The following is a 57,215-nucleotide window of genomic DNA, read 5'->3' as shown; positions in this document are numbered from 1 at the left end:
TCAGTCAAGCGCGCCGGGCGGCACCAACGACCGGCTGGCATTCTTTGTGGTGAACGAGATGACGATCGGGCCAGTCACGCTCACGCCGGCCCTGCGCTATGAAAAATCCCGAATTGACAGCGAAAAAGCCCTCGCAGGTGTTCCCGACACCTATGAAAAAGACGCGCTGATGGGCGGTCTCGCGCTGGCCTACGATTTCGGCAACGGGCTGACGGTCTTCGGCTCGGCGGCCTATACCGAAGGGCTTCCGATCATCGACGATCTGGGCACCGGCGCGACCGAGCAACGGCGGATCCGTCTGTCCGAGAAATCCCGTACATTCGAGCTTGGCGCTGAATACACCGGCACGGGTGTTTTCGCCGCTGGCGACACCTTCACCGTTCGCGGCAACATTTATCAGACAGAGCTCTGGGACATCACCAGCTACACGGTCGCCGGTGCGGCGTCGACCGAACTGGACCGTGTCGACTCGCGCGGCTTCGAACTGGAGGCCTCATACGGCATGGCGAACGGCTTCTATGTCGATTTCGCCGGACACCTTGGCAAGGGTACCGAGTTCAATCCCGATGGCACCAACGCAACCTGGCGCAACAGCCCGGCGGACCGGGCGCAGCTGACACTGGGCAAGAAATGGGATGACCGCTTCGATCTCAGCTGGGAAATCGTCCATGCCGCGGATCGCCGTGACGCGTTTGGCGCCGATCTGTCCAACAGCACCGTGCACAACCTGCGTGCGACCTGGAAGCCTCAGGGGCAAGCGTGGCTGGATGGAAGCGAGGTGCGTTTCGGGGTCGAAAACCTTTTGGACGCGGATTACGTCGGCCACCTGTCGTCCCCCAGTCGCAAAGCTCCGGGCAGGACCTTCAAAGTGTCGCTGTCAAAGACGTTCTGACGCAACGGACAGGTCCTCCCGACCGCGTGTTCTTTCGAAGGGCGAACACTTTGGCAAATGCGATTGTGAAGTGCCGGACGGAGCTTACGCTGCCTGAGAGTTCGGAATGACATGGGCTCGGCGTCTGGACGTCATCGCGCCTCTGCTTCCGGGCAACACCGGTCAAATCCGGAACAAAGGGAGGAAGACATGTCTACCATTCGCAAGAGCGTGCGGGGTATTTTGGGTCGTGGCCTGCTGGGCTGTGCGGCAACACTGGCAATATCGTTCGTGACCGGACAGGCGCAGGCGCAGGAGTCACTGCGCTTCACGACCAGTGTTCCGGCCCCGTCTTTCATCTACGCCGATATTCTGTCGGTTTGGGCGCAGCGTGTCATAGACGACTCCAATGGCACGCTGGACATCCAGATGTTCCCGGCCGGCACCCTGGGGCGGGATCCGGCCACCCATCTGGATATGGCGCGGGACGGGATCGCGGACATTTCCTACATCGTGCCGGGATATACGCCCGGCGCGGTGAACGAGGCCACGATCCTGGAACTTCCCGGGTCCACGCCCAGTGCCCTGGCCGGATCTCTGGCCGCGACGAAGATGGTCGAAGACGGACTCTGGCCAGGGCAGGGCATGGAAAACGTCAAGGTTCTCGGAGCCTTCTCGACCGCGCCGACCATCCTGACGACGATGAACAAGGTCGAGACGCTCGACGATGTCGCGGGCAGGAAACTGCGGGGCGCGGGTCCCACGCTGCTGGCCACGATCAATGCCATTGGTGCAACGCCGGTCGGCGGCATCACGTCGCCTCAGCTTGCCGAAAGCCTGTCGCGCGGTCTGATCGACGGCACGATCAATGAATGGGTCGCATTGACCATTTTCGGTGTGGCCGAAGTCGCGAAGAACCATTTGAACATCAACCTTGGCGCGTCGCCACTGATGGTGGTCATGAACAAGGACAAGTACGACAGCCTGCCGGAAGAGGCCCGAGCGGCGATCGACAAGAACTCCGGCGCGCCATTCGCGCGCCTGTGGGGTGAGCAATTCGACGGCGCCATCGAGAAATTCCGATCCGCGGCGATGGCAGACGAGACGCGCACCTTCACCACGCTGACGGACGAACAACAGGCCCTGTGGGACGAAAGGCTGCAGACGGTCACGGATGCCTGGATTGCTCAGACCCCAAATGGTCAGGCGATCTACGATGCCTTTACCGCCGCAGTTCACGAGGCCGCCGAGTAACCGGATCCTCCCGTCGGAGGCATCGCCTGTATCGGATACTGCGTGAGCGTCGAGCAAAGGGGACGGCAGAGCATAACTGCCGCCCCTGTTTCTTGATGTCGTGAGGTGATGGCCGGACAAGATTGAACGGCGTACTGCCCGATGTCAGAGCGGACACCGTTTCAGGCACCAATCCCGCGGCAGAGCTTTGAAAGCCAGCGAGAGCTATACGCGCGTCGCCAAGGCTGGCCGCGCTGAACCGCCGATACCGGGCCAACCGCGTCAGGACTGACCGGCACGACAAAGCGGCCGATGACGCCGGACCGCTTCATCGCGCGCCCGCGCAAGGCGGGGCGCAGGGGGCAGGCCGACGCGTTTTGCCCACTCGACAGCGCGTTGGCGGGCGCATGTCCGGGAACGCCGACAGACGGACGGAACATCGTGCCCTGCCGCAATCGGCAAGGCACGGGGGTCATCCCATCACGGTCGGCAGGTACAGGGCGATCGGCGGATAGAGAACGATCAGCAACAGTCGCGCAATATCGGCGATCCAGAACGGCGCGATCCCGCGGAAGACCTGGGACAGCGACAGTTCCGGCAGGACGCTTTTCAGCACGAAGGCATTGATCCCGATTGGCGGTGTCACCATCGAGATCTCGGTCACGACGACCACGACAATGCCGAACCAGATCAGGTCAAAGCCCAGAAGTGCGACCAGCGGCGCAAAGAGCGGCACCGTCAGAAGCACCATCGCCGGCCCGTCGAAGACGCAGCCCAGCACCAGATAGATGGCAAGGATGATCCACATGACGCTCATCGGGGACAGGTTCATGGCCTCGACCCACTCCAGCAGGTTTGCCGGCATCCGCGAGATTTCGATGAAGTTCGAGAAGATCATCGCGCCAAGCGCCACCGTGAAGATCATCGCGGACATGCGGCCCGCCTCGAAGATCGACTCGAAGAAGACCTTCCAGGACATCCGGCCGCGCAGGATGCAGAAGCCAAGCGCGCCGACCGCGCCGATCCCGCCGGCCTCGGTCGGGGTGAAGACGCCGAAATAGATGCCCCCGATCACGAAAAGAAACAGCGCCATGACCGGCCAGACACCGCGCAGCGAGCTGAGGCGTTCCGACATGGGGAAAACCTCGCCCCTCGGTCCGATTCCGGGAAAGATCTTGCACAATGCGGCGATCAGGATGAGGTAGCTGAGGATCGAAATGACGCCCGGCAGGATCCCGGCGATGAACAGGGCCCCGATGTCGCCTTCGACCAGCAGGCCGTAGAGAACCAGAACGACCGAAGGCGGGATCAGGATGCCAAGCGTGCCGCCGGCCGCGATGGTGCCTGCCGAAAGCTCCTTGCTATAGCCATAGCGGCGCATCTCGGGATAGGTCACCTGGCCCATGGTGGCGGCGGTGGCCACAGAGGATCCGCTGACGGCGGAAAAGCCACCGCAGGCGACGATGGTCGACATGGCCAGCCCGCCCGGATAGCGCCCCAACCAGACATAGGAGGCGCGGTAGAGATCACGCGCCAGATCGGCGCGGAAGATGAAGTTGCCCATCAGCACGAACAGCGGCACGACGATGAAGCCGTACGACATGCTGTTTGACGTGATCGTCTGCCCGACCATGGCCATGCCGGCGTCGATGCCACGGACCATCGCAAACCCGCCGAACCCGACGATCATCATCGTCAACCCGAGGGGCACGCCGATAAAGGCGACCAGCAAAAGCACGCCAAGGCCAAGGAGTCCCAGGGTCATAGGATACTGTCCTTCGTTGAATCGTCTGACTGCGGGGCGCGCCCGGCAAAGGCCTGTGCCGCAAACACCAGGCAGATGGTCGCCGAGAGGGCGGTCATGCCGACCATCAGCCAGATGACGGGATAGATCGGCAGTTGCAGGAAGACCGAGGTGCTGCCCCATTTCTGCACGTTCATCGCCTGCCGTGACAGGCAGGTGGCGACAAAGAAAAGGATGCCGCTGCTGATCAGATGGACCAGCCCGGATTTCAGCGCCTGGACCGTGGCATTGCGTGCGAAGACGGCGTCGAAAAGGGACACGGTGATATGGCTGCGCGCCCGTGTGACCAGCGGCAGACCCGAGAAGATGAGGACCCCCATGCCGAATTCCTGAATCTCGAACGCGCCGGGGACGGGAGCGTTGAAGAAATAGCGCCCGATCACGTCGATGAAGGTGATGACCGCGATACACAGCAGTGTCGCGGTCACGATGACCTTCAGGACAAGATCGAAGGCTGCGGGCAGTTGCTGCCCCGAAGCCCTGTCTGCCATGTCAATTTCCTGCGTCGGCAAGCTGTTGGCGGAAATAGGCAAGCACCTCGTCGGGATCGAGCCCCAGATCTTTCACGCGCGCGGCCCAGGCGTCCGTCTCGCCGGCGACCGCCTCGGCAAGGGTTTCGATCTCGTCCGCCGGCATCTCGGTCACCGCGATCCCGCTTGGCTCCAGCAGAGCCCGGACTTCGGCTTCGGCCGCGTCGAAGTTGCTGCCCGCCAGACGGGCGAGGTGCTCTCCGCTCACCTTCTCGATGGCCATGCGATCCGCTTCGGGCATGGCGTTCCAGACGGTGTCGTTGACGATGATGGACACGGTCGAACGATAGAGCCCGTCCGCAAAAAGCGTGCCGTATTTCAGCTCTTCCAGCAGGCGCAGGCCCTGAACGGATGTGATCGGCAGGACCGTCCCGTCGACCACACCGCGGGTGATGATCTCGAAGCTCTCGATCGCGGGGCGCGAGACGACGACGGCACCCATGGCATCCGTGACCGCCGCGCCATTCGGGTTGACGCGGATCTTGAGCCCCTTGGCGTCCGCCAGTTTTTCCATCGAGCGCTTGTTGTTCCAGACGTGGTTGCCGGTCAGCGCCCAGAGCGCGACCACATGCACGCCGTCCAGTTTTTCGGCTTCGCGGAAAAACCTGTCATAGGTCCGCCAGAGCGCGACGGAGAAGGCTTCGGACGAGGCCGCATCGAACTGCAGCGGAAGCTCTCCGATCAGGGGGGCCAGCCATTGTTTTGCGGTAAAGGACGACAGGTTGATCGCCACGTCGGCTATGCCCGACCGGATCATGTCTAGTTGCACGGGCGGGGGGGCCAGCGACGATGCGGTGAAGTCGATCACCACACCGCCGTTCGAGGCCTCTTCGACCGCCTTGGCCCAGGGCAGCACGCCGGCTCGCATGATCTCGTTCTGGTCGGGCAGATAGCGGTTGAACACCAGCGTTGTCTCGGCCGATGCGGCCAGGCCGCCGGCAAGGACCAGCGCCATCGCGGTTGCGGTTTTCTTCATGAACATGGGTTCTCCTCCCTCTTGTCAGTCCGAAGTCGTTCTTTGTGCCGGGCGGGCCAGAGGTTCAGGCCCGGGATGTCGGCAGAGGCGTTCGATCCGCCAGCTCGATCATCCGCAGCGCCATTTGTTCGGTCAGCCTGTGGCGGGTTCCGGCGCTCTGCGGGTCGTCCCACAGGTTTCGTGTCTCGCCCGGGTCCCTGGCCAGATGCACCAGTTCGTGGTTGCCGTTGCCGACAGACAGGGTCAGGCGCCAGTCGCGCGTCACCAGGGACCGCATGACCAGGGCGTGGGACATCCCCAGGACCGGCCGCTGAGATTCCTCCTCGATCAGCAGGCCGTCCGGTTCCGGTATTGCGGCGTCGAACAGATCCCGCCCCTGCGCACCGGAGAAACAGTCCATCCCCGCGGCGGCCAGAAAGCTGGGACCGATATCCAGCGAAGACGCCAGATCAGACCGCACCGCGCCCCTGGACGCGACATCGCGCGGATCGGACCAGATGAACGGCACGCGCGTCACGCCGGCATTGTGAATGCCGAACTTGAGCATCAGCCCGTAGTCGCCAAGGAAATCCCCGTGGTCCGAATTGAAGACGATGATCGTGTTGTCATAGTCGCCGGTCGCCTTCAGCGTCGAGACCAGCCGGCCGACCTGATCGTCGATGAAGGTGATCATGCCGAGCGTGACCGCGATGATCGCCCGCGCCTCGTCCTCGCTGACGGCGAAAGCCAGCTGATGCCCGCGCATGGCCGTGCCGTCTGCCAACTGCTGGTGCAGGTTCCGTGCGGGCAGGGGCATCCGGTTGGCGAAGGTGTCCGGCAGAGTGATGTCTTCGGGCCGGTACATGCTGAAATAGGGTTCCGGCACGACGAAGGGATGATGCGGATCGGGGAAGGACACGGAGGCAAAGAAGGGCGCGGCGCCCGGCGCGCGGTCGCGCAGCCAGTCGCAGGCACGGTCACCGATGTAATGGGTCGACCATTGTTCCGGCTTCAGGGGCGAACACCAGGTCTGGGGCGCGTCATATCCCGATTTGGGAACCCCATTTTCGGGCCCGCGCACCGAGTCGATGTCGTCGACCTGCCCGCGCAGCCACGCCTCGTAGTCGCCGCCGATCTCGTCACCGTGATTGGTCGCCAGATCGACGTGCGAAAACCCGTAATAGGGTGTGGCGACGCGATGGCCGGGGTCGGCCCAGCTTGTCGGCATCTCCTGCGCGTATACCTCGCCCTCCTGACGCGGCACAGCGCTTTGAAGGGCGGCGGGCAGGGGGGTCCGTCCTTGCGGTTCGTGCAGCATCGCAGGCGGCACGGTCGAGAAGTTCTGCAGATGAGACTTGCCGAAATGCGCGGTGTCATAACCCCCCTGGCGCAGTACATCCACGAAGGTGACATCGCCCAGCCCCAGCCCGATGCCGTTGAACCGGCCACGGTGCCCCGAGGGCATACGGCTCGTCATGATGCTGGCCCGGTTCGGCATGCACACCGGAGAGGCGACATAGAACCGGTCGAACTGCGTCCCGGTACGGGCCAGCGCGTCGATATTGGGCGTCTTTGCCAGGGGGTGGCCATAGCATCCAAGACAGTCGGCCCGCAGCTGGTCGGTCATGATCATCAGAATATTCGGCTGCCGGGTCATCGGACGGTATCCCCATTCAGGTCAGGATGAGGAAAGCCGCGATCCGCGAACTGGCGGCGACGTCTCTCCTCCTCGAAGTCACTGAGGGAGTGTGAGCGCCGGGGTCATCGAAAGCCAATACCGTCCCGGACATGTCCGCCAGGCGGGCGTTTTGTGCAATTCCCGTTTGGGGGCCAGGCCCGGACCGGCCAGCGATCAGAGCTCTGCTGCAATGGTTTCAGCGGCCTGTCTGAGGGGGGCGAGGAACTGCCCGACCGCCTCGGTCAGGCTCAGCGCCGAGGTGATCCAGATGACCACGATGGCCCCGACAGGCCGGCCGTCTTTCAGGATCGGCACGCCGATGCTGCTGGTCTTGTCGCTGGAACTGGTCGGCAGGGCGGGCTCTCCGCTGCGGATGCTGTAGCCGCGGGTTCTCGTGTCCGTCAGCAGCCTGTTGATCGACTGCCGGTCGAGATAAGGCAGGTCCTCAGGGTCCCCTGCCGCTTCGGCCAGAGCCAGCATCGCGGCCTGTTCGTCGGGATCGCAGAACGCCAGAAAGGCCCGTCCCGACGCGGTCCGCAGCAGGGGGAGCGGCAAGCCCACCATGCTGCGCGCCAGAGACATCGGGCTCAGCCTGTGTGTCGTCTCCTGCGTGAACATCTTGCCGGCATCGTAGGAGCAGACATCGACCGGCCAGTGGATCTCGGCCGACAGCCGCCGGATGACGGGGCCGCCGACGGATCCCAGCTTGGTCCGCGTGACGCCGCGCGCCAGAAGCCAGACCCGGTCGGTGACGCGAAAACGGGAATCCGTCGCGCTGCGTTCGACATAGTGCAGCTCTTCCAGCGTTTCGAGGATGCGGTAGACCGAGCTTCTTGGCAGACCAAGCGCTTTCGACAGCGCCGTGGGACGGGCGCCGTCGCAGCGATTCAGTTCCTCCAGAAGCGCGAGTCCCCGTTCAAGCGCGCGAATTCCGTTGTCGGGTTTCGACACTGTCGTGGTTCTCCGTCGCGGCCCGGATCAGACCTGTCAGACAAGCCCTTCCAGCGCCATGGCCCTTTGCGCGGCCGGCCGGTCCGACATGCGCCGGAAATAGGCGATCAGGTTGTCGGGCAGATCAAGTTCAAGCCGGACAACGCCCCAGAACATCGTGTAAAACAGCGCGGCATCGGCGATGGTCATGCGGTTGCCCATGATGAACGGCCCGTCGCCAAGCTGCTTGGACAGGAAACCCGCCGCTTTCATGACGATGTCTGTGCCAGCCCCCTGCACCCAATCCAGATCGGCATCGTTCGGGGTGAACTTCTGCGGGCGCAGGATCCGGGAAAAGCCCTGCATGTGCATCGTGGCCACGATGTAGTCGAGGGTTTCCAGGATGCGCAACTCTTCCTCGAAGCTCTCCGGCCCGAAGGTCTCTTTGGCGTAGGTCTGCGCCAGCCAGTGGGCGATCACGCCGAATTCGGTCAAGAGCGAACCATCGTCGCGCAGAACGGCGGGAACCTTGGATTTCGGGTTCACACGAATGTAGTCTTCCTTGAGCTGGTCGCCATTCTTGATGTGAATCGCGACGCCGTCGTAGTCGACGCCGATCTCTTCGAGCAGAAAGTGAATCCCGAGCGAACATGCGCCGGGGGAAAAATAGAACTTCATCTTGGCCTCCTTGTTGATGCGTCAGTCGTGGTCGACCGTCAGCATGATTTTTCCGATGTGATCGTTTCGTTCCATCTCCGCATGCGCGCTGGCGGCGTCCCGGAAATCGAATGTGGCGGCGAGTGTCGGCCGGACCCTGGTGCCCAGCAGGGGCAGCACATCGCGCCGGATATCCTCGGCCACCCGCGCCTTTCGGTCCAGCGGCAGCGGACGCAGCAGCGACCCGGTGATGCGCAGGCGTTTCGCCATGATGTCCCGCAGGGGCAGCGCCAGTTCGGCCCCGCCGCCGCCCGACAGGTGGGCGATCTGACCGTCCGGGGCCATCATCTTCAGATCCTGATCCAGATGCGCCCCGGCCGAAACATCGAGCAGGGCCGAAATGCCCTGACCGCCGGTCGCCTCCATGACCTTGGCGGCGAGTTCCGCGTCGCGGTAGCTCAACGCCGCATGCGCGCCGAAACCCTTGGCAGCGGTGACCTTGGCCTCTGTTCCGGCCGTTGCGATGACCCGGTAGCCCAGGGCGGACATGGCCTGCAGCGCGATATGGCCGACGCCACTGGTCCCCCCGTGGATCAGGGCGAACCCTTCTTTCCCGAGCGACATGAGATGGAAGAAATTCCACCATGTCGTGAACGCGGCTTCCGGAAAACCGGCGGCTTCGATGTCCGAAAGCGTGTCGGGCGCCGGCAGGACGAGGTGCTGGCTGGCGATCACATACTGGCCATAGCCGCCGCCCTGAACCAGGGCCATCACACGCTCTGCGATGCGGTCCCGGTCGACGCCGGCGCCGACGGCGGCAATGGTCCCGCAGACCTCCAGCCCCGGGATGGCAGTGCCGTCGCTATGCCGTCCGCCCGATCTTTGATGGACGTCATGACGGTTGACGCCGGCGGCGCTCACCCGGATCAGCACCTGTCCCGAACCCGGCACCGGAACCTCGACCGTCTGCGGTTGCAGAACGTCGGGGCCTCCGGCGCCGGTGATGACAATCGCTGTCTGGGTCTCGGGTATGGCCATAGTCTGGGTAATCCTTGTATCAGTCATGCAGAGACGGTCGCATCCGACCGCGAAACGGCCCGGGCAAGAGCATCGTGCAAGTCACGCGCGGCGCCCGTGCTCCTGGACCGCCAGGCGACATGCCCATCCGGTCGGATCAGGACAGCCCCATCCGCCGACACGCCGTAAAGCCGGCCCCATGCGTCGACATCCGTATCCACATCCGTGCCGATCCGGAATGCGTTCAGCGGAACGTCCAGGGCATCCGCGGCAGAGCGTGCCGCCAGGGCCCAGTCTTGCCCGTCGGGTCCGGCAAGAAGTGTAAAATGCCCGATATCGAAGATGTCCAGAAGGGAAGTATCCGGGGTGTCGCCAAGCGTCAGATGTGGCGCGCGGTGGCCGGGTCTGGCGGTCGGCCGGTATTCGGCGACGGAAAATTCCGGCAGGGCAGTGCCATCCGGCGTGATGAGGGCGGATTCGTAGTGGTAGCCGAACGTCTGCCCCGGATAGTCGAAATGCGCCCGCTGTTCGGGAATGCCTTCGGCCAGTTTCGCCCGGTTCGCCGCGCCTTCGGGGCCTTCGAGGTTCGACAAGAGCGCGCTTTCATTGGCCAGCATGCCCGACAGGCCCTTCCTGACCATCGCTTCGGCATTCCGGGCGCTTTGCTCGACATTGAATTTCGCGACCGGTCTCCGTTCGACATCATAGGTGTCGAGCAGGCTGTCCGGTGCAGCGCCCCGCAGCACGAGGTTGAGTTTCCAGATAAGGTTCTGAACATCGGCAACGCCGGTGTTCATACCCTGGCCGCCGGTCGGCGGAAGCGGATGCGCCGCGTCACCTGCGATGAACACCCGGCCAGACGCCATCGTGTCGGCAATGCGGGCCTGCATCCGCCAGGGCATCACGTTCTTGATCTCGATCGGAACGGCCGGATCCCCGATGACAGCGCGCAGGATGGCCAGACACCGGTCGGCCGTGAAATCCTCGCGGGACTCGTTTTCGGAATAGCCGAAGTTGTACGTCCAGCGCCGTCGTCCATCGAGCGAGATCAGGACGCCCGACGTCGTCGCATTGTAGATCCAGTAGAGCAGGTAGGGGCGCGTCTCGACAAGGTGCCAGAGGTCCGCGTGGAAATAGACGCCGATCTGCTGTCCAATGGACCGGCCCTGCATCCCGATGCCGACGCGGCCGCGTGAAAAACTGCGCGGGCCGTCCGCGGCGATCAGGTATTTCGCCCGCGTCCGGCCAGTGGCGCCCGAGGCTGACTCCCAGCTCAGGGTGACCCCGGTCTCGTCCTGTTCAATCCCGGTGATCCTGTGTCCGAACCGTGTCTCGACACAGTCGCAGGCTTCCGCATGGGTCCTGAGAACCGGCTCCAGTACATCCTGAGGACAGGACCTTTTGAAGACTGGGCTTTGCAACCGTTCGATCCGCGCCCATTCGGGATTGGCCCGGGTTTCGATGACGCCGATCTCTTCGCCGGCAAGGCTGGTCACGAACCCGATGCCGGCATGCCGCTCAAGCGGGAGCGAGACGGCATCGACGTCGGCCGCCACGCCGAGCGAACGAAAGATCTCCATCGTCCGCGTATTGACGACATGGCCGCGCGGGTGGAACGAGGTCGTGTCGTTCTGTTCGTAGAGGATGCAGGACAGCCCCAGGTGCCCCAGCATGCAAGCCGCGCTCAGCCCGACCGGGCCGCCGCCGATGATGGCGACGTCTGTGTGTACCTCAGACATGGGTTGTCTCCCGATGGGTCGTGTTCAGGTTTCGTCGATGATCGGGTTCGACAGCGTTCCGATCCCGTCGATTTCGACTTCGATCGTATCGCCGGGCTTCATGAAGACCTTGGGGTCGCGGAAATTGCCGACGCCGCTTGGCGTGCCGGTTGCGATGATGTCGCCCGGCGCCAGGTCGATGATCGTCGAGACATAGGCGATCAGGTCGGGAATATCGAAGGCGAGATCGCCGACCGAGGTGTCCTGCATGATCTCGCCGTTCAGGCGCGTGACCATCCGCGGTTCTGTCGGGTCGCCCAGTTCGTCCGGCGTCACAAGGCAGGGCCCCATCGAGCCGGATTGCCAGAAGTTCTTGCCGCCCCAGAACTGTGTCGTGTGCCGCTGATAGTCCCGGATCGACCCGTCGTTGAAGCAGGTATAGCCGGCGACATGATCATAGGCCCTGTCCCTGGCGATATGGCGTCCGGGTTTGCCGATGACGACGGTAAATTCGCCCTCGAAATCGAAATTCTGCGAGACCTTCGGGCGGACCAACGGTGCGCCATGACCTACAACTGACGAGGGGTAGCGGGTGAAGATGGACGGGTATTCCGGTCGGTCCCGGCCGGTTTCCTTGATATGGCCAAGGTAGTTGAGACCAATGCAGACGATCTTGTCCGGCTTTGGAATTGTCGGCAGCATCGTCACGTCGGACACCGGAAGCGACGGACCATCAGCCGATGCGAGCCTGTGGATCGCGTCGCCTGCCAGCAGCGCGCGCAGGTCCGGATAGGTCCCGCGAAGCGTGGTCCCCGCGTCAACGACGGTATCGCCCTCAAGGCGTCCGTAGGACTCGGTACCGCCCGGCAGGACGTAGGAAGAAATCTTCAACAGTTGGTCTCCTCGTTTGGTGACTGCCGTCTGTCGGGCAGACAGCGATCATTCCGTGTGAACGACGCGATCCAGCCAGGCGCAATTCGGTTGAGGGTCGGGCGCGCGGAACCCGGTACGGGCGGTCTCGTGACGCATTTCCCGCATCCGCTTGCGCACCGCGTCGTCCTCGGGAAGGTGGATGCGTTCGTGACCCCAGGTAGACGGGCCCTCGGTCGTCTCGAACGGTTGCCAGGTGTCGGGGTCGACGATCTGCGCGCCCCAGCCGTATTCCACGAAGAATTTGGACGGCGTATTGGTGTAAAAGCTCATCATGTGGTCGTTCGAGTGCCGACCCAATGTGTAGGCCACCCCTTCATCGCGTTCCTGCGCGATGTCATAGCCCTGCCCGACATCGTCCAGAGACAGCAGTTCGACCATGAAGTGATGGATGCCCTTGCGGCCCGATCCCACCATGGCAAAGCTGTGGTGCCGCCCGTTCACATGGAAGAAGTAGAGAGGGTAGGGCGTCAGACCGTAATCGGTGACGTTGAAGCCCAGAATGTCGCGATAGAAATGCAGGATGCCCTGAACGTTTTCGACATGAAGGACCGCGTGGCCCATACCAAGCGACCCTGTCTTGAAACCCGAAATCGGCCGCCCGGACAGGAAAGGATCGCTGGCGACTTCGGGCCCGCAAAAGGCCTCCAGCCGGTTGCCGTCGGGATCGCAGAAAGAGATCAGCCGCGCGACATGGCGCTGATCGGCCAGGGACGCACCATGCCAGGTGACCTTGACCCCGTGATCTTCCAGCCGGGACGCCAGGGCATCGAGATGTTCGGGCGTTTCCACCTCCCACCCCATGAAGGCCAGATCCTCTTCGCCTTCGCCGGTGACGATCAGCCGTTGTTTCCTGTCGTCCATCCGGAAGAGCCCGGAATTTCCACCTGTGTCGACCTTTTGCATTCCCAGCAAATTGGTCGCGAAGTCGTCCCAATCCCTCAGTTTCTTTGAGTTGATCCCGATATAGCCAAGCGCTGCAATCGACATGGGCGTGTTCCTCTCAAGCTGGTGTATCGGTCCCGATCGGATGTATCGCTCTGCCAACAAGGCCAAGACGGTCCACGCAGGCGACCGTTACACTGTTGGTCAAACCTTTAACGTCGCTTGTTCCGCCGCGCTTTCGCAAACTCGATCGTGTTCACCTGCCGAACAGGCCCCAGATTACCTTTCTCGGGACTCACTTGGCCAGCTATCTGAGAAGGTAGAAGACTGCGGTGCAGGAAGGTTAAGATATGCTTTTTCCAGAATGCCGACCCGGGTTGGGCCCAGCCCTCGGCGCGGGCAAATTCCTTTGACACCAATTTCGACAGCATACATGCCAACCCGGTTGGCTTTGAAAAACGCCGTGGGGAGGGAAGGCCATTTCCGATTCATCGATCAGAGCTCTTGAGCGAGGCGTCGCAGTCCTTCAGGCGGTAAACCGGCTCAATGGCGCGAAGCCGGGCGATATCGCCGATGCGACAGGTATTCCGCGCCCTTCCATTTATCGGCTGCTGAGGACGCTGTCAGAGATGGGGATGGTCTCGAAAGACCATTTTTCCAACCGCTGGCGTCCGACCCGGCATGTCAAATCGCTCAGCTCGGGCTTTAGGGAGGAAGACTGGGTTTGCCAGGTCGCGGTGCCGCATATGATCGAACTCGGCCGCGATGTGCTCTGGCCGCTCGATCTGGTGACGTTGCGCGGATGCGCGATGGAGGTGCGTGAATCCACGCATCAGATCAGCCCCTATTCCGTTCACCACGGAATGGTCGGCAAGCAGATCCCCCTGATCGAGACGGCAAGCGGCCGCGTCCTGCTGGCGAATATGTCCGAGCCGGATCGGCAGGCGCTGCTGACGTTGTTGTCGGAAACCTCGGGTGTGAAACCGCCATTCGTCATGAAGGACGGCGGCATCGACGCCATTATCGCCAAGGTGCGGAAACTGGGCGTCGGCTTCCGCGTCGCCGATTTCACACCGGAGACGGGCAGCATCTCTGCGCCGATCTGGTACGAGGACCAGGTGTTCGCCTGCCTGACACTCATATGGTCCACAAGCTCGCTGCCCCTGGAAAAGAGCCTGGTGCTCTATCGTGACAAGCTCTTGCGGACCGCCGACGCTATCTCGCGCGACCTGGTGGGCAAGTTGACGTCGGCAGAGATCGCCCAGTTCCGCGAAGCCAGCTGACCGCAGGCCCGACGTTCCGGCGCGATATTCGGGCGCGATGTTCGGGCTGCGAACAGTTTCGAGATGCCGGCGGAGAGAATTCTCCGTTGCAGGTAGAGCTTTCAGAACCGAGGCTCAGGGGAGGAACGGCTTTGGCACGTTTGGACCGCATTTTGCGGATTGGCGCCCGCTGGCTGGCACTGGTCGGATTTGTCGGCCTGCTGGCACTGGCCATCATGATGACCCTGGACGCCATCCTGCGGACCTTCTTCTCGGCCCCATTGCACGGGGTGAATGATGTCAGCGCCGTCGTCATGGCCGTCGTCATCGCAAGTTGCATCCCCGCCAACCTGTCGGACAGAAAGAATATCTCGGTCGAGGTTCTCGGGGCCATACTGGGCGTGCGCGCGAACGAACTGCTGACGCTGTTTTCCAGTTTCGTGATCTTCGGCTTCGTCTTTCTGATGGCCGTGCAGTTCGTTCCCTTCGTCGAAGGCATGTACACGAGCGGACGCAGGACCTGGGTTCTGGCCTGGCCAGTCTGGCCGTGGTGGAGCGTCGCGACCGCATGTCTTTACTACGCCGCGATCATCCAGGCATCGAACGTCATCAAGGACACTATTGCCGTGTTCGACAGTTTCGGTCCGCGCGCCTCGGGGGGCGGCACCGTGACGTCGGACAAAGGGGCGCGATAATGGATCCGGCAACGATCGCCCTGCTGGGCCTCATGTGCATGTTTGTCCTGATCGCATTGCATGTCCCGATCGGGATCTCGATGGCCGTGGTCGGGATCGGCGGCTTTGCCTCGATGACCGGCTGGGGGCCCGCGATCAAGTTGCTGGCGTCCGAACCGGCGGCAACCATGGCCAACCTCGACCTCGCGGTGATCCCGCTGTTCATGCTGATGGGGAGTCTTGCTGCAACCGGTGGCCTGGCCCGGGACATCTTCGAGACGGCCGAAGCGCTGGTGGGCCATCGCCCGGGCGGGCTGGCCGCGACGACCATCGTCGCCAGCGCGGGTTTCGGTGCCGTTTGCGGGTCGTCCGTGGCAACCACGGCGACATTCGGCCGGGTCGCTTTGCCCGAAATGATCGAACGGGGCTATGCCAAGGGCAGCTCTGCCGGGGCCGTCGCGGCGGGCGGCACGCTCGGGATCATAGTCCCGCCGTCAAGCATCATGGTTCTCTACGGCGTCCTGACCGAAGAATCCGTCCTGAAACTGTTTACCGCGGCCATTTTGCCGGCATTGCTTTCCGTGGTGCTGTATCTGGCGGCCATCGCGGTGGTCGCCCGGCGCAGGCCCGAGGCGATGCCAGGTTCCCGGAAGCTGCCATTGCGGACCCGCATCCTTGCCATTGGCCGATCCTGGGGGGCGATCACCCTGGCGATCATTGTCCTGGGCGGCATCTATTCCGGCGTCTTCACCGTGAACGAAGCCGCCGCCGTCGGCGTTGTGTTCGCATTCTTCTTTGCGCTTGCCCGGGGAAAGCTGAACAGGGACACCTTTCTGTCGGTCCTGTCAGAGGCCAGCGTCGCCACCGTCATGATCTACGTGATCGTTTTCGGCGCGATGATCTTTTCGTATTTCATCAGCCTCAGCGGCGTAAGCGGCGAAATGATGGGCGCCATCGAAAGCCTCGGGCTGCCGCCGCTTGGCGTCATCTTCGTGCTGGTGCTCATCTACCTGGTGCTGGGCGCCTTCTTCGATGAAGTCGCCGCCGTCGTCGTGACCCTGCCCTTTGTTCTGCCGATCATTCTGTCCTTGGGATATGACCCGGTTTGGTGGGGCATCCTCAACGTGGCGCTGATTGGCGTGGGCATGCTGACGCCACCGATCGGGATCAACGTCATGCTGTTGAACGCGATGCGCGCGGACATTCCGTTGACCACGATCTATCGGGGTATCCTCCCATTCTTTTTCGCCGATTGCGTCCGGATCCTCATCCTCGTCCTGTTCCCCCAGGTCACGTTGTGGCTGCCGTCGGTGATGTGACGGGGCGGTCCGCGCCCAATCTTTCTGAAACCAATGGAACTTTCGAAAGGAACCATCATGCAGCCGGTATTCCTGACCTGCGCCCTCGTCGGAAACTTTTCGACCAGGGCGCAAAACGAGAACCTGCCGATAACGCCGCAAGAATTGGCGACGCAGGCCCTTGAGGCTGCGAAAGCCGGGGCAGCGATCGTCCATGTCCACGTCAGGGACCCGGCCACGGGGATGCCCTCGATGGAGGTCGCATTATACCGGGAAGTGGTCGACCGGATCCGGCAGGAGAACGACGACCTCATCATCAACCTGACCACGGGCAATGGCGGGCGCTTCGATCCGTCCCCGGACAATCCGGTCGTGCCGGGACCGAGGACGAACCTGCTTCCGCCCGATGCGCGGGTCGAACATATCCTTGCCCTGAAGCCGGACATCGCCACACTGGACCTGAATACCATGGTTTTTGGCGGCGAGGTGGTGATCAACACGCTGCCGTCGATACGCAGAATGGCGGAACTGATTCAAAGCGTGGGCGTGCGGCCCGAGATCGAACTGTTCGACAGCGGGGACATTTCCATTCTCAATCAGCTCATGTCCGAAAATGCCTTTGACCACACACCGCTCTGTTCGATTGTCACCGGGGTCAAGCATGGGTTTGTGCCGCTGCCTGAAACGCTGATCTATGCCCGGAACCTTCTGCCCAAGCCGGCGATCTGGACCGGCTTCGGGACTGGCGCACAGGCCTTTCCGATGGTTGCGCAATCGGCACTTCTGGGCGGGAATGTACGGATTGGTATGGAGGATGCCGTCTGGCTCGGCAAAGGAGAAAAGGCTCCGTCAAATGCCGCCATGGTCCTGAAAGCGTCACGACTGCTAGAGGACCTCGGTTTCCCGCTGATGTCGCCAGCGCAAGCGCGTGCGGCAATCGGCCTGTAGGTGGGCGAGGCACGAACAGGACGCCACACTGCGGCGTCCTGTCAGGCAAGGTCATGTCGCCCTGACGTGGTCCGGCAGGACATTGATCGCGGATACGCCGTCAGGCTTCGTCTGCCACGCCGTTCGACAAGATACCGACGCCGGTGATTTCGATCTCGGCGGTCATGCCCGGCTCCAGGTAGAGCTGCGGCTCGCGGAACCGGCCAACGCCCCCGGGCGTGCCGGTCGCAATGACATCGCCCGGCAATAACGTCAGGACCTGCGACAGATAGGCGATGATTTCGGGGATCGTGATCGCAAGGTCATCAATGGGGGCCTGCTGTTCGATATTGCCGTTGATCCGGGTGGTCAGCGTCTGCCTGGTGATATCGCCGACCTCGTCCGGGGTTACGATCCACGGCCCCATGGAACCGGAGCCTTCAAAGCTCTTGCCTGGCCAGAACTGTGACGTGTGCACCTGATAGTCCCGGATGGAGCCGTCATTGAAACAGCTGTAACCCGAAATCACATCCCAGGCCGCATCTGCCGGGACATGGCGGCATGTCTTGCCGATGATCACGGCCAGTTCGCCCTCGTAGTCGAACCTGTCCGAGACTTTGGGACGGATCAGAGGTGTCCCATGCCCCAGAATCGAAGACGGATACCGGGTGAAGATCGACGGATAGGTCGGCTTGTCGCGCCCGCTTTCCCTGATGTGGCTCATGTAGTTGAGACCGACACAAAGGATCTTGTCGGGGTTCGGTACGGGCGATTGCAACGTCACCTCGTCGAGGGCCAGGACAGGCCCGCGATCCTTGAGCTCCGATTGGGCGCCAGCCGTCAGGATGGCGCGCAGATCGGAATAGGTCTGCGACAGCTCGGCCCCGGCATCAAAGACCGATTTGCCGTCGGTTGTGCCATAGCTGGCTGTGCCATCCGGGCGAAGGAAAGAAATGAGGCGCATGAGCGAGTTCCATCATCGTTGCTGGGTTCTGAATTGGCCCCGGGCGCGGGTGCGGCTCAGGGGGTGAGTATGGGCTCGATCTGGCGCCTGAGTTTTCCATAATGCTCGGCAAGGGCGCTGACTGCGGCGTCGGCATCGCGGCGCAGCACGGCCTCCACGATCTGTTCATGCTCCGCCACATGGTTGCGTTCGGCAGTCGCAGCGAAGTTCACGAGGGACCGGTACCGGTCGTTCCGGTCGAACAGTCGGCTGCACAGTTCCATAAGCATGGGTGATCCGCATTCGGCAATCAGCGCCATGTGGAAGGTCTTGTGCAGGCGACGGCGTTCGCTGGCTCGGTCGTCATGCGCATCATGGTCGGGAAAGGCCTGGGAAAACCAGTAGAGGGCCAGGACGATCTCGCCCTCCCACTCCTTGCCACCCCGTTCGATCGACCTGCGCAGGGCGCGGCTTTCCGACCAGCACCGCATATCGAGAAGGTCGTCGAAATCGGTGAGGGTCACGCCGGACACCCGGAAACCGCGATTTTCCAGCCGGTCGACAAACCCTTCGGGGATCAGCAGTGACAGGGCCTCGCGCAACGGAGAGGCCCCGGTGCCATACTCTGCCTTCAGCTCTTCGATGCGAAGTTTGCGACCGGCTTCAAGCCGACCCATGATGATGTCTTCGCGTATTCGCTGATAGACGTCGGACATCAGCAGTTTGCCGCCATCCGACTGAGCTTCTATTGCTTGGCGGGCGTTGACCATGTCGCCTGGTCCCCTCAAATCCGTCACTACACCAATGCGAGCGTGATAATCGGAAACATCACAATCAGCGCCAACACAAATAGCATGGTCAGGGCGAATGGCATCGTGCCCAGGAAGATATCGTTGAGCGAGATATCGGGATCGTTCAGATTGGTCTTGATGACAAAGACCGCGAGGCCAAGCGGCGGGGTCAGCAGCCCGATCTCGACCGCGATGATCGTGACGATTCCGAACCAGACCATGTCCACGCCCTGCGCCATCATGATCGGCTGAACCAGCGGCAACAGGATCAGGATGATCGAGATCGCGTCAAGGATTGTACCCAGCAGAAGGATCGCAACGAGGTAGATCAACAGCAGCACGGCAAAGCTGAATTCGGCCTCGGCGAACCAGTTGCCCAGCAGGTTGGGTAGCCGCGACAGGGCAAGCATGTTGGCGTACATATGCGCGGCGATGATCAGGGCCGAGATCGACGCAGTGACATAGCCGGTTTCGGTCAGGACATGCCACAGACCGCGCAGGGTCAGGCGTCGTTTCAGGGCTGCAAGGATCAGCGCGGCCAGGGCGCCGACTCCGCCCGCCTCGACCGGCGTGAAGACCCCGCCGTAGATACCGCCCAGCACGATGACAATCAGCGATGCGATCGGCAGAAGCTTCAACAGGGCCTTGCCAAGCGTCGTGTCGCTGTCCGGAGCCGACGCCATCTGTTCCGACTGAACCAGGCCGGGGTTGATCCGGATCAGCAGTTTGATGACCAGCATGAAGGCACCGGCCAGAAGCAGGCCGGGCAGGATGCCGGCGGTGAACAGATCGCCGATGGACACCTCTGCGATGATGCCGAAGAAGATCAGCAGCAGGCTGGGCGGGATCAGCATGCCCAGCACGGACGATCCGGCGACGACCCCGACCGAGAAGCGCGGCGTGTAGCCCTGACGCATCAGCTCGGGCACTGCCAGTTTGGTAAAGACCGAAGCGGATGCGATGGAGCTGCCGTTGATCGCGGCGAAGACCGCATTCGCCGCCACCGTTGCCATGCCGAGTCCCCCGGCAACGCGACGGAAAGCGCGCCCCGCCACGTCGAACGTATCGCGCCCCACGCCCGAGACGCTGATCAGCAGACCCATGGCAACGAACAGGGGGATGACGCCGAAGGAATAGCTTTGCAGAGAGGTTTCCACTGCCTTGGCCAGCAGGCTGCCGGCCACGTCGATATTCCCACGGATCATCCAGGTCGCCACGAAGGACAGAACCAGCAGGACAAGCGCGATGTGAATGCCGAGCTGGATCAGCAGGATCATGAGCGCCAGAGAAATCAGTCCGATGGTGGACGGGTCCATAATCAAACGCTCCGTTCAATCGAATTCGGCATGATCGCCGGGGTGGGGCGCCGGGGGCGCCGCGAGGTTGGCCGCGGCGAGGAGGTGATGCAGGGCATGCGCCAGGTATTGCAGCAGGGTCAGGGCCGATCCGACGACGATGATCAACAGGATCGGCCAGATCTCCATCGTGAAGCGGCCGAGACTGCCGACATAGGTTCCGTCCACCCAGGCCTCGATGAATTTCGGCGTCACGTACCAGGTGACGACCGCAAAGGTGACCACGCCGAAGGCGTGATAGAGCGCCTCGAGGGCCTGTCCCAGTCTGGGCCGCCAGGCCTGAACGCGCGACAGGAGCATGTCAGAGCTGATGAACCGCCCCATGCGCAGGGTATTCGCCATCTGCAGGAACACGATGCCGACGATCGAAAGCGAGACAATCTCGGGCACACCGTCGATCGGACGAGATAGCAGGGCCCGGCCAAAGACATCCGCATTCACCAGGATCATGATGGCGAAGATCCAGACCGACCCGATGACGGCCAAAGCGGTCGTCGGAAAGGCCATCACCCGCGCGACCGCAAGGATGATGGACTCTGCTCGCCTCGATTGCGTGGTCACGTCGACGACCTCCCGAGCGGGTTACTCTTTGTCCCAGTCACGTGCGAAGGTCACGCCGGCATCCCGCGATGCCTGCATCCAGGTCTCCAGCATTTTGGTCCCCGGCAGGCCCTTTTCGTCTGTCGTCGTCGCCCAGAGCTTTGCAATATTTGGCAATGAGGCTGCCAATGCGGCGATCTCGTCCTTCGGCATGTCGTTGATGGTGGCCCCGTTGTCGACGGCCGTCTGGAGCCCTTTCGCCGCGCGTTCCACGGTCGCTTCGACCAGCTGGGCCTCGTACTCGTCCGACACATCCGTCAAGACCTGCTGAACCTCTTCCGGCAGGCTCTGCCATTTGTCCTCGTTGATCGTGATGTTCGTGGTGAGCTGCGAGCCGAACCCGACGCGCGTGATGATCGGCGCCACCTCGTAGAACTTGAAGGTGGGGATACCGGATTCAAACATCAGGATACCGTCGTAGACCCCCGTCTTGAGCGAATTGTAATATTCCGAAAGAGACCCCGAGACAGGTGTCGCGCCGGTGCCTTCCAGCCAGTTCGCGGCAAGTCCGGGCGCGCCGAACTTCCGGCCCTGGAGGTCGTCCAGCGAATTGATCTCGAAGGTCGACACCATGTGGTAGTTGACGAGGCCCGAAATCGCGAGCCGCCGCTGGTTGTGCTTGAGGAACTGTTCATCGAGTTCCGGTATCTGTCCGCGCACCTTGTCGAAGGTTGCCATCGTCTGCTTCAGATCGGTACTTCCGAACGGGGTGACGAAGGTGATCTGTTCGAGAGGCAGTTTTGCGCCTTCGAAGAGCGTGTTCACATAGGCCATGTCGACGATGCCGTCCTCGACCGCTTCGAACATGTCGAACTGCCCGGCGATCGTGCCGCCCCAGCCTTTCGTCCATTCGATCTGATAGTCGCCCGTTTCAGCCAGCCGCTTGTCCACTTCCGGGATCAGGAAGTTCTCAAGATAGGCAACGCCTGTGCTGTGCACGGGCAGGCCGGCGGCAATGGTCATGCGAATGGTCTCGGTCGCATAGGCCGATGTGCCCATCACGGGCAGGGCGAGGGCAAAGGCCAGGTATTTGACGTACTTCATGGTGTGATCTCCTCCTTGCGGCCTGATCCCGGTCTCCTCTCCGGTTTCAGGCGATTTTGATCGCGCAGTGCATCAGCCCTGCGCGGGCCTTGCTTCAGATCAGCGGCAGAATCGCTGAAATGGCAGTTTTGTCGATAAAATGACGCCAGCCGCGCGCCGTAAACAAAGACCTGAGATCTGTTCGCTCTGCGATACGATCCGGTCAGTCCGGTCCGTGTGCCGGCGCCCGGTCCGCCTGGCCGCGGCGGCGCTCGCACCGGTCGCGATCAGCGGAGGGACCAGGAACGAAAGGTGCAACGGACGCGGGACGGGTCATCGGAAAACCCCGGAATGCGGGGTGGGGACAGGCCCGGACGCCGTTTTCGGGCACCCTCAGGCCTGATCTTTCCCGGCGTCCCTCGGCCAATCGACCCGGCGCATCCCGAACGCTTGGGTTGATTTTGTTCCCGTTATGTTCTATATCTTAAGAAAATCAGGAAGGGAGTATCCCAATGGAACCCACCACGCATGCCCTGCCTGCGACGCCCAAGCAGATCGCCTATGCCCGCCTGCTCGCCCTGCGCAACCAGACCCTCCTGCCCAGGGAGATTCAGCAGGACCGTCGGTCCCTGAGCGCCTGGATCGAAGCCCAGGCCAGGCTGAAACCGGTTTCGGGGGCGAACCGGCGGCCCACCTCCAAGCAGGTGGCCTTTGCCGAAAAGCTTGCCCGGATCAAACAGCGCGCCGTCCCGGACGAATGCTTCCGCGACAAGGGGCTCATGTCGAAGTGGATCGACGGGAACAAGTGAGACGTGCTGTAACGGATGCGGTCCGGCTTGCCCGATCAGACCGACAGTATGCCTCAAGGTCCTGTCAGCTGCCTTCGGTCGCCTCGGCGTTCAGCTTGCGAGCGACGCCGACTGGCAAGAACATCCTCAGCGGGTTCGGTGTGAGCGGCAGAAAGCCGTAGCTTTCGTACAGCGCCTTGCGGCGGGGAAGAGCCCAGACCTGTCTTTATTGCTGAGGTAGACGATAAACCTCGACCTCCCGTTCACAGGTCGGGTCAATCGTTCTTCGGTCAAAGGTCATGCCGAGCTTTTGCATGATGCGCGCCGAAGCGCCGTTCTCGATTTGGTAAATGCTCACGATATCGGTGATGCCCAATTCATCAATGCCGAAGGAAAGCGCGGCCGCCGCTGCTTCGCTTGCGTAGCCTTTCCCCCAACTCGGCCTGGAAAACCTCCAGCCAATTTCGACAGAGGGGAACACTTCGGGCAAGAAGTTCGGCCAGGAGAACCCTGTGAAGCCAATCAGGTCACCGGTTTGCTTGGATTCGACGGCGAACAACCCGAAGCCTCGTTCGCTCCACTCTTTCTCAAAGGACGCGATGTGTCGTGCCGCGTCGTCCGCGGTTCGCGTTTTCCCATTTCCGATGTAGCGCATGACGTCCGGGTCAGCGCACATTGCTGCAAATGGTGCGTGATCATCAGGCTTCCAGCCTCGCAGCAGCAGTCGTTCAGTATTGATCATGTGCTGTGTCATGGCGCTCCTTAAGCACATTGCCCAATGGCAGCAAAGTCCGCTGTGCAGACACCCGCGCATGCCACGTCGGGGGTCCGGTTCCAGTCGCCTGAGCACGGCATTCGACACCTACGCGGTCGCGATGATCCCGACCGCGATGGCCTTGTCCAGGATGTGATGGATTGGCTTTGGGGTGAACCGTTCCGGCCTGGCGATCATGGAACGTTGACAGGTCGGGGCAGTTATTGCACTTTGCATGCAATCTACACTTTGACTCAGAGGAACGACCGCGCATGGGTACGAGCAACAGGATCAGGGGGATGGAGATCATCCATGTCCCGATGTCGGGAGCGGCCGGAATCGCCCGATGGAATCCGATTTTTGTCCGCATCACCACCGAAGACGGCCTGACCGGGATCGGCGAGGTCGGCCTGGCCTATGGCGTGGGGGCGGCCTCGGCCATCGGCATGCTCGAAGCCCTGGGCGAGGCCTTCGTCATCGGGGCCGACGCCATGGCGCATGAGGCGCTGTGGGAACGGATCTACCGGCGGTCCTTCTGGGCCGAGGGCGGCGGTCCCGTGGTCATCGGCGCGATGAGCGCCATCGACACCGCGCTCTGGGATATCAAGGGCAAGGCGCTTGGGCTGCCCGTCTGGCGCCTGCTGGGCGGCGCAGCCGCGCGCCCGCTGCGCTGCTACGCCAGCCAGATCCAGTTCGACTGGTCCGAAACCGACCGCAAGGACCTGACCGATCCCGCCGCCTATCGCGACGCGGGCGTCAAGGCCGTTGCCGACGGCTATGACTGCGTGAAGGTCGATCCGGTCATGATCGGCAAGGACGGCAAGATCGACGACCACGTGCGCGGCATGTTCACTGCGGCCGAGCTGGACCTTTACGTCCGGCGGATGGAGGCGGTGCGCGATGGCGTCGGACCGTCGACCGGCATCATCCTGGAACTGCACTCCCTGCCAAGCCTGACCGGCGCTCGCCAGCTGATCGAAGCCTGCCGCCATGTGGGCCTCTACCTGGTGGAAGAGCCGGTGCATTACGCCAACCCGAACGCCCAGATCCGCCTGTCCGAAAGTTTCCCCGAGACGCGCTTTGCCGCCGGTGAGCGGCTTTATACAAGGTGGGGGGCCGAGCCCTATCTGTCGTCAAATGCCATCGACATGCTGCAGCCCGATTTCGGCCTGGTCGGCGGGATCACCGAGGGCAAGAAGGTTTGCGATCTGGCCCATCTCTACGACATCACCGTACAGGGCCATGTCTGCGGATCGCCCGTCGCGACAGCCGTGGCGCTGCATGTGGAAACCGCGATCCCGAATTTCGAGATCCACGAACACCATGTCTATGCCCGCCAGCCCGCCAACCGCGAGCTCTGCACCATTGATCTGCAGCCGAAGGACGGGGTGATGAGCGCCCCCGACGCGCCCGGGCTGGGCATCGACCTGGTCGACGCAGCTCTGGACGCAGCAAAGGCCCGCCGCTTCACCGTCGGCTGAGACATTCGCGCCGGCAGGAGCGGTTCCCGGTCGGCGCGGGCCCGATCACCTTCCGACAGGAAGGGCTGGTCGCTGAAAGGCCCTGGTGTCTCCCACGCCAGGGCCTTTTCGGATGTGTTGAAGGTGGCGGTCGGGGGCGAAGGAGCGCGTCGAATGTGCGGTCGCCCGATTCGAGCCCTGACCTGCAGGCTATCCGCTAAACGGAGAACCACGGCCTTTGACCGGTCGGCCGAGGCTTTACATAACAAGGCCTATAGGAAATTTTGCGTGCCGTCGATTTTATGAAGATGGTCTTTGGTCAGGACGGTACCATTGGCTCTCAGTCCATCCGGACCTAAGAGACCACGATAGACCAGGTCCCGGCCCGGACAGGGTCGCGCGAAACCCGCTCTTGCGAATAGTCACCGTTGCGCCACGCCCGCAAAGCAAACCTGCAGGCTGTGCCAGGCCGCACCCGGGGATGTGCGTGACGGTTCAACACATCCGGCAAGGGCCCTGGCGCTGCCACGCCGGGCCCCTGCCGATGACTCACGCCGGGATCGGCATATCCCGGCCGAGGGCGTAGAATTCGTCGTTCGGCCGCAGCGAGGTGATGTTGGCGATCCGGTTGGACATGCCGAAGAAGGCCGAGATCATGCCGATGTCCCAGATATCGTCCTCGGTAAAGCCATGCTCGGCCAGCAGGGCGAAATCCGCGTCATTCACCTCTTGTGCGCGGGCCGAGATCTTCACCGCATAGTCGATCATCGCCTTCTGGCGCGGGGTGATATCGGCCTTGCGATAGTTCGCCGCCACCTGATCGGCAATCAGCGGGTTCTTGGCCCGGATGCGCAGGATGGCCCCATGAGCCACGACACAATACTGGCACTGGTTCAACGCACTGGTGGCGACCACGATCATCTCGCGTTCGGCCTTGGTCAGATTGCCGGGCTTGTCCATCAGCGCGTCGTGATAGGCAAAGAAGGCGCGGAATTCGTCGGGCCGTGCCGCAAGGGCCAGAAAGACATTGGGAACAAAGCCGGATTTCTCCTGCACCTCGCGGATGCGCGTGGCGATGTCCTCGGGCATGTCGTCCAGCGAGGGCACGGGAAAGCGGCTGACGGGTTTGGTGCTCATGGGTCTACCTTTCGTGAATAGGGTGCACGTCCGGCCTTGCCGGTACGCGGGCGCCGCGGGGTGGCGATCATTCTGCTGCGGATACGATCCAGCGCGCGGGGTGGTGACGGTCATCCTGCCGGGACAGGTTGCCGCGATAGGGTTCGACCCGTACAAGGCAGGTCTGCGCCGCGCAGCCCTGGCTGAACTGCGAGGCGGGAATGTCCCGGGTCAGGATGTTGGGATTGCCTGACATCTCCAACCCGTCGTCCAGTGCCAGCCAGGCCCCCGTGGGCAGGCAGACCACGCCCGGGGCAAGGTCGGGGTCGACTGACAGGCTCGCCAGGCAGCGGCCGCGCCCGTTGGACACGAGCAGGCTGGTGCCGTCGGTCAGGTCGAGCCTTTCGGCATCGGACGGGGCCATGCGCAGCCGTTCCAGGCCGTCGTGTTTCATCTCCAGGCTCGACGGGGCGGATTCCAGCTGGGAATGCAGCCGCCCGATGGGCTGCGGGGTCAGCATGTGAAAGACGTCCGGCGCGCTCCGGTCCGGCCCGTCTGTCCATTCCGTCGGCGGCAGCCAGCTGGGCACGGGCGGGCAATCGTCATAGCCCTTTTCGGCCAGCAGGTCGCTGTGCAGCAGGATGCGCCCGGTCGGCGTGGCCAGCGGCGCGGCCTCGGGGTCTGCGCGGAAGTCCGACAGGTAGGTCGTGCCCGACTGCACCGGCATCGGGGCATCACCCTCGGCCCAGAAGCTGTCGAAATCCGGCATCTCGAAACCGAGGCGGTCCTGCGCGTCCGACCGGGTGAGGTCGTAGATATGGCGCAGCCAGCCCATTTCATCCCGCCCCTCGGTAAAGGCCTCACTGACGCCGAGCCGCGCGGCGATGGCCGAAAAGATCTCGTAATCCGACCGTGCCTCGCCCAGCGGGGCAATGGCCTGCTGCATGGCGACGATGTGATCCGAGCGGCGCGACCCCGAAATGTCGTTACGTTCCAGCGAGGTGCTGGCGGGCAGGACGATATCGCCGCGCTGCGCCGTGGCGGTCCACATCGGATCCTGCACGATGATGGTCTCGGGGCGCTGCCATCCCTGCATCAGCCGGGTGAGGTCCTGATGGTGGTGGTACGGATTGCCCCCGGCCCAGTAGATCAGGCGGATATCGGGGAAGTGCCGGGTCTGCCCCTCGTAATCGAAGGGCGCACCGGGGTTCAGGAGCATGTCGCTCACCCGCGCGACGGGGATGGACAGCCCGGTCGGATTAGGCCCCGCCGACATCGCCGGGGAGCGTCCGGTCCCGAAAGGCGCACCGACACAGGCGAGGGAGCCGAAACCGAAACCCACACCGCCGCCGGGCAGGCCGATCTGCCCGGCCACGCAGGCCAGGGCAACCGCCGCCCAATACGGCTGTTCCCCGTATTGCGCCCGCTGAAGGCTCCAGCTTGCCAGCAGCATCGTGCGCTTGCGCGCGATATCCGCGGCCAGCGCGCGGATGCGATCCGCGTCGATGCCGGTGATCCCTTCGGCCCAGTCCGCGGATTTGGTCACACCGTCCCCGCGCCCAGCCAGATGGGCGAGGAATTCATCCACGCCCGAGGCAAGCCGGTCGATCAGGGCCCGGTCGTGCTGCCCGGTGGCGACGATCTCTTGCGACAGCGCCAGCATGAGGGCGGCGTCGGTGCCCGGCCGGATCGGCCACCATTCGGCGGGCACCCAGTCGGGCAGGTTGTCGCGGCTGGGGGACACAAGCACGATGCGCGTGCCCCGCTCCACCAGTTCCTTGAGATAGTCTTCGAGCCGGTGCCGTGCGACGCCGCCGGCCTCGTTCTGGGCCGTGCGCGGAGAAAGGGCACCAAAGATCACCACGATCTCGCTGTGCTCGACAACGGTGTCGAGCGTGCTTCCCCTGCCCTGACAGGCATGCGCCTCACCCAGGATGTGACGCAGGATCACCGGCCCGGCCGCGATGGAATAGGTATCCACATGTCCGACATATCCGCCCGCCAGGCCCAGCATCCGTTTCAGCAGGGTCGCGGCATGGTGGAAGCGCCCGGCGCTGGTCCATCCGTAGGACCCGGCAAAGATCGCTTCGTTGCCATAGGTGCCGGCGACGCGCTTGATTTCACCTGCGACCAGCTCTTCGGCCTCGTCCCAGCTGACGCGGACATAGCTGTCCTCGCCCCGGCCGCTGCGGTCACGGTTTTCCAGCCATCCGCGGCGCACCACGGGAAAGGTCAGCCGGCGCGGCGAGGTCGCCCAGTCACTGACCGACTGGATGATTTCCGAAGGGTTCGGGTCCTTGTGGAAGGGCCGGACCGCTACGATCTGGTTGTCGTCCACGTCTAGGTCGAAGACACCCCAATGGCTGCTGTGGCGGATGGTCTTTTGCATGTTCCTGTCGTTCCCGGCTGTGTCGCGAATTTCGGCCCGGCCGATGGCGCCGATGATTATTTCTGTGGAAGCGCCTCTTTCAGGCTTTGCATGAACCGGTTCTTGCCGTTCTGAATATGCTCCCCAAGGATCTCGCAGGCATCGTCGATGCGGTCCTGGGCAATCATCTCGATGATCTGGCGATGGCCGTTGCACGAACGTTCAAGCACCTGTTCATCGTGCTTGAGCAGATGGCGCAGGGCCGCGAACCGCCAGCGGAACAGGTCGAACGCCCGGCCGACATAGCGGTTGCCGGCGTGGGTGACAAAGACGTCGTGAAATTCGGTGTCGAGCGCGGCAAAGAGATCCCGCTGCCCGGCCGATACGACCTTTTCGATCCGCGCGGTGACCTCGCGCAGATCGGCAAGCAGCGGCTCCTTGGCCAGGCGCGCGGCCTCGCGCAGGGCGATGGTTTCGATATGGATCCGAAAGGCGGTGATCTCCTCCGTCTCGTCGTCATCCATGGTGAAGACCCGCACCCCGCGATAGGGCTCGGAGCTCAGCAGCCGTTCGGTTTCCAGAATGCGGAAGACTTCGCGCAGCGGCGTCCGGCTGACGTTGAACTCCTGCGCCAGGCGCGCCTCGCTCAGCGGTTCGCCAATCGCGAAATGGCCTTCGATGATGGCCTCGCGAAGGCGGTCCGCAACCAGATGCACGGTTGGCTGGCGCTTGATATCCAGGACCCGTCGTCTGCTGTCTTCCACGCTGGCCTTCTCCTTCCGATTGCTCACTTTTTGTATGCAATGTGCAAGTTCATGGCAAGCACCCTGTGATCGGCCACAGCCAGGGCACAACGCCCATATGGCCGACCGTAGCCCATCAGAAGCGGGTGACCAATTGTTCCGAGAACGAGAACATCTGCCGCAGGATATCCGGGCTTTGCGCGGCGCTGCGCATGTAGTCGACCCATTCGTCGCGCTGCTGTCCGGGTGCCATGTGATAGACGATCTTCTTGTTTTCCGAGGCACGCGGCGAGGCGATCTCAAGGAACTTGCGCCGGCGGTCATCGGAATATTCGGTCAGGATGGCGCTGTTGCGGCCGTCGGTGATGACCTGTCCCAGGGCCTCGACCAGCGCCATGCTGTCCAGAACGCCGCTGGTCAGCCCCAGCCCGCCGGTCGGATTGGTGATATGCGCGGCGTCCCCTGCCAGAAGGATTCGCCCGTCGCGCATCGTATCGGCGCAGCGCTGGTGCATCCGGTAAGGCGAATGCTGCTTCAGCTTCCACGCCCCGTCACCCGGCAGCAGGGCCTTGAACCGTTCGGCAATCCGGTCGCCCACCGTCTCGACCGGCAGCGCCTCGCTTTCCATGTAGGTGCAGCGCCACAGCCCTTCCGGGTCGATCTTGACGATGACCGCGCCGTGTTCGTGATCCACCTGAAAGGTCGTCGCGGTATAGCCCTCGGCTTCGAAATCGAAATAGATGTTTGTCGCGACAAACCGCTCGGGCCAGGTGATGCCAAAGAAATTGGTCTGCATCACGCGTTCACGCACCACGCTCGACGCGCCGTCGCACCCGACGAGCCAGCGGCCTTCGACAACCTCACCGTCGGCGGCGCCATCCAGGGTCACCCGCACACCGGCCTGATCCTGAGCGATGTCCTTCACCCTGGCGGAATAGCGCACCGTGACATTCGGCAAATCCGCCAGTTTCTCAAGAACCACCAGGGCGATCTTGTCCTGTCCGACGTGAAGGCTGATCGGGTAGTCCGACACCTCCTTCATGCAATCCATGCTCATGTGCAGGAACTCGCCGGTATCATGGACAAGCCAGTCCACTGCCGTTTTGACAATACCCAGGCTCTTGCAGGTCTCAAGGATGCCGAGGTTGTCGAAATATTCAAGGATCGGTCCCGGATAGGCCAGGGCGCGCGGGCTGTCGTTGGGCTTGTCTTCGGCCTCCAGCACGGTCACGTCGATGCCCTTCTGACCCAGGCCAAGCGCCGTCAGAAGCCCGACGGGCCCGCCGCCAACGATGATTACAGACTCTTTCATTCCAGACCTTTCGATTTCGCTAGTCGCGATGCGGGCGGGACCGCATCCTCACATCAAAGAGGGAAGCCAGAGCGCCAAGGCCGGGAAGGCGATCAGCAGCACGAGCTTGACAACATCGGCCGCCACGAAGGGCAGGACGCCACCATAGATTTGCCGGATCGTGATTTCGGGCGCGACGCTCTTGAGCGCGAAGAGGTTCAGCCCGAAGGGCGGCGTGATCACACCCAGTTCCACGATGACCACCATGACGACGCCCCACCAGATCACATCGTAGCCAAGCGACGACACGATGGAGGCCGTGACCGATGCCGTGACCATCATCACCGCGATGGAGTCCATGATCGTTCCGATCACCAGGAAGGCGAGGCAGATCAGACAGACGATAACCCAGCCCGGCAGGGGCAGACCGCCAATCGAGCGCGCGGCAAGTTCCGGCAGGCCGGTGGCCGAAAAGAAGAAGGTCGAGGCAAAGCCGCCGATCATCAGCATGTAGATCATCGAGGTCGTGGCGGTGACCTCGGCCACGATCTCGGGCGTGTCGCGCAGCCGATAGGATTTTCGCAGCACCAGCACAAGGGCGGCAAAAACGGCGCCGACTGCGGCGGCTTCGCTGGCCGTGAAGATCCCGCCGAACATGCCGCCAAAGATGACCACGAACATGGAAACCGCCGGCAGGGCCCGGTACCCGCAGCGCATGATCTCTCCGGCGTCCCAGTTGGTTTCGCGCGGCGCGCTGCCGGGCGCGACGGCAAGGAACAGAAAGACGGCGGCGATGTAGAGCACAATGGTGATCAGGGCAGGCACGAAGATCGCCGCATACATCAGCCCGATCGACTGCTCGGTCATCATGGCAAAGATGACGACGACAGTGGAGGGCGGCACGAGCTGGCCAAGCGTGCCGCCGGCGGCGATCACGCCACTCGACAACAGGGGCGAATATCCCCGGCTTTTCATCTCTGGAAAGGCCGCCTTGCCGATGGTGGCGACCGTGGCGACCGACGATCCGGTCAGCGCGCCAAAGCCGGCGCATCCGCCAATCGTGCCAAGCGCAAGCCCCCCGCGGAACGGAGCCGAAATCGCGGAGGCGAAATTGTAGATATCGGCCGCCATGCCGGATCGCACGGCAAGCCCGCCCATGATCAGAAAGAACGGCACGACCGCGATGTCATAGCTCGACAGCAGGGTCATGGTTTCGCTGCCCAGCGTGGCGACGGCGCCCTTGGCCCCGAATATCAGGGCGATACCCAGGATCGAACACAGCGTCAGCGTGGCGGCCACCGGAACGAAGGTAAAGATCAGCACCCAGATCAGCGCCACGATGGCCAGCATCGAGGCCACCATGTTCGTCATGAAGAAGGCGCCAAAGGTCAGCGCGATCCAGGTGAAGAAGGCCAGGACCAGCACACCGGGAACAAAGACCATCGCAAGCGCCACGGGCCACCGGGGATGCGCCTCAAGCGCCAGGCGCAGGGCGACAACCAGCTGGGTGGGGATGGTCAGCAGGAACAGCACGGCAACGGCGACATAGAATGGGCCGACGGGGATTTCGTTCAGGATCGTGTAGGTGCCCCGGTGCAGGGTCGACTGCGCCTGAAGCGTCACGCCCCAGAAGATCAGGATAAGCGCGCCCAGATAGAGGACAGCCCCGATCCCGCGCAGATACCGCACGGCGCGGGGCGACAGGAACCCGGCCATCATGTCCACTTCCAGCGTCGCACGCTGCGACAGCCCGGCCGCCAGCACGGCAGCGATGGACACGGGGAACACGGTCGAGAAGATTTCGTTGATGCCCGTGAGCGGAGAGCTGAAGATCGCCCGCATCACGATCACGTCCAGTGTCTGGATCAGCGCAGTGACAAGGATCGCCACGACCCCGACCAGGGCGATCAGCCGGTTGAACCCGGCCAATCTGGTATCAATGCGGGCCAGCAGCCCGTCGATTTGGCGACCGTGATGCTCCGAGCCGTACAGTTCGATATGACGGTCGTTGGCAGTGGGCGGAAGAGTCACGGTCGCCTCGCTCACTTCAGAGCTGCCTTGTAGCTTGCAAGGAAGGCGTCATAGGTCTCTTGCACGCCGTCACCTTTTGCGAGCCATTCGTCGACCACAGGCGCGATCGCGGCCTTCCAGATCTCGTATTGCTCGGGCGACAGTTTGTGCCAGGTCAGACGGCCGTCAGCCACCATTTCGTCCGAGAATTTCTTCTGGATACCCGTCTGGGCGGTCGCCAGCATCTTGGTCAGCGTCATGCCGGAATGCTTGTCGATGATCGCCTTCATCTCGGGCGACAGGCTCTCGTACTTTTCCTTGTTCATGATGATCGCGAAGGGCGTCATGCCAAAGGTGATGTCCTCGATCCCGTGCTTGAGGTAGTCGGACCACTTGTAGGTGTACTGGGTGATCTCGTTGCCCGAAGACGCTTCGACCACGCCGCGCGAAATCGCTTGGTAGCCTTCGGAGAAGGGGATCGAAACCGCCGCCGCCCCCAGCTTGTCCATCGCCTTGACCATGTTGGAATCCTGGGCGCGCACCTTCATGCCCTTGAGCTGTTCGACATCTTCGATCGGCTCGCGGCTGAAGAAGCGGGACGGCAGGACCGTGTAGAGCGCGAGAATCTTGACCTCGTCCAGCGAAGGATCAAGCAGGCCTTTTTCATAGGTTTCCGCCAGCGCGATAGAGGCAGCCGTCATATCGGTCACCTCGGTCGAGGGCAGCGTGGTCACCAGCGTCCGTTTCAGCGGAATGCCCGAGATCGGAAGCCCTGCGACACCGATGTCGGCAACGCCCTGAACGACACGTTCCCAGGTGTTCGTGGCATCCGCGAAAGGCGGCGGGAAGTTGGTGATGGTCAGTTCGCCGGCCGCCTCCTCATTGATCGCGTCCACCCACTTCTTGTAGGTCAGCTGATACAGCGGGCTGTCGTTCGCCTGCCCCGAGCCAAAGCGCAGAGCTTCTTCGGACTGCGCTCCGCCGGCCATCGCCAGGGAAATTGTCGCAGCCAGAATCGACGACGTGATACGTCCTGAGTATTTCATTTTTTCTCCTCCCGCGGTCACAAGACCGTCCCGTAACTTTGATGCCCGCCCGCGCGGTGCATGCGGCCGCCTGCCCACCCAAAGCTGAGGCGCGGACTGCGACCTGGGGCCCTCGTCACCATGCAGGATTGCCCGCGACGCCGACCTTGCCGAACCTCAGCGACTCCTCTTCACCCAGGTCTTGTATGCAAAATGCAATACTCCAAACCGATCTGTCAAACCTATTGTATGGCGATGAAACAGTCAGTTACGCCGAAGTTGCCGAAATCGTCTCAGATAGAGATACTATGTTCCGTATAGTAGAACGAATTTCCGACAGGTCGGGCGGGTCCGCCCTCGGCGAGGGTCGTTGCGTTTTCCCGTCAGCCGATGGATGGTCCGGACATGGACAAGGCATTTACCAAAGGCATCCGGCTGATCGAGGCGCTGGCCAACAGCGACCGTCCCCGTGGCGTCACGGATCTGGCCGCCGAACTGGAACTGACCAAGAGCAACGTCCACCGCCTGCTGGCCACGCTTCAGGCGAATGGCTTTGTCCAGCAGGTCCCGCATCAGAGCACCTATGAGCTGACCATCAAGATATGGGAGCTGGGATTGCGCGTGCTGCGCCGGGTGGACCTGGTCAGCGCCGCCCGCCCCGCCATGCAGCGCCTGGCAGAGCTGACGCGCGAAACGGTGCACCTGTCCATCCTGCAGGGTCACGACATCGTCTATATCGACAAGATCGAAAGCGACCACCACGTGCGCGCCCATACCCGCATCGGCGCCCGCGCGCCCGCCTATACGATGGCGACGGGCAAGGCGATGCTCGCGCAGATGCCGGATGACTATATAGACTCGCTTGGCCCCGATCTGACCCCGTACACCGCGACCACACGGACCCGGCTGGAGGATCTGCGCGCCGACCTGCAGAAGGTCAGGCGCCAGGGCTACGCCATCGTGCCGCAGGGTGAATGGCGCGATGGCATTGCCGCCTGCGCCTGCGCGATCCTGGGGCCCAACGGCCGGCTGGCCGGGGCGATCGGCATCTCCGGCCCCGATGTCAGACTGAAGACGCGACAGCTGCGCGAGTTTTCCCAACACGTGGTTTCCGCGGCAAAAGACACCTCTGCCAGCCTGGGATATTTCGGCGACAGCTGACCCCCTCCGGTCCGCCTGTCCGACCAGATTGACTCATCTGCGGCTTCATGTTTTTCTAGAACAGTGGTTCATAATATAGAACACACAGGTTTCTCACCACCAAGAGGTACTTCGATGGCCACCGATGTGCACAGACTGGCCGCGCAGATCGCTCCGGGCAGCTCGGTTGCGATCCCAGTCGATTACGCCGGCGTCTCGATGGCTTTCACCCGGGCGCTGATCGAGATCGGCACCAGGGACCTGACGCTGATCTGCGTGCCCACGGGCGGGATGCAGGCGGACATGCTGATCGGGGCCGGCCAGGTCCGCGCGATCGAGACGAGCGCCGTCAGCCTTGGCGAAGCCGGCGGCGCGCCCCGGTTCAATGCCGCGGTCAAGGAGGGCAGCATCGCGCTGCGCGACGCCACCTGCCCCGCGATTCACGCGGGCCTTCTGGCGGCCCAGAAAGGCGTTCCCTTCATGCCCATGCGCGGGCTGATCGGCAGCGACCTGCTGCGCAACCGGCCGGACTGGACGGTGATCGACAACCCGACCTCGGACACCCCCGATCCCATCGTCCTGATCCCCGCGATCCATCCCGATGTCGCGATCTTCCACGCCCCGATGGCCGACCGCGAAGGCAATGTCTGGATCGGCCGCCGCCGTGAACTGGCGGCGATGGCCTATGCCGCCCGCCGGACCTTTGTTACGGTCGAACGGATGTCGGAGACGCGGCTGCTGGACGACGAAAAGATGGCCGCCGGGACCCTTCCGGGGCTCTACGTGACGGATGTCGCCGTCGCTGAAAACGGCGCATGGCCCTACGGGCTGTGGGGCGCCTACCCCGTCGATCAGGCCGAAATGGCGCGCTATGCCAGGGCCGCGCGCAGTGACGATGGCTTTGCCGACTATATCGCCGCCAGGGCGGCAGAGGTGGTATCGTGACACAGGACATGACCCCCGCCACCCCCCGCGAAATCCTGATCTGCACGGTTGCCGGTCTGCTCGACGGGTGCCGCTGCGTGGCTGTCGGCGCGGCCTCGCCCGTGCCCGCCGCCGGTGCCATGCTGGCACGCGCGCTGCGCGACTCGACCGGGGAACCGCCGCTCCGGATCTCGATCCTCGGGTCCGAGGCCCATAACTTCTTTACCAACGGCTCGGTCGAACTCTTCGATGCCGCCGGACAGGGGCGGATCGACGCGTTCTTTCTGGGCGGCGGGCAGATCGACCGGCAGGGCAATATCAACCTCGTCGGCCTTGGCGACTACCCGCGCAGCGCGCCGCGCTGGCCCGGAAGCTTTGGCTCCGGTTACCTCTACTATGTGGTGCCCCGGGTGATCCTCTACCGCGAGGAACACTCCCCCCGCGTCTTTGTCGACAAGGTTGATTTCATATCGACCCCCGGCACCAGCGAACCCGGCACCTACCGCCCGGGCGGGCCCTATGCCCTGCTGACCGGCAAGGCGCTGTTCGACTTCAACAAGGACAAGCGCGGGTTCCGGCTGAAGTCGCTTCACCCCGACCATACGCTGGCGGAGGTGACCGAGGCGACCGGCTTTGCCTTCGACCACGATCCCGATCCCGCCACGACTCCCGGCCCCGACGCGGCGACGCTGCATCTGCTGCGGACCCGCGTGATGGACGAACTTGCCGAAACCTATCCCGCCTTCGCCGCAGAACTGCGCGCGGGCATCGAGACCACCGACAGAAAGGCCACTGTGTGACCAACCCTCAGACACCCCCGTCCGGCGCCCTTGCCGGGCTTCGCGTGATTGATGCCAGCCGTGTTCTGGGCGGCCCCTATGCCGGGCAGATCCTGGCCGACCACGGAGCGGATGTCATCAAGGTCGAACCGCCCTCGGGCGACGAAACCCGCGGGTGGGGCCCTCCCTTCAAGGGCGATGCGGCCAGTTATTTCATCGGCGTCAACCGCAACAAGCGGGGCATGGCCATCGACCTGCGGCAGGAGGCCGGACAGGCCCTGCTGGGCAAGCTGCTTGAGACGGCGGATGTCTTCATCGAGAACTTCAAGACCGGCACGCTGGACAAATGGGGCCTCTCCGAGGACGAGATCGAACGCCGCTTCCCCCGCCTTGTCCATTGCCGCGTCTCCGGGTTCGGCGCGGACGGCCCGCTTGGCGGCATGCCGGGCTATGACGCGGCGATCCAGGCCTCGGCCGGATTGATGAGCGTGAACGGAGAGCTGGGCGGCCAGCCCCTGCGCATCGGCCTGCCGGTTGTCGACATGACCACCGGCCTGAACGCGGTGATCGGCATCCTGATGGCGATCAACGAACGCCACACCAGCGGCAAGGGCCAGTTCGTCGAAACCACGCTTTACGACTGCGGGTTTTCGCTGCTGCATCCGCATCTGCCCAACCACTACCTGTCGGGCAAGGTGCCCGGCCCCTCGGGCAACGCCCATCCCAACATCTGCCCCTACGACACCTTCGCCACCGGGACGGATCCGATTTTCCTCGCCGTCGGGAACAACCGTCAGTTCGCCACGCTCTGCCGGATGATCGGCCGCGAGGACCTGGCCCGGGATCCCCGTTTCGCCGACAACAGCGACCGCAACCAGAACCGCGATGCGCTGAAGGGCGAGCTGGAGGCCGCCATGGCCACCAGCGACTGCGCGCAACTGGCCGACGATCTGATCAAGGCCGGGGTGCCCTGCGGCATGGTGCGCTCGATTGACCAGGTGATCGCCGATCCGCATACGCAGCATCGCGAGATGGTGGTGGATATCGACGACTATCGCGGCACCGGCAGCCCGATCAAGCTGTCGCGCAGCCCCGCGCGCTACGACCGCAAGCCGCCCTCCTTTGCCCAGCACAGCGCCGAGGTGATGGCCGAACTGGACCTCGATCCCGAAGGTTTCGGTGACGCGCTGATCAAGCCCGACGCCAAGGACTGACCGCCCCCGGGCGCGCTGTCACGACAGGCCGTTGCCGCGCAACCAGCCCTCGATCAGGGCCGCGATCTCGCGGCTGTTGCGCTCCAGCATCATGGCATGGCCGTTGCCGTGGATCCCGTGCTGCTCCAGCCGCAGATGCGCCACCTCGGCCCCGGCCTGCGCGAGGAAGTCGACCGTCCCGTGGTTGTCCGCCGACATCCACGAGGCCTCGGCCGTGACCACGACAATCGGGAAACCGCAGAGGTTGGGCAGGCGGCGGGCCGGGTCTGCCTGAACCCGGCAGGCAACGGCGCCGTCAAAGGGGGCGGGCCGCTCCTCGGTCGCGATCTCCTCCGCCCGTGCGGCAGGCGGATTATAGGTCATCGGGGCCGCGGTGATGCCCCAGGCGAGCCGCCCGCCCGCCCGCTCGGCAAAGGGCGGGCCCAGGGGTTCCACTGCGACGATCCCCGCCACAAGGCCCGGGCGTGCATCGGCTATCAGCCAGCCGGTCGGCCCGCCCGCGCTGTGTGTCAGAAGGACCGCGGGACCGATCAGGTCCAGCAGCGCGGCCCCGGCGGTCTGACAGTCCCGGTGGCTCTGTTCCATATCCGCGCCCATCGGCCCGGCACCGGCGAAAAAGGCATCGAAGGCCGGATCGCCCAACTGCCCGCTGCCCGGCCATTTGTCGTGCAGCGCGGCGGTCGCGTATTGATCGGGAAAGGCCTCGGGCCGGGTGAACAGCCTTTCGATACTGCCCGCAACCGGCGGCGGCCCCATTTCGCCCTGCACCGCCGGGTGATGCGGCGCACGGCCATGACCGGGCCGGTCCACCACATAGACGGCATAGCCCTGGCGGACGAACCAGTGCGCCCAGCCCTCGCCGCCCTCGGCGGTGCCGAGGTAATCCAGCCCCTGCCCGCCGCCGCCGTGGATCATCACGATGGGCAGCGGATGACGCAGATCGGCCGGGATCCAGTATTCCACGTACATCTGCCCGCGCAGGGCCTTGCCGCCAGGCAGATCGACCGTCTGCAACCCGGTCCAGAAATACCCCTGCGCGGCAAGGTGCAGCGCCCCGGCCGACCCGGCGTGCAGATCGGCGGGGCGATAGGATCGTGTCATGAAAGCTCAGGAATTCGGGATCAGGCGCGGGACAGGACGAAATCGTGCACGACTTCGAAATAGGGCGTGTCGAACCCGGCCTCAGCGATCCGGTCGGGGGCCTCGATCAACTCGAACTTGGCCATCAGGCTGTCCTTCACCCCAAAGACCGCATCTGTTTCGATATAGGGATCGTCCGGGTCGAAGATATGCGTGACCAGCGTCTCGAACCCCTCGGCCTCGATGATGTAATGCAGATGCGCCGGGCGATAGGGATGCCGGCCAAGCGCGCCGAGCAACTTGCCCACGGGGCCATCATCCGGGATCGGGTAGTATTTCGGCTTCACGCCGCGAAACCAGTACTCCCCCTTCTCGTTCGTCCGGAACACGCCGCGCAGGTTGAAATCCGGCTGGATGCCCTTTTGCTGCACGTCGTAGAAGCCTTCGTCATTCGCCTGCCAGACGTCGATCTTGGCATTGGCGATCGGCGCGCCGTCCAGGTCCAGGATCCGGCCCCGCACCAGCATCGGCTCGCCCTTCTGGTCCAGACAGATGTTCGCGCCCAGCTCCCTCTCGGGCGCGCCATCCACGTGGAACGGCCCCAGGACCGTCGACTCGGAGGCCCCCGAGGGTTTGCGGTTGTTGATCGCATCGACCAGCATCGACACGCCCAGCACGTCCGACAGCAGGATGAATTCCTGCCGCCACTCGTCGCACATATGCCCGGTCTGGGTCAGGAACATGATGGCCTTGAACCATTCCTCCTGCGTCGGCTCGATCTCCTTCACCGCCTCGTGCAGCTTGCGGATGATCACGTTCATGACCTCCGCCAGCCGTTCGTTTTCAGCCGCGCCGTTGCGGCTGGTCACGACCTCGACGGAGCTTTCCTCGGTGAAATAGGCGTTGGTGTTCGCGGGCATGTGCTGCCTCCGTTTCATCTGTTCAGAATTGAAGTGAGCACGCGCCGCAGCTCCTGCGCGGGGTCGCCGCCCAGGATGTCGCTGCGCCAGGCCACATGGTGATCCGGGCGGACCAGGACACAGCCGCTGTCGCGGATTTCGCGGGCGCGGGCCCAATCGCCGGTGTGATCTTCGTAGTCGCGGCGGGGACCGATGACATGGGCCCCAAGCGGGATGCCCAGCTCGTCCGCGATCTGTTTCGCGGCCGCGACCCAGCCGTCCCCGCCGATGCCGGTGAGAAGGGTGAACCGCCCGTGTCCGCAGATGTCGAGCGTCGAGAGCTTGCGCCCGGCGCGGTCGAAGATCCAGACATGCGGCAACCGCGCGCCGGGCCATGTGGTGGGCTGATAATGCAGCTCGGGATCGCGGTCGAAGGCAGGTTCCGGCTGGCCGTCCGTGACCACCGCGCCCGAGGCATAGCGCTGGTTCATCTCCACGCCGTGACAGTCGAATTCATAGGATTTCAGCTCGATCGCCTTGCGCAGGGCGGCGCGCTGCGCTTCGCCGGCTTCCGAAGCATCGGCGCGGGCGGACATGTTCTGCTGGATCTTCTCGGGATCGACACCGCCATCCATGCCGAGCGCCTCGAAGATCGGGCCGAATTCGCCAATCGACTTGTTGGCGCGGGTCACGATCTGGCGCGCGACCGGCGCGCGTTCCTCTGAATAGCTGTCCAGCAGCCCCGGCCCCGCCTGCCCCTTGAGGACGGCGGCGAGTTTCCAGGCCAGGTTGAACCCGTCCTGGATCGAGGTGTTCGACCCCAGCCCGTTCGACGGCGGATGCCGGTGCGCGGCATCGCCCATGATGAAGACCCGGTCCTTCTGCATATGGGTGGCGAACATGTCGTTCACGGTCCAGACATTCGCGCTCAGCAGTTCGATCTCAAGATCCGGATCGCCGACAAGCTGGCGCGCGACTCCTTGCGCGAATTCGGGCGTCACGTCGGGCGCGGGTTCGTTGATGTCGTATCCCCAGACGATCAGCCATTCGTTCCAGGGCCGGACCATGCGAACCAGACCCATGCCGATCCCGCCCACATCCGCGCCCGGCTGCATCACCCAGTAAAGGACCGAAGGCCGATGCGCGACGAGGTGCGAGAGGTCGGCGCGGAACAGGATGTTCATCGACCCCCCGACACCCATCTTGCCTTCGAACGGCAGGCCGAGGTGTTCGGCCACGGCGGAATTGCCGCCATCGGCGCCAACCAGGTATTTCGAGCGGATAAGGAACTCTCGCCCGGACAGCCGGTCGCGGCAGGTCGTGGTGACCCCGTCGCCGTCCTGCTCATGCGAGAGGTACTCGGTGCTCATCCGCGCCGCAGAGCCGCGCGAACAGGCGGTCTTGAACAGGATCGGCTCCATGAAGGTCTGGGGCAGGTCGTTCATCCGGCAGGGCGAGGACAGCAGATGCTCGGCCATGCTGTCGGGATGGGTGCCCCAGCTGCGCATCCGGCCCAGCTCTTCCCCGGCCAGGCTTTCGCAGAAGACGTTGTTGCCCATCAGCTCCTGCTCGGTCGCGTGCAGATAGGCCTCGTCCTCGACGCTGCGGCCCAGATCGCGCAGCACCTCCATCGTGCGCTGGTTGGTGATATGGGCGCGCGGCGTATTGGCCAGCCAGCGGTAGCGGTTGATCATCATGTTCGGGACGCCGTAGCTGGCCAGCAGCGCGCCGGTGGCGCCGCCCGCCGGGCCGGTTCCGACAATCAGGACCTCCGTCTCGTATTCGAATTCCATCAGTCTTCCCTTTCTTCGATGAACAGGCGGCGTTGGATCGGGAACAGCGCGAAACCCGTTCGCCCCGAGATCAGCCCCCACAAGCCACGGGGGGCGAACAGCATGATGAGGATGCCCAGGAGCCCCAGCACCATCAGGTACCAGCTGCCAAGATCGGCCAGCAGCGACTGCAGCAGGAAGAAGACGATGACGCCGATGATCGGCCCCTCGATCGTTCCGATGCCGCCGATCACCACGATGAAGATCACATAGGCCGTCCAGTCGATGACCGAAAAGGCGCTGTCCGGGGACACCCGTCCGTTCTGCATGAAGATCAGCCCGCCCGCGATCCCGGCCCCGACCGCCGAAATCACGTAGACCGCCAGCTTGATCCGCCCCGCATTCAGCCCCGCCGAGGCGGCCGCCTGCGGGTTGTCGCGCATCGCCGCCAGCGCGAGGCCCGTCTTGCGCCGCATCAGCCAGTAGATGCCGCCGATTGTCGCCACGACGAGGGCAAGCGCCAGCCAGTAGGAGACGACATCCATCGCCGCCGCCGCGCGCAGGCCGGTCACCTGTTCCACCCAGTCCGCGCCCCACATGTTCCGCCGCGCCTCGCGTGGGAGAGAGGTGCCGGTGCCGCCGCCAACCGCTTTCCATTGCGCGAAACTGAGCCGGGCGACTTCGGCCACGACCCAGGTGCCGATGGCGAAATAGGCGTCGTTCAGGCGAAAGACGAAGACGGCAGAGACAAGCGCAAGCACCAGCGCCGCCACAGCCGAAACCGCCAGCCCGGCAACCGGATTGATCCCCCAGAGGATCGCCGCCGCAAACACGCCATAGGCCCCTGCCCCGACAAACATCTGCTGGCCGACGCTGACCAGCCCGCCATAGCCCGCCAGCAGGTTCCAGAACTGCGCCAGAGTCAGCATGGTGAAGACGAAGAACAGGTCCTGCATCAGGCTGCGCGATCCGAAGAACGGCAGCGCGGCAAAGACGACAACGATCACAAGCGCCGCAAGCGCGACAATCCAGCTGCCGCCCTGCCCCGTTTGAACACGATACCGCATTCAGCGCCCCCCTGCCGGAAAGAGCCCGCGCGGGCGCACCAGAAGGATCACGAGGAAGGCCAGATGGCCCGACAGGATCTGCCATTCCGGATCAATCGCGGCGCCCACGGTCTGCGCGACGCCGATGACGATGCCGCCGATCAGCGTGCCCCAGAGGCTGCCCATCCCGCCGATGATCACCGCCTCGAAGGCATAGATCAGCCGCGCCGGGCCGATGGTCGGATCGAAATTGGCCCGCATGCCCAGGTAAAGCGCGGCGATGGTCGCGACGACCATGCCCAGACCGGTTGCGACGGCAAAGATATTGCCGGGCCGGATGCCCATCAGGCTTGCCGTGTCGGGATCGTCGCTGGTGGCGCGGAAGGCCCGGCCCAATGCGGTGCGATAGAAGATGAGTTGCAGCGCCAGGGTCACGAGGATGGCGGTGGCAAAGGTCAGCGCCGGCATGACCCCGATGGTGATCGGCCCGACGGAGAAGGAGGCGATTTCAAGCGATCCGGCCCCGATCCGGCGGCTGTCGGCATTGAACCCCTCCAGCAGCGCGTTCTGGATCACCACCGACAGGCCAAAGGTGACGAGCAGCGGCGGCAGCACGTCCTCACCCACGGTGCGGTTCAGGACCAGTTGCTGCAACAGCCACCCGACCGCGAACATAAGCGGGGCCGCTAGCAACAGCGCGATAAGCGGGCTGAGGTTCAGCGCCGTGACAAGCACGAGGATCAGATAGGCCGCCATCACGATCAGATCGCCATGGGCGAGGTTCACCACCCGCATGATGCCGAAGACGAGGCTCAGCCCCGCCGCGAACAGCGCGTAGAGTCCGCCAAGCAGGATGCCCTGCACCACGGTGTCGACCCAGATCATGCCTGCACCCCGAAATACGCATCATGCATGGCGGCGCGGTCGATCTCTCCCGGTCGGCCTTCCAGCGTGATGCGACCCTCCATCAGGCAATAGACCCGATCCGCGATGCCAAGGGCCTGTTCGATATTCTGTTCCACGATGATCAGGCTTGCCCCCCGTTCGAGGATCGAGGGCACCGCGGCATATATGTCCCGGATCACCACGGGGGCGAGGCCCAGGCTGATCTCGTCACAGAGCAGCACCTTGGGATTGGACATCAGCGCCCGCCCGATGGCGACCATCTGCTGCTGCCCGCCCGACAGGGCCATCGCGGGGTTGCCGCGCCGATCCTTCAGTACCGGGAACAGGCGATAGACCTCCTCCAGCGTCCAGGGCCCGGACCGGGCGCTGCGCCAGCCGCCGATCAGCAGGTTCTCCTCGACCGTGAGCGAGGGGAACAGGCGGCGCCCCTCGGGCACCAGCGTGACCCCTACCCCGTTGACCCGGTCGGCAGACAGGTGACCGATGGGCGTGCCGTTCAGGCGGATCATTTCGGGCGCTTGCCGCACAGACCCGGCAATCGAGCGCATCAGGGTCGATTTTCCGGCCCCGTTCGCGCCGATGACGGCCACGGTCTCGCCCTCGGCCAGGGTCGTGTCGACGCCATATAGCGCCTGAAAGTCGCCGTAGAACGCCGTCAGCCCGGATGTTTCGAGAAGCGTGCTCATGCCTCGATCCCCAGATAGATTTCCTGAACCTCGCGGCTGGCCATGACCGCGTCGGGCGCCCCGTCCTGAATGACCCGGCCGAAATCCAGCACGATCAGCCGCTCGACCACCGAGTTCAGCGCATGCAGCACATGTTCGATCCACACGATTGTCGTGCCACCGGCATGCAGCGACCGGATCGTGCCCACCAGCGAGGCGCATTCCGCCTCGGTCAGCCCGCCGGCGATCTCGTCCAGCAGCAGAAGGTCCGGCCCCGTGGCCAGGGCGCGGGCAAGTTCGAGCCGTTTTCGCTGCAGCAGGTTCAGCGAGCCGGAAACCTGATTGGCCCGGTCCAGCAGCCCGGTACGCTCCAGGATCGACACGCAATCCCCCGCCGCCTCGCTTTCGCTGATGCCGCGGCCCTGAGAGGCCGCGACCAGCAGGGTTTCGAACACCGTCAGCCGTGAAAACGTCTGCGGGATCTGGAAAGCCCGCCCCATTCCCATGCGGCAGCGCTGCGTCAGGCTTGTCCCGGTGATGTCCCGGCCATTCAGCCTGATCAGTCCCTGATCCGGCATCAGATTGCCCGCAATCAGATTGAGCAGGGTCGATTTCCCTGCCCCGTTCGGCCCGATGATACCCAGGGCCTGCCCGCGCGGCAGGTCGAGCGTCACCGCATCGGCCACCACGAGGGAGCCGAAGCGTTTCGTGACGCCCTCAAGCGACAGGAGGGTCCCGGCATCTGCCATGTCAGCTCAGCGGTTCCATGCTGCCCTGGGTGGGGATATCCGGCGCCGTCTTGTTGTCGACGACCAGCAGCTCGAAACTGCCGTCGTCCTGCCGCCGCCATTGCCCGCCAACCAGCGGGGTCTTGCAGACATTGGTCGCCGCGAATGGCGGCAGCCCCTCGCCGTTGAACACGATCCGGCCCACGATGGTCTGCAGATCCGTCGCCGCGATGGTCTCGGCCATCAGGTCGGGATCGGTCGGATCCTCGGCGCGCTGGATCACATCCGCCGCCATTTCGAACAGCGAATGGATATAGCCGATCGGCTGGGTCCAGGGCCGCCCCGTCGCCTTGGTAAAGTCGGCCGCAAGCGCCTCGCAGCCCTGCCCGGTCAGCGAGGAGGTAAAGGGATGGTTCTTGGACCACCAGACCTCGGAACTGAGGTTATGGCCGGACTCGCCCAGCGTCTCGACCGATTGCGGGAACAGGATCGCCTTGGCCACCGTAATCGCCTTGGGCGAAAAGCCCTGCTGCAGAGCCTGGTTGCGGAAAGTGGTGAAATCCGGCGGGATGACCACGCCGGTGACGATCTCGCAATCGGCCTGTTTGAAGGCGTTGATCTGGGCCGAGAAGTCGTCCGTCAGGTTCTGGTAGCGGCCGGGATCAACGGTCTCGTACCCGTCCGCGGCAAAGCCGGGCGCCACGCCATTCTGCGGATCGCCCCAGGCATTGCCGTCGGCATCGTTGGGGAACAGCCCGGCGACCTTCTTGTTGGTGTCCAGCTGATCCCACATGTTGGTAAAGACGGCGATGACATCTTCCAGCCCCCAGAAGTAATGGAAGGCATAGTCGAAGGGCCGCCAGCTGGCCGGGTCCCCGGGATTGCCCTGCTGGCCGATGAACCACGGCTGCCAGGGCGCCATGGTCGAGATGCAGGGAATGAATTCGTTCTCACAGACGGTGGTGACCGGGTTCGTCGTCTCGGGAGTCGAGGCGACCAGCATCAGATGCACGCCGTCGTCGATGATCAGCTCTTGCGCCACGTCGGCCGCGCGGTTCGGATTGGACTGGCTGTCCTTCACCAGGACCTCGACATCCATGCCTTTCTCCGCCGCGACGCGCTTGAACATCTCAAGCGCAAAGGCGTCGGATTCCGCGAATCCGGCCAGCGGCCCCGATTGCGGCGAGACATAGCCGATCTTCACCCGGGTCCCCTGGGCGAGCGCCGGCATGGCCAGCCCGCCGGCGCTGACCGCAAACCCCGCCGCCGCCCCTGTCTTGAGCAGCTTTCTCCGATTGATCATCTTTCTTCCTCCCAAAGTGCCCGACGTCTGCGCGTCAGGCGGTTCTGTTATCCCTCCTGCGGCCGCGTGCCCTCCCACGCGGCCTGAAGCAGGGTCCTGATATCGCTGCGGTCGAACGGCCGCGGATTGGGGTAAGGCGCGCGGGTCGCGATCTCGGCGGCGCGGTCCATGTCCGCCTCGCTCAGCCCAAGGTCGCGCAGCCGCAGCGGGGCCCCTGCCCCTTTGGCGAAATCCCACAACCCGCCCCCGACGGATCCGCCAAAGATCTCGGCGACCGGGGCCAGAAGGTCCTGCGTGGCGGCGGCATTGAACCCTGTCGTATGCGGCAGAAGGATCGCATGGGTTTCCGCATGCGGCATCCCGAAGGATCCGCCGATGACATGGGCCAGCTTGTGGTGCAGCGCCATCGACACGTAGCCAAGCGCGGTAGAGCAGAGCCATGCACCATAGAGCACATCGGTCCGCGCGGCGCGGTCCTGCGGATCCTCGGTGACCCGGTGCAGGCTGCGCTTGAAGACGCGCATCGCCTCCACCGCCATCTGGCTGAGGATCGGATTGCGGTCCTCGGCATACAGCGCCTCGATCCCGTGCGAGATCGCGTTGAGCGAGGATGTCACCGTCATCTCGACGGGCAGCGTCAGAGTGGTGTCGACATCGTAGATCACGGTTTCGGGCCGGATCGAGGCGTCGCGGCGGGTGGTCTTTTCGCCATCCACCGTCTCGCCCAGAATATCCGTCATCTCGGAGCCGGCATAGGTCGTGGGGATCGCGACGTGATCCGCCCCGGTCCGCGTGGCAATCGCCTTGCCCAGCCCGATGGTCGACCCGCCGCCGTAAGAGACGACGCAATCCGCGCCCGTTGACCTGTACGCCTCCATCGCCGCCTCGGTCACGTCGAGCGGCGTGTGCATGGCGGCCCCGGTGAAGGTTCCGGCGGAGAGCGCGCCGAGATCCTTGGCCAGTGCCGCCGCGGACTCGGCCTGCGGGGGCGTCGACAGCACCAGCGCGCGGGACCGGCCGAGCGCCTCGACCTCTGCGCCAACCCTGGCCAGCGTGCCCGAGCCAAAGACGACGCGCGTGCGAATGCCGGGAAAAGTGAAGCCTTGCATCAGGTCGTTCATGCCACCGGCTCCAGTGCCGTGCGGCCCGCGACCGCCGCGTCGAGCAGGCCCGAAAGTGTCTCTATTTCGGCTTCACTCACCTCGTGGCCGCGACCGGGGAAGATGTCCATGCGCAGCCGCGCGCCGCATTCCGACAGCTCGCCGACCAGCTTGCGATGCGCCCAGAGCGGGATCCACGGATCGTTGTCGCCGTTGGTGGTATAGACCGGCAGCCCGGAGAGGCCCGCGCGGACGAGGTCATCCTGCACCGCGCCCACACGGCAGGCCGTGAGCAGCGCCGCCGAGGTGACCCTGCCGCCCCGCATCAGCCATTCCGCCGCCATGCAGGCCCCCTGCGAGAAGCCGATCAGGACGAGAGGCAGGCCCTCCTGCCGGGCCGCCTCGATACAGGCCCCGACCGCGTGAAGCGCCGCGTCGAGCTGGCGGGTGGTGTCGTCCGTCAGGGGATCGACGGCCTTGGCGTCATACCAGGCCTCGCCCTCGGACTTGGGCAGCACGTAGCGGATGCCGGGGACGTCCAGACGGGACACGATCATGTCCATCATGTCCTGCTGGGTCTGCCCCCGCCCGTGGACGACGACGCAGACGGCTTTTGCCGCCTCCGCCGCCGCGCCGTGATGCAGCGTTTCTGCCATTACGCGAATTCCGCCTCTTCGAGGCCTTCCATCAGCTCTTCCTTCTTGCCCTCGAACCAGGGCGGGAAGACGAGCGTCTTGCCGATGGCATCGGCCGGTTCGTCGCGCGCCCAGCCCTCGGGGACCGTCCAGGCGAGTTCGAACAGCGCGCCGCCGGGGCTGCGGACGTAGCAGGACTTGAAGTACATCCGGTCCTTCTGCTCCGAGATATCGGTAAAGCCGAGGCCCTCGATATGGGCGCGCAGCTTCATCTGGCTGTCTTCGTCGCCGGTGTTCAGCGCGAGGTGGTGGATCGTGCCGCCGGCCAGCGTCCAGGTCCCCTGCGGCTTGTCCGGCTCATGCAGGACCTCGACCCGCTGGATGATGCCGTTGTCGTCCGGCACCCGAAAGACGAGGCCTTCGTCGCTGTCGGCCTCTTTCTCAAGCGGCAGGGCGATGGTCATGAAATCGTCCATCGCGGTTCGGTCCATCACGGCAACGGCGCCGCCGTAGATCCCCTTGATCCCGTGGTCCTTGCCGATGCCCTGTGCGTCATTGGTGATCGGGTCGCGCGGATCGTCCGGGCTTTCGACCAGTTCATGCGGGATGCCGCAGGGATGCGCGAACACCACCCGGTCCGCGCCAAAGCGCGAAGTCTTGACCGCGTCGATGCCACGTTCGTTCAGGCGGTTCACCCAGAAATCGGCCGCGCCCATCGGGATGGACTGCATCACGATCTTGGACTGGTTGGTCCCGCGCCGGCCAAAGACGCCCGGCTTCTTGAACGGGAAGGTGGTGATGATGGTCGAGGCATCGCCGTTCCTGGAGCCGTAGTACAGGTGATAGACCGGCAGCACCCCGTCGAAAAGCACCGTACGCTTCACCGAATGCAGACCCAGGGTCTTGGTGTAGAAGTCGAAATCCTCCTGGGCGCCATGCGTCGATAGCGTGAGGTGGTGATATCCGCTGATTTTCATTGTGTCCTCCTGATTTGGTCAGCTCTGAATGTCGTGGGTCCGGTTCGCGGCCAGCACGAAACGGAACTCCGTTTGCAGGCCGCCGTCGCCGGTTTCGGTGAAGTCGGCCAGCAGTTCGGGGCGCACCGCAAGCAGCGGGTCATCCGCGATGCAGGGATCGGTGCGGTCGAAAACATGGGTCGTCAGCGTGCGGTGCCCCGGCGCGCTGATCCGGAAATGGATATGGGCGGGCCGATCGAGACCCAGACCCAGCAGTTTCATCAGGGCGCCCACGGGCCCGTCATCGGGCACACGGTAGCCTGCGGGCCGCACCGTGCGGATGCTGGCCCGTCCCGAGGCAGGCACCCGGTAGCGGCCGCGCAGGTTGAATTCGGGCTGCGCGTCGGGGTCCTGGTTTTCGTACAGTCCGTCGCCATTCGCCTGCCAGACCTCGATCACCGCGCCCTCGATCGGGGTGCCGTCGATGTCATGCACATGCGCCACGACCTCCAGCGGAACCCCGCGCCCGTCCAGCGAGATCGACTCGCCGTCTTTGCGAAACGCGGCATCCGGCCGATAGAACGGGCCGGTCAGCGTCGGCGGCGTCAGGCCTTCGTCGGTCGGGGCCAGATGCGCCTCGACCTCGCTGGTGATGCCCAGCACATCGCACAGCAGCACCCATTCGTGGCGCGTGTCGTGACAGGCCTCGCCCACGGCAGTGAGGAAGGCGATGACCTGCTGCAGCTCGGCCCGCGTCGGCTGCAGTTTGGCAATGATGTCGCAGATCGCCTCGACCGCCAGGCGCACCGTCTGTGCAGCGCGCGGATCTTCGGCATTTTTCAGGCGCTGCGCGAAATCCTCCGCGACATGCGAACGTTCGGAAATCGACTGTGCGACCATCCTGCAAACTCCTCCCGACTCAACGGTATTGCGAGAAATTTGCCTTGAGGATTATTATTTTCGTCTCCACTATAACAAATTGATATGAAGATCGAAGAACGCCACCTCGTTCAACTGGCCGCCGTGGTCGACCTTGGCAGCGTCACCCGCGCGGCCGAGTTGCTGGGAATCAGCCAGCCCGCCATTTCGCGCGTGCTTTCCACGCTTGAGAAACGCCTGGGGGAGCCGCTGTTCGAGCCGGGCCGCCGTCCGCTCAGGCCGACGCTGATCGGCGAAACGCTTGCGCTCCACGGCCGTCAGATCCTCGAAGCCTCACGCCAGGCGACCGAGGCCCTGCGCAGTCTGCGCAGCGGCAGTTCGGGCACCGTCAAGGTTGGCGGCGTGCCGTTCTTCATGGATGCCTACATCAGCCGCATGATCGGCACGTTCCACGTTCAGGAGCCCGGCATCCGCGTGGACCAGTCCTATGGCAACCTGCCGGACCTGCAGAAGCGCCTGCTGTCGCATCAGCTGGATTTCGCGGTCTGTCCGCTGGGTCTGGTCGAGGCCGCGCCCGAGATGGAGTTTACCGAGATCCTCCCCGGCCGGAATGTCCTGGCCTGTCGCGGGGGGCATCCGCTGCATCGGCGCGGCCGGATCTCGACCCGCGATCTGGTGGATTTCCCCTGGGTGGCGCCGTTGCCGGGCTCGCCGCTTCTGGCGGATCTGCATGCCATCCTGCTGGCGGTTGGCGTGACGGACATTTCGGTGCGCTTTTCCGGCGGGTCGCTGATGTCCGTCTACAACTATCTCGAAGAGACGGACGCGCTCACGGTGCTGCCCCATTCGGTTGTCTTCGCGCATCGCAAGACCCACAATATTTCCGTGCTGCCCGTCAAGATCCCGCAGCCGGCCCGCAGCCTGGGCATTCTCCGCACAAAGAACTCTCAGCAGACGCCCGCCGCGCAAAAGCTGTTCGATCATGTGACCCACGGGTTCCGGCACCTCAGCACTACGATCAAGCGGCACGAGAACGCGATTGTCTGGGGCAACTGATCCCCCTGCCCCGCCCGCCGGATACATCATTTCAAAACCCGATCAGAGTCAGGCAGACCCGCCCCGTACCAGTGTCACCCCCCCTGCCCTTCTCTGCTCCGGGAGCGGGGTGAGGCGCGGAGTAACGCGCGACGGACGCTGAGACGTTCGGGGAACCATGCTGTGGAAACTCCGTTTACAGCTGTAAACGCCTCTGGCAAGGTTCGGTGCATATAGTCTCTGAATTGCGCAATAGACACTATATAAGGGAAAAATCTTGACTTAGGCCGGTGAATCACGGCTCTTAACCCCCAAGTGGCGTGGAATTGCCACATTTTCGAAATTGGGGCAACTACATGATTCCTGTGACACCGCTGGCCAATGACAGACCTTCGGTTCTAGCGACAGAAATTTCCGAGCGGTTGAACGCTGCGATCAGAGAGCATTTGCTCTCGGCTTTCGCGCCGGACAATACAAAAACGCTGCGTTCGTTCTCGGCGCCCGAGGCAGCTGCATTGCTGGGCGTTTCCGGCCAGTTCATGCGCAAACTGCACGCCGAGAATACGATCCCCGAGCCCAAGGATGTGCGTGGCGGCCGGCGCCATTACACCGCGCAGGAGATCTGGGACGCCCGCCAGGTTCTCGAAAAGTCATCGCGCAAGAAGGGCCGCTATCTGCCCGGCCGATCCGGTGACGAAAAGCTCCAGGTCTGGCAGCTGATGAACTTCAAGGGCGGGTCGAGCAAGAGCACGACCAGCGTGCACCTCGCCCATTACTTTGCGCTGCGCGGCTACCGGGTGCTGGCCGTCGATCTCGATCCGCAGGGGTCTCTGACGTCGATGTGCGGCATCAGCCCGGAAATCGAATTCGACGGGCTGACCGTCTATGACGCGATCCGCTACGACGATCCGGTGAGCATGGCCGAGGTTGTCGTACCGACCTATTTCCCGGGGCTGTCGATCGCCCCTGCCCGCCTGCTTTTGTCCGAGTTCGAGACTGAATCCGCGGTTCATTCGAACCCGGATCAGCCGTTCTTCACCCGCATCCGCAATGCCCTGGCCGAGGTCGAGAACGACTTCGATATCGTCCTGATGGACAGCCCGCCGCAGCTGGGTTTCCTGACCATTGCCGGCATGGCGGCCGCCAGCTCTCTGGTGGTGCCTTTGACGCCGTCGATGCTGGATGTCTCCTCCACCGCGCAATTTCTGGAACTGGCGGGCGCCTATATGGGCGTGATCGAGGAAGCCGGCGCCAAGCTGCAATACGACAACTTCAAATTCCTGATCACCCGCGACGAGCCGACGGATGTGCCCTCGCAACAGCTGACCTCGTTCATGCGGGCGCTGTTCCAGGATCGGGTGATGTCGGCGACCGCACTGAAAAGCACGGCTATCAGCGATGCCACCATGCTCAAACAGTCGATCTATGAGGTCGTCCGCTCCGAGATGACACGCGGGACCTATGACCGGGCCAAGGGCTCGATGGATGCTGTCGGGCGCGAGGTCGAGGTCATGATTCACCAGGCATGGGGGCGCAAGTAAATGGCACGCAAATCGCTTCGCGACATGTCCGGCATCGCCAATACGATTGCGCGGTCCGGCGGATCCGCGCCCGAAACGGTGCGCAAGACCTCGGCGCCCGCACTTGGCGCCCTGCAGGGTTCCCTGGCGTCGATCCGGGAAATCGACCCGGGCCTGATCGACGACTGGGGCCCGGTGGACCGGCTGGACGAGTTTACAGCTGTAAACGACGATGACGACAGCGACAGCTTTGACACGCTGGTCGCCAGCATCCGCGACGGCGGTCAACAGGTGCCGATCCTTGTACGCCGGTCCGCGACCGCCGAGGGCCGGTATCAGGCGATCTATGGGCGGCGGCGTCTGAAAGCCTGCCGGGAACTTGGCATCAAGGTGCGCGCCAATGTTCAGGACATCGACGACGCCACCGCCTTGCTGGCCAAAGGGCTGGAAAACGCCGCGCGGCGCAACCTGTCGTTCTATGAAAAAGCCCGCTTTGCCGCGGCCATTCAGGCGGCGGGCCATGATGCCAAGACTGTCCGCCAGGTGCTGAACCTCTCGGCCTCGGGGCATTCTCATCTGACCAAGGTCACCCAGAATGTGCCGTCGCGGGCAGGAGATCTGATCGGGTCTGCGCCCAAATCCGGACGGCCGAGATGGACCGAGCTGGCGGACCTTTTTGCCGAGAAGAAGATCACCGAAAAGGCAGCGCTGGATCTGCTGTCCAGGCTCGACACAACGCTGACGTCCGATCAGCGGCTCGACGCGCTCATCCGCGAAGCGACCAAGCGGGGCGCCAAGACCACGGCGGGCTTGCAGGAATCCGTTCCGGTGGACGGCGTCGTGATCAAATCCAGCCGCAGCACGCTATCGCTGTCGGTGAAAAAGGCCGGGGCCAATGCCGGTTTCGCGGCCTGGCTGGAACAGAATCTCGATGAGATCATCAAGAAATCCTATGCCGAGTTTACAGATGTAAACCCGGGGGACGACACCTGAGGAAGAGCAGAAAGGAGGAAGGCGACCAAAGAAAACCCCCGAAACCGAAGCTTCGAGGGCTGCTGCGCATAGCGCAATTCTTAGACTAGACACCTGGAATCTAGCAGTCAGCGAATCGTCGTACAAGAAAAAACGCTCCTGAGCGCACGGGATTTCTTTGTCAGCTGACACAGGATGAGACAACATGAGGATGCTCCGCACGGGGCAACTGGGGCAGGGACGCCTCAGACCGGGAAAGCTGTGCTTGCGGCCGACCAGACATCCGGATGGCGCAAGCAGACGCCCGCACTTGGCATGGCCGAACAGCTGGCCAACGCCGGTGAGCAGCAGGATATTCACAAGACGCGCGCCTTCGTGGCGGTCAAACGGGTCGGGGCGAAAATCGGGCTCAAGGCCGGTGACATGCTGCTGCTCGACACACTCGGAGCCTTTACCCAGGCCCAGGACTGGACGGAAGGGCAGCGCCCGATCGTCTGGGCCTCCAATGCCTATCTGATGGAGCAGACGGGGTTTTCGCTCTCGGCGCTCAAACGCCATGCGCGGCGGCTGGCCGAGCTCGGCGTGATCTCCTTCAGGGACAGCCCGAACGGCAAACGCTGGGGCCGCAGGGACGCGGAGGGGCGGATCGTCGAGGCCTATGGCTTCGACCTCTCGCCGCTCGCGGCACGGGCGGCAGAGTTCGAACAGTTGCACGCGCATCTGCAGGCCGAACGGGCGCTGTGCCAGCGTCTGAAGCGCCAGATCACGGTCGCCCGCAGGATGATCCGCGCGCGGATCGAGGCCGCCATCAACGCGGCACTCAGCGGCCCCTGGGCGCAGCTTGTCGACCTTTTCGAACAGCTTCTGGGTCAGCTTCCACGCCGACATGACACGTCGGATCGCCTTGGCCGCCTGTTCGCCTGGTTCCGGGACCTTCAGGCGCAGGTGGAGCAGAGCTACCTCGCCGCGACGCAGGTGGATGAGGCTGTGGAAAACGCGGCGGAAACTCCGGGGCAATTGCCGACCAAAGCCCGGGAAATGGACCCCAAGAGGTCCAGTTACGACCCCCACACACCAACTACAAAACAACTCGAACCTGTAGGATGTAATCCCTGCGATACGGGGAAAACTTCAACCCTCGTGCCACATATGGCAACCGAGACACCGCAGGACCGGGCGCTGAAAGACCGGGAAAGCAAAGTGCCCAAGGTGCCAACAGCCTTGAATCTGAGCACGGTCCTGCAGGCCTGTCCCGAATTCGCCTCCTGGGCGCGGCATGTCGGCGGCTTCCTCAAGACTTGGAACGATCTGCACCGGGTGGCAGGGCAGCTGAGGCCCATGATCGGCGTGACCGAACATGCCTGGAACGTCGCGCAGGACAGGCTTGGCAAACAGGCAGCCACGGCAGCCCTTGCCCTGGTGTTCGAAAAGCACAGCACGGGCGAGGTCGCGTCACCGGGCGGATATCTGCGGGGCATGGTGGAGAAAGCCGGGGCAGGGGAGTTGCACCTTGAACGCAGCTTCTACGGCCGGCTTGGCGGTCGGGCGGCATGAAGCAGAGACAGCCCAGCTCATCGGTGCATATTGCCGCCAAAAGAGGTCTGACGTGTGGTGACACGCAACGTGGCACTGACCAGGAACCAGGATCCATCAGCCGCGATAGCCGCGCTGAGGCACGCCGATACCCGCTGCGAGACGGCCCAGGCGAATGCGAACAGACGGCGGTCACGTGTCGAGATCGAGAGGGCAGGGGCTTGTCAGCGCGGACAGAAAGATACTGGTCATCTCTGGCAAGCTGCGGGCCTCGCCACCGCGGCGATCTCTCCCGTCCTCCGCGTCGGGCAGAGGCTCATTTGCCGTCCCTGGTCGCGATTTCTCGCTGTTACGCGACATGGCGCCGAGCATCTACCGCTATGACCGATAAGGCAAACTTATTGGACAAAATGAGGGCCGGCAAGGCGGGGCGGTTTGAATGCTATTTGGTGAAGGAAAGCGCCGTCGTGAACCAGCCTCGCGGCATGACATCCCAGCCCGCCACCATCGCGATCGACCACTGAAACCTACCGCAACTGCCGAGCCGGGTCACCTCCGGGCGCGCGGAAACCCTTGAAACTGTGTCCTTTCGGTCGGGGACGGCCCTGACGGTGCACGATCAGCTGGTCAGCGATCCCAAGCATGGCGTGCCGGTGAAGCTGCGTGCCAATCTATTGGCGCTTGGCGCGGCAACGGCGACTTCCAAACCGCAAGGCCGCCGGGCGCGCGAGATGAATATCCGTCACATTCACCGCAAGTATCTGAACAATTGGATCGAGAGTGATCGTGCCGCAATGAAGCAGCGATTGCGTCACATCCCCGGGGTCCAGACGCTGGCCGCGAAACTTTCCGCGCCATCCGAAAGGGCCAGTTCGAGAATTGTGATGCCGGCAAGATCGCCTTGGCCACCAAACTGTCCCAGGAGGCCGCGTGACAGGTGCGCAAAGCGACGACAAGTACAGTCCTCTGCCGCTCATGCAACGGACCCGAGCAATCCGGCCCCATCCCTTTTGACGGGCATTCTCCTTTGGCCGGCGCAAACAGGGAACATTCGCTCTGGCGCTGCGCGTCAGGCCGTATCTGGCAATTGGGAACATCCCGGGCTGCCTGCCAACCCGTCACGCCGTCCGATCTAGGGTCAACCAGTACCTTGTATGGCGTCGCTCACCGGTTCGGCTGAGCGCGCCTTTCTCGACCAGGTCCTGCAGATCGCGGGTCGCGGTGGCGCGTGAGGTTCCGGTGATCTTGAGATAGTTGTCAGCGCTGAGGCCGCCTTTGAAACCGTCGGGACCTTCCCGGAACATTCGGGCGACGGCCTTGGCCTGGCGTGCGTTCAGCTGGTCTCTGTGCCGATTGTAGAAATGCGCCTTGTTGATGAAGAAGCCCACGCGGTCGAGTGTGACCTGTTGGGCCTTCAGGACAATTTCCGCGAACCAGACGAGCCACTCGGTCACATCGAGCGTTCTTTGATGCCGTTCGAGCTGGTCGTAATACGCCTTGCGCTCCTTCTCGATGGTGAAGGCGAGCGAGATGAGGGTCGGCTGGCCGATGTTCTGCGCCAGCGACTTTTCCGCGAGGGCGCGGCCCAGGCGGCCGTTGCCGTCCTCAAAAGGATGGATGCTTTCGAAATAGAGGTGGCTTAGCCCCGAGCGCGTCAGCGCTGGAAGCGGCTCTGCTCCCCCCGGCCCGGTCGTGTTGAACCAATCCGCGTATCGCTCCATCTCAGGCATGACCCGCTCTGAGGGAGGCGCTTCGAAATGGATCGTCGGGCGGTCGAGGCGGCCGGAAACGATTTGCATCGCCTCGGCGTGGTGTCGGTAGGCCCCGACAGTTTCCAGCCGACGGTCATGGGACAAAAGCATCCGGTGCCAGCGGTACAGCGTCTCGTGACTGAGCGGGTCCGCAAAGCTGGAATAGACGTCGACCATCATTTCCGCGACGCCCTGTTCGCGCGGTCTGGCAGGGGTGCTGCCCGGATCGAGGCCCAGATGGCGGCGCAGCGAAGACTGGACACTGAGCCGGTCGAGGATTTCGCCCTCGATGGCGCTCGTCCGCATCGCTTCCTCGCTGAGCAGTTCGATGCGGAGTTGTTCGCGCTCCGACTGGCTGACATGATGGACCGCACCGAGGATTTCCCCGGACGACAGCAGAAACCTCTGCTCGAACGGTTCCAGAGCGGAGGTGTCGTACCGGAAATCCGGCCAGCCGAGTAGCGTCCAGTTCCAAGCCATGAGTTATAGATACCTGTTCTATAACTCATTGTTAGATCATATTTGAGGCATAGAGGTCAAGTCTATCGCTCATAGGACATGCAGGAGGCGATGACCCAAAACCGGAGCGGGGCCCGTGCGCCAAGCATCGGGCCGGTCCGGGACGCTGATGATCGACGGGCTGCCCGCGCCGCATCCGCAGCAGCTTTACGAGATCACGGTGGAGCCTGCCGGAGGGTCGCCGACAAACCTGCCGACCGGCCCGATCCTGGGCAAGGGGCTG

The 57,215-nt window shown here is 63.6% G+C and carries 53 protein-coding genes (1 of these 53 running past the window's edge); 18 read left to right on the top strand and 35 right to left on the bottom strand.

What is annotated here, in order from left to right:
- Together GLS40_RS13585 and GLS40_RS13580 are read left to right on the top strand one after the other, a co-directional pair.
- On the top strand, positions 1-892 hold the final stretch of the coding sequence (locus tag GLS40_RS13585; RefSeq protein WP_160383279.1) for a TonB-dependent receptor domain-containing protein. Its footprint begins 1,145 nt before the window's first position; the window shows 892 of its 2,037 coding nt (coding positions 1,146-2,037); the start codon falls outside the window, past its left edge; the stop codon is at positions 890-892.
- Between the two features lie 111 nt (positions 893-1,003).
- Positions 1,004-2,125, top strand: a complete 1,122-nt coding sequence (locus GLS40_RS13580) for a TRAP transporter substrate-binding protein (RefSeq protein WP_160383278.1) — start codon at positions 1,004-1,006, stop codon at positions 2,123-2,125.
- Positions 2,126-2,576: 451 nt separating this feature from the next.
- Here GLS40_RS13580 and GLS40_RS13575 read toward each other — a convergent pair whose 3' ends face one another.
- The 10 genes from GLS40_RS13575 to GLS40_RS13530 all read right to left on the bottom strand — a co-directional run bounded on the left by GLS40_RS13575 (position 2,577) and on the right by GLS40_RS13530 (position 13,313).
- The gene (locus GLS40_RS13575) at positions 2,577-3,869 is read right to left on the bottom strand and encodes a TRAP transporter large permease (RefSeq protein WP_160383277.1); all 1,293 of its coding nucleotides are present in this window, start codon (positions 3,867-3,869) and stop codon (positions 2,577-2,579) included.
- Positions 3,866-4,399, bottom strand: coding sequence for a TRAP transporter small permease (locus GLS40_RS13570; protein WP_160383276.1), 534 nt, complete (start codon positions 4,397-4,399; stop codon positions 3,866-3,868). Before GLS40_RS13570 ends, GLS40_RS13575 begins: the two co-directional genes overlap by 4 nt.
- A 1-nt stretch (position 4,400) precedes the next feature.
- The gene (gene dctP / locus GLS40_RS13565; protein ID WP_160383275.1) at positions 4,401-5,414 is read right to left on the bottom strand and encodes a TRAP transporter substrate-binding protein DctP; all 1,014 of its coding nucleotides are present in this window, start codon (positions 5,412-5,414) and stop codon (positions 4,401-4,403) included.
- 64 nt (positions 5,415-5,478) lie between these two features.
- A complete protein-coding gene (locus GLS40_RS13560; protein ID WP_160383274.1) occupies positions 5,479-7,050 on the bottom strand; it encodes a sulfatase family protein in 1,572 nt (523 codons plus the stop codon).
- Positions 7,051-7,245: 195 nt separating this feature from the next.
- Positions 7,246-8,022 carry a helix-turn-helix domain-containing protein gene (locus tag GLS40_RS18230; RefSeq protein WP_160383273.1) on the bottom strand — a complete coding sequence of 259 codons (777 nt, stop codon included), beginning with the start codon at positions 8,020-8,022 and terminating at the stop codon, positions 7,246-7,248.
- A 36-nt stretch (positions 8,023-8,058) separates the two neighbouring features.
- Positions 8,059-8,679 carry a glutathione S-transferase family protein gene (locus tag GLS40_RS13550; protein ID WP_160383272.1) on the bottom strand — a complete coding sequence of 207 codons (621 nt, stop codon included), beginning with the start codon at positions 8,677-8,679 and terminating at the stop codon, positions 8,059-8,061.
- A gap of 21 nt (positions 8,680-8,700) precedes the next feature.
- The gene (locus GLS40_RS13545) at positions 8,701-9,696 is read right to left on the bottom strand and encodes an NAD(P)H-quinone oxidoreductase (protein WP_160383271.1); all 996 of its coding nucleotides are present in this window, start codon (positions 9,694-9,696) and stop codon (positions 8,701-8,703) included.
- A 23-nt stretch (positions 9,697-9,719) separates the two neighbouring features.
- Positions 9,720-11,414 (bottom strand): FAD-dependent monooxygenase, encoded by a 1,695-nt coding sequence (locus tag GLS40_RS13540; RefSeq protein ID WP_160383270.1) that lies wholly within the window; start codon positions 11,412-11,414, stop codon positions 9,720-9,722.
- A 24-nt stretch (positions 11,415-11,438) separates the two neighbouring features.
- Positions 11,439-12,284 carry a fumarylacetoacetate hydrolase family protein gene (locus GLS40_RS13535; protein WP_160383269.1) on the bottom strand — a complete coding sequence of 282 codons (846 nt, stop codon included), beginning with the start codon at positions 12,282-12,284 and terminating at the stop codon, positions 11,439-11,441.
- A 48-nt stretch (positions 12,285-12,332) separates the two neighbouring features.
- Entirely contained in the window at positions 12,333-13,313 is a 981-nt protein-coding gene (locus GLS40_RS13530) for a VOC family protein (RefSeq protein ID WP_160383268.1), read from the bottom strand.
- A gap of 374 nt (positions 13,314-13,687) precedes the next feature.
- On the opposite strand from GLS40_RS13530, the gene GLS40_RS18225 reads away from it, so the two are divergent.
- From GLS40_RS18225 to GLS40_RS13510, 4 genes are all read left to right on the top strand, one after another.
- Entirely contained in the window at positions 13,688-14,491 is an 804-nt protein-coding gene (locus GLS40_RS18225; protein ID WP_160383394.1) for a helix-turn-helix domain-containing protein, read from the top strand.
- 131 nt (positions 14,492-14,622) lie between these two features.
- Positions 14,623-15,165: a TRAP transporter small permease gene (locus GLS40_RS13520; protein WP_235905926.1), complete on the top strand. Its 543-nt coding sequence runs from the start codon at positions 14,623-14,625 to the stop codon at positions 15,163-15,165.
- The gene (locus GLS40_RS13515) at positions 15,165-16,463 is read left to right on the top strand and encodes a TRAP transporter large permease (RefSeq protein ID WP_160383267.1); all 1,299 of its coding nucleotides are present in this window, start codon (positions 15,165-15,167) and stop codon (positions 16,461-16,463) included. The genes GLS40_RS13520 and GLS40_RS13515 overlap by 1 nt, the downstream gene beginning before the upstream one ends.
- Before the next feature lie 33 nt (positions 16,464-16,496).
- The gene (locus GLS40_RS13510) at positions 16,497-17,390 is read left to right on the top strand and encodes a BKACE family enzyme (protein ID WP_235905925.1); all 894 of its coding nucleotides are present in this window, start codon (positions 16,497-16,499) and stop codon (positions 17,388-17,390) included.
- A 100-nt stretch (positions 17,391-17,490) separates the two neighbouring features.
- On the opposite strand, the gene GLS40_RS13505 is transcribed toward GLS40_RS13510, so the two are convergent.
- From GLS40_RS13505 to GLS40_RS13485, 5 genes are read right to left on the bottom strand one after another with little or no spacing between them, the layout of a single operon-like run.
- On the bottom strand, positions 17,491-18,333 hold the full coding sequence (locus tag GLS40_RS13505; RefSeq protein WP_160383266.1) for a fumarylacetoacetate hydrolase family protein: 843 nt from the start codon (positions 18,331-18,333) through the stop codon (positions 17,491-17,493).
- Positions 18,334-18,389: 56 nt separating this feature from the next.
- Positions 18,390-19,082, bottom strand: a complete 693-nt coding sequence (locus tag GLS40_RS13500; protein ID WP_160383265.1) for a GntR family transcriptional regulator — start codon at positions 19,080-19,082, stop codon at positions 18,390-18,392.
- A gap of 26 nt (positions 19,083-19,108) precedes the next feature.
- Entirely contained in the window at positions 19,109-20,419 is a 1,311-nt protein-coding gene (locus tag GLS40_RS13495) for a TRAP transporter large permease (RefSeq protein ID WP_160383264.1), read from the bottom strand.
- A 15-nt stretch (positions 20,420-20,434) separates the two neighbouring features.
- Positions 20,435-21,019, bottom strand: coding sequence for a TRAP transporter small permease subunit (locus GLS40_RS13490; RefSeq protein ID WP_160383263.1), 585 nt, complete (start codon positions 21,017-21,019; stop codon positions 20,435-20,437).
- Positions 21,020-21,040: 21 nt separating this feature from the next.
- A complete protein-coding gene (locus tag GLS40_RS13485; RefSeq protein ID WP_160383262.1) occupies positions 21,041-22,102 on the bottom strand; it encodes a C4-dicarboxylate TRAP transporter substrate-binding protein in 1,062 nt (353 codons plus the stop codon).
- Between the two features lie 491 nt (positions 22,103-22,593).
- On the opposite strand from GLS40_RS13485, the gene GLS40_RS13480 reads away from it, so the two are divergent.
- Positions 22,594-22,890, top strand: coding sequence for a hypothetical protein (locus tag GLS40_RS13480; RefSeq protein ID WP_160383261.1), 297 nt, complete (start codon positions 22,594-22,596; stop codon positions 22,888-22,890).
- 205 nt (positions 22,891-23,095) lie between these two features.
- On the opposite strand, the gene GLS40_RS13475 is transcribed toward GLS40_RS13480, so the two are convergent.
- Complete coding sequence (locus tag GLS40_RS13475; protein WP_235905924.1) at positions 23,096-23,611, bottom strand: GNAT family N-acetyltransferase; 516 nt, start codon at positions 23,609-23,611, stop codon at positions 23,096-23,098.
- Between the two features lie 284 nt (positions 23,612-23,895).
- On the opposite strand from GLS40_RS13475, the gene GLS40_RS13470 reads away from it, so the two are divergent.
- Positions 23,896-25,104: a mandelate racemase/muconate lactonizing enzyme family protein gene (locus tag GLS40_RS13470; RefSeq protein ID WP_235905923.1), complete on the top strand. Its 1,209-nt coding sequence runs from the start codon at positions 23,896-23,898 to the stop codon at positions 25,102-25,104.
- Between the two features lie 528 nt (positions 25,105-25,632).
- Here the strand turns inward: GLS40_RS13470 and GLS40_RS13465 are convergent.
- From GLS40_RS13465 to dctP (GLS40_RS13440), 6 genes are all read right to left on the bottom strand, one after another.
- Positions 25,633-26,220 (bottom strand): peroxidase-related enzyme, encoded by a 588-nt coding sequence (locus GLS40_RS13465; protein ID WP_160383260.1) that lies wholly within the window; start codon positions 26,218-26,220, stop codon positions 25,633-25,635.
- A 67-nt stretch (positions 26,221-26,287) separates the two neighbouring features.
- Positions 26,288-28,588 (bottom strand): molybdopterin-dependent oxidoreductase, encoded by a 2,301-nt coding sequence (locus tag GLS40_RS13460; protein ID WP_160383259.1) that lies wholly within the window; start codon positions 28,586-28,588, stop codon positions 26,288-26,290.
- A gap of 56 nt (positions 28,589-28,644) precedes the next feature.
- On the bottom strand, positions 28,645-29,331 hold the full coding sequence (locus GLS40_RS13455; protein ID WP_160383258.1) for a GntR family transcriptional regulator: 687 nt from the start codon (positions 29,329-29,331) through the stop codon (positions 28,645-28,647).
- Between the two features lie 115 nt (positions 29,332-29,446).
- Entirely contained in the window at positions 29,447-30,622 is a 1,176-nt protein-coding gene (locus GLS40_RS13450) for an FAD-dependent oxidoreductase (protein WP_160383257.1), read from the bottom strand.
- 48 nt (positions 30,623-30,670) lie between these two features.
- Positions 30,671-32,632, bottom strand: coding sequence for a TRAP transporter large permease (locus GLS40_RS13445; protein WP_160383256.1), 1,962 nt, complete (start codon positions 32,630-32,632; stop codon positions 30,671-30,673).
- Positions 32,633-32,643: 11 nt separating this feature from the next.
- Positions 32,644-33,657: a TRAP transporter substrate-binding protein DctP gene (gene dctP, locus GLS40_RS13440; RefSeq protein ID WP_160383255.1), complete on the bottom strand. Its 1,014-nt coding sequence runs from the start codon at positions 33,655-33,657 to the stop codon at positions 32,644-32,646.
- A 384-nt stretch (positions 33,658-34,041) separates the two neighbouring features.
- On the opposite strand from dctP (GLS40_RS13440), the gene GLS40_RS13435 reads away from it, so the two are divergent.
- The 4 genes from GLS40_RS13435 to GLS40_RS13420 all read left to right on the top strand — a co-directional run bounded on the left by GLS40_RS13435 (position 34,042) and on the right by GLS40_RS13420 (position 37,693).
- Entirely contained in the window at positions 34,042-34,797 is a 756-nt protein-coding gene (locus tag GLS40_RS13435) for an IclR family transcriptional regulator (RefSeq protein ID WP_160383254.1), read from the top strand.
- A gap of 114 nt (positions 34,798-34,911) precedes the next feature.
- Positions 34,912-35,721: a CoA transferase subunit A gene (locus GLS40_RS13430; protein ID WP_160383253.1), complete on the top strand. Its 810-nt coding sequence runs from the start codon at positions 34,912-34,914 to the stop codon at positions 35,719-35,721.
- Complete coding sequence (locus tag GLS40_RS13425; RefSeq protein ID WP_328598906.1) at positions 35,718-36,500, top strand: CoA-transferase; 783 nt, start codon at positions 35,718-35,720, stop codon at positions 36,498-36,500. Before GLS40_RS13430 ends, GLS40_RS13425 begins: the two co-directional genes overlap by 4 nt.
- Complete coding sequence (locus tag GLS40_RS13420) at positions 36,497-37,693, top strand: CaiB/BaiF CoA transferase family protein (protein WP_160383252.1); 1,197 nt, start codon at positions 36,497-36,499, stop codon at positions 37,691-37,693. Before GLS40_RS13425 ends, GLS40_RS13420 begins: the two co-directional genes overlap by 4 nt.
- Before the next feature lie 18 nt (positions 37,694-37,711).
- On the opposite strand, the gene GLS40_RS13415 is transcribed toward GLS40_RS13420, so the two are convergent.
- From GLS40_RS13415 to GLS40_RS13360, 12 genes are read right to left on the bottom strand one after another with little or no spacing between them, the layout of a single operon-like run.
- Positions 37,712-38,794 (bottom strand): alpha/beta hydrolase, encoded by a 1,083-nt coding sequence (locus GLS40_RS13415; RefSeq protein WP_160383251.1) that lies wholly within the window; start codon positions 38,792-38,794, stop codon positions 37,712-37,714.
- Between the two features lie 20 nt (positions 38,795-38,814).
- Positions 38,815-39,693: an intradiol ring-cleavage dioxygenase gene (locus tag GLS40_RS13410; RefSeq protein ID WP_160383250.1), complete on the bottom strand. Its 879-nt coding sequence runs from the start codon at positions 39,691-39,693 to the stop codon at positions 38,815-38,817.
- Positions 39,694-39,707: 14 nt separating this feature from the next.
- On the bottom strand, positions 39,708-41,465 hold the full coding sequence (locus GLS40_RS13405; RefSeq protein ID WP_160383249.1) for an FAD-dependent monooxygenase: 1,758 nt from the start codon (positions 41,463-41,465) through the stop codon (positions 39,708-39,710).
- Positions 41,465-42,511: a branched-chain amino acid ABC transporter permease gene (locus tag GLS40_RS13400; RefSeq protein ID WP_160383248.1), complete on the bottom strand. Its 1,047-nt coding sequence runs from the start codon at positions 42,509-42,511 to the stop codon at positions 41,465-41,467. Before GLS40_RS13400 ends, GLS40_RS13405 begins: the two co-directional genes overlap by 1 nt.
- Entirely contained in the window at positions 42,512-43,375 is an 864-nt protein-coding gene (locus GLS40_RS13395) for a branched-chain amino acid ABC transporter permease (protein WP_160383247.1), read from the bottom strand.
- Entirely contained in the window at positions 43,372-44,082 is a 711-nt protein-coding gene (locus GLS40_RS13390) for an ABC transporter ATP-binding protein (RefSeq protein WP_160383246.1), read from the bottom strand. Before GLS40_RS13390 ends, GLS40_RS13395 begins: the two co-directional genes overlap by 4 nt.
- Positions 44,079-44,810, bottom strand: a complete 732-nt coding sequence (locus tag GLS40_RS13385; protein ID WP_160383245.1) for an ABC transporter ATP-binding protein — start codon at positions 44,808-44,810, stop codon at positions 44,079-44,081. The genes GLS40_RS13390 and GLS40_RS13385 overlap by 4 nt, the downstream gene beginning before the upstream one ends.
- Before the next feature lies 1 nt (position 44,811).
- A complete protein-coding gene (locus GLS40_RS13380) occupies positions 44,812-46,092 on the bottom strand; it encodes an ABC transporter substrate-binding protein (protein ID WP_160383244.1) in 1,281 nt (426 codons plus the stop codon).
- 47 nt (positions 46,093-46,139) lie between these two features.
- Complete coding sequence (locus tag GLS40_RS13375; protein WP_235905921.1) at positions 46,140-47,213, bottom strand: maleylacetate reductase; 1,074 nt, start codon at positions 47,211-47,213, stop codon at positions 46,140-46,142.
- Entirely contained in the window at positions 47,210-47,848 is a 639-nt protein-coding gene (locus GLS40_RS13370; RefSeq protein WP_160383243.1) for an alpha/beta hydrolase, read from the bottom strand. Before GLS40_RS13370 ends, GLS40_RS13375 begins: the two co-directional genes overlap by 4 nt.
- Positions 47,848-48,804: a VOC family protein gene (locus GLS40_RS13365; protein WP_160383242.1), complete on the bottom strand. Its 957-nt coding sequence runs from the start codon at positions 48,802-48,804 to the stop codon at positions 47,848-47,850. Before GLS40_RS13365 ends, GLS40_RS13370 begins: the two co-directional genes overlap by 1 nt.
- Positions 48,805-48,822: 18 nt before the next feature.
- Positions 48,823-49,683 carry a dioxygenase family protein gene (locus GLS40_RS13360; RefSeq protein ID WP_160383241.1) on the bottom strand — a complete coding sequence of 287 codons (861 nt, stop codon included), beginning with the start codon at positions 49,681-49,683 and terminating at the stop codon, positions 48,823-48,825.
- 84 nt (positions 49,684-49,767) lie between these two features.
- Between GLS40_RS13360 and GLS40_RS13355 the strand changes: the two genes are divergently transcribed.
- The 6 genes from GLS40_RS13355 to GLS40_RS13330 all read left to right on the top strand — a co-directional run bounded on the left by GLS40_RS13355 (position 49,768) and on the right by GLS40_RS13330 (position 55,858).
- Positions 49,768-50,718 carry a LysR family transcriptional regulator gene (locus GLS40_RS13355; RefSeq protein ID WP_160383240.1) on the top strand — a complete coding sequence of 317 codons (951 nt, stop codon included), beginning with the start codon at positions 49,768-49,770 and terminating at the stop codon, positions 50,716-50,718.
- Positions 50,719-51,053: 335 nt separating this feature from the next.
- Entirely contained in the window at positions 51,054-52,238 is a 1,185-nt protein-coding gene (gene repA, locus GLS40_RS13350) for a plasmid partitioning protein RepA (protein WP_160383239.1), read from the top strand.
- Positions 52,239-53,210: a plasmid partitioning protein RepB gene (gene repB / locus GLS40_RS13345; protein WP_160383238.1), complete on the top strand. Its 972-nt coding sequence runs from the start codon at positions 52,239-52,241 to the stop codon at positions 53,208-53,210.
- A 294-nt stretch (positions 53,211-53,504) separates the two neighbouring features.
- The gene (repC, locus tag GLS40_RS13340; protein WP_235905920.1) at positions 53,505-54,743 is read left to right on the top strand and encodes a plasmid replication protein RepC; all 1,239 of its coding nucleotides are present in this window, start codon (positions 53,505-53,507) and stop codon (positions 54,741-54,743) included.
- Between the two features lie 359 nt (positions 54,744-55,102).
- A complete protein-coding gene (locus tag GLS40_RS13335) occupies positions 55,103-55,246 on the top strand; it encodes a hypothetical protein (RefSeq protein WP_160383236.1) in 144 nt (47 codons plus the stop codon).
- Between the two features lie 12 nt (positions 55,247-55,258).
- Entirely contained in the window at positions 55,259-55,858 is a 600-nt protein-coding gene (locus tag GLS40_RS13330; protein WP_160383387.1) for a DUF1403 family protein, read from the top strand.
- Here GLS40_RS13330 and GLS40_RS13325 read toward each other — a convergent pair.
- Positions 55,841-56,953 (bottom strand): Fic family protein, encoded by a 1,113-nt coding sequence (locus tag GLS40_RS13325; protein WP_160383235.1) that lies wholly within the window; start codon positions 56,951-56,953, stop codon positions 55,841-55,843. The genes GLS40_RS13330 and GLS40_RS13325 overlap by 18 nt on opposite strands.
- Between the last annotated feature and the right edge of the window lie 262 nt (positions 56,954-57,215).

The sequence above is a fragment of the Pseudooceanicola pacificus genome (assembly GCF_009789075.1).
Lineage (GTDB): Bacteria > Pseudomonadota > Alphaproteobacteria > Rhodobacterales > Rhodobacteraceae > Pseudooceanicola > Pseudooceanicola pacificus.
The sequence above is the reverse complement of the archived record's forward strand: the minus strand, read 5'-3'. Positions and strand labels throughout refer to the sequence as shown.

Excerpts from the sequence above, each read along its gene's own strand:
- dctP (WP_160383255.1), bottom strand. The coding sequence starts at position 33,657 with ATGAAATACTCAGGACGTATCACGTCGTCGATTCTGGCTGCGACAATT.
- GLS40_RS13435 (WP_160383254.1), top strand. The coding sequence starts at position 34,042 with ATGGACAAGGCATTTACCAAAGGCATCCGGCTGATCGAGGCGCTGGCC.
- GLS40_RS13335 (WP_160383236.1), top strand. The coding sequence starts at position 55,103 with ATGACCGATAAGGCAAACTTATTGGACAAAATGAGGGCCGGCAAGGCG.
- GLS40_RS13460 (WP_160383259.1), bottom strand. The coding sequence starts at position 28,588 with ATGCAAAAGACCATCCGCCACAGCAGCCATTGGGGTGTCTTCGACCTA.
- GLS40_RS13360 (WP_160383241.1), bottom strand. The coding sequence starts at position 49,683 with ATGGTCGCACAGTCGATTTCCGAACGTTCGCATGTCGCGGAGGATTTC.
- GLS40_RS13505 (WP_160383266.1), bottom strand. The coding sequence starts at position 18,333 with ATGCGCCTCATTTCTTTCCTTCGCCCGGATGGCACAGCCAGCTATGGC.
- GLS40_RS13580 (WP_160383278.1), top strand. The coding sequence starts at position 1,004 with ATGGGCTCGGCGTCTGGACGTCATCGCGCCTCTGCTTCCGGGCAACAC.
- GLS40_RS13355 (WP_160383240.1), top strand. The coding sequence starts at position 49,768 with ATGAAGATCGAAGAACGCCACCTCGTTCAACTGGCCGCCGTGGTCGAC.
- GLS40_RS13470 (WP_235905923.1), top strand. The coding sequence starts at position 23,896 with ATGGGTACGAGCAACAGGATCAGGGGGATGGAGATCATCCATGTCCCG.
- GLS40_RS13400 (WP_160383248.1), bottom strand. The coding sequence starts at position 42,511 with ATGCGGTATCGTGTTCAAACGGGGCAGGGCGGCAGCTGGATTGTCGCG.
- GLS40_RS13370 (WP_160383243.1), bottom strand. The coding sequence starts at position 47,848 with ATGGCAGAAACGCTGCATCACGGCGCGGCGGCGGAGGCGGCAAAAGCC.
- GLS40_RS13365 (WP_160383242.1), bottom strand. The coding sequence starts at position 48,804 with ATGAAAATCAGCGGATATCACCACCTCACGCTATCGACGCATGGCGCC.
- GLS40_RS13410 (WP_160383250.1), bottom strand. The coding sequence starts at position 39,693 with ATGCCCGCGAACACCAACGCCTATTTCACCGAGGAAAGCTCCGTCGAG.
- GLS40_RS13540 (WP_160383270.1), bottom strand. The coding sequence starts at position 11,414 with ATGTCTGAGGTACACACAGACGTCGCCATCATCGGCGGCGGCCCGGTC.
- GLS40_RS13380 (WP_160383244.1), bottom strand. The coding sequence starts at position 46,092 with ATGATCAATCGGAGAAAGCTGCTCAAGACAGGGGCGGCGGCGGGGTTT.
- GLS40_RS13495 (WP_160383264.1), bottom strand. The coding sequence starts at position 20,419 with ATGGACCCGTCCACCATCGGACTGATTTCTCTGGCGCTCATGATCCTG.
- GLS40_RS13475 (WP_235905924.1), bottom strand. The coding sequence starts at position 23,611 with ATGATCAATACTGAACGACTGCTGCTGCGAGGCTGGAAGCCTGATGAT.
- GLS40_RS13325 (WP_160383235.1), bottom strand. The coding sequence starts at position 56,953 with ATGGCTTGGAACTGGACGCTACTCGGCTGGCCGGATTTCCGGTACGAC.
- GLS40_RS13500 (WP_160383265.1), bottom strand. The coding sequence starts at position 19,082 with ATGGTCAACGCCCGCCAAGCAATAGAAGCTCAGTCGGATGGCGGCAAA.
- GLS40_RS13395 (WP_160383247.1), bottom strand. The coding sequence starts at position 43,375 with ATGATCTGGGTCGACACCGTGGTGCAGGGCATCCTGCTTGGCGGACTC.
- GLS40_RS13570 (WP_160383276.1), bottom strand. The coding sequence starts at position 4,399 with ATGGCAGACAGGGCTTCGGGGCAGCAACTGCCCGCAGCCTTCGATCTT.
- GLS40_RS13575 (WP_160383277.1), bottom strand. The coding sequence starts at position 3,869 with ATGACCCTGGGACTCCTTGGCCTTGGCGTGCTTTTGCTGGTCGCCTTT.
- GLS40_RS13530 (WP_160383268.1), bottom strand. The coding sequence starts at position 13,313 with ATGTCGATTGCAGCGCTTGGCTATATCGGGATCAACTCAAAGAAACTG.
- GLS40_RS13385 (WP_160383245.1), bottom strand. The coding sequence starts at position 44,810 with ATGGCAGATGCCGGGACCCTCCTGTCGCTTGAGGGCGTCACGAAACGC.
- GLS40_RS13430 (WP_160383253.1), top strand. The coding sequence starts at position 34,912 with ATGGCCACCGATGTGCACAGACTGGCCGCGCAGATCGCTCCGGGCAGC.
- GLS40_RS13560 (WP_160383274.1), bottom strand. The coding sequence starts at position 7,050 with ATGACCCGGCAGCCGAATATTCTGATGATCATGACCGACCAGCTGCGG.
- GLS40_RS13405 (WP_160383249.1), bottom strand. The coding sequence starts at position 41,465 with ATGGAATTCGAATACGAGACGGAGGTCCTGATTGTCGGAACCGGCCCG.
- GLS40_RS13485 (WP_160383262.1), bottom strand. The coding sequence starts at position 22,102 with ATGAAGTACGTCAAATACCTGGCCTTTGCCCTCGCCCTGCCCGTGATG.
- GLS40_RS13515 (WP_160383267.1), top strand. The coding sequence starts at position 15,165 with ATGGATCCGGCAACGATCGCCCTGCTGGGCCTCATGTGCATGTTTGTC.
- GLS40_RS13375 (WP_235905921.1), bottom strand. The coding sequence starts at position 47,213 with ATGAACGACCTGATGCAAGGCTTCACTTTTCCCGGCATTCGCACGCGC.
- GLS40_RS13465 (WP_160383260.1), bottom strand. The coding sequence starts at position 26,220 with ATGAGCACCAAACCCGTCAGCCGCTTTCCCGTGCCCTCGCTGGACGAC.
- repA (WP_160383239.1), top strand. The coding sequence starts at position 51,054 with ATGATTCCTGTGACACCGCTGGCCAATGACAGACCTTCGGTTCTAGCG.
- dctP (WP_160383275.1), bottom strand. The coding sequence starts at position 5,414 with ATGAAGAAAACCGCAACCGCGATGGCGCTGGTCCTTGCCGGCGGCCTG.
- repB (WP_160383238.1), top strand. The coding sequence starts at position 52,239 with ATGGCACGCAAATCGCTTCGCGACATGTCCGGCATCGCCAATACGATT.
- GLS40_RS13390 (WP_160383246.1), bottom strand. The coding sequence starts at position 44,082 with ATGAGCACGCTTCTCGAAACATCCGGGCTGACGGCGTTCTACGGCGAC.
- GLS40_RS13510 (WP_235905925.1), top strand. The coding sequence starts at position 16,497 with ATGGAACTTTCGAAAGGAACCATCATGCAGCCGGTATTCCTGACCTGC.
- GLS40_RS13415 (WP_160383251.1), bottom strand. The coding sequence starts at position 38,794 with ATGACACGATCCTATCGCCCCGCCGATCTGCACGCCGGGTCGGCCGGG.
- repC (WP_235905920.1), top strand. The coding sequence starts at position 53,505 with ATGGCCGAACAGCTGGCCAACGCCGGTGAGCAGCAGGATATTCACAAG.
- GLS40_RS13450 (WP_160383257.1), bottom strand. The coding sequence starts at position 30,622 with ATGAAAGAGTCTGTAATCATCGTTGGCGGCGGGCCCGTCGGGCTTCTG.
- GLS40_RS13550 (WP_160383272.1), bottom strand. The coding sequence starts at position 8,679 with ATGAAGTTCTATTTTTCCCCCGGCGCATGTTCGCTCGGGATTCACTTT.
- GLS40_RS13480 (WP_160383261.1), top strand. The coding sequence starts at position 22,594 with ATGGAACCCACCACGCATGCCCTGCCTGCGACGCCCAAGCAGATCGCC.
- GLS40_RS13545 (WP_160383271.1), bottom strand. The coding sequence starts at position 9,696 with ATGGCCATACCCGAGACCCAGACAGCGATTGTCATCACCGGCGCCGGA.